Origin of the sequence: Microcystis aeruginosa LEGE 91341, from assembly GCF_015206885.1 — a bacterium.
GTDB classification, from domain to species: domain Bacteria; phylum Cyanobacteriota; class Cyanobacteriia; order Cyanobacteriales; family Microcystaceae; genus Microcystis; species Microcystis aeruginosa_H.
Genome location: NZ_JADEXY010000003.1, coordinates 57,672 through 98,938 on the forward strand (window position 1 = coordinate 57,672; position 41,267 = coordinate 98,938).

The window sequence follows — 41,267 nt, forward strand, 5'->3', positions numbered from 1 at the left end:
CCAGAAGTCTCTGATTACGTCAAGGGTGGGGTGAGAAAAGCGGTGACATCTTTACTGGAAAAAACAGGAGTTTCCCTCGAGGAAATTGTCTGTTGGATGGTGCATCCGGGGGGTCCGAAGATTCTCGATGCAATAGTTGAAGAATTTCAGTTAGAACCGGATGTTTTACAGGTTAGTTGGGATATTTTGGCAGAAATTGGCAATATTGCTTCTGCTACTATCCTCTGCATTCTCGATGAAACCCTTTCCCGTCCCCATCCTCCCACAGGTTCCTACGGATTAATAATTTCCATGGGGCCCGGATTTGCTCAAGAAGCCATTTTAGTTCAATTCTAAGGATATTTAAGGATGTTAAGCCAAATAGTTTTCATTGCCCTGATTAGTTACATTATTGTCCAACGAGTGCGCGTTACTCGCCTGAGTAAACAGAATATGGCCAAAGTCTTAGCGGAAGGTGGCAAACTGCATAGTTCTAATTATGTGGGATTCGTCAAGATTTTCCAATCTAGCTGGATGCTTTGCATGATCGGGGAAGTTTATCTGCTCGATCGACCTTTTATTCCAGCATTGGCTTTATTTTCCCTAATTACTACCTTTTTAGCTCAAAAGCTCCGCTATGCCTCCATTGAAGCTTTAGGCGATCGCTGGATTCATCAGGTGGTCACGGTTCCTCAGACACCCGTGATCGACAATGGCATTTATCAATATATCCGTCATCCTAACTGGTGGGCCATGATCACGGAATTAGCGGTGGTTCCCCTGTTTCATACCGCTTATCTGACATCTATAGTCTTTAGTCTCCTGAATGCTTGGTTATTAATCCAACGCATTCCGGCTGAAGAAGAAGCTTTAAGTCAAGACACCAATTATCAAGCAGTTTTCGCCAATACTCCCCGTTTTATTCCTAGTTTTAGCGCAATTTTCTCTCGCAAACAACAACCGCTTAAAAGTTAATTGCCACGGATAGCAGGGCCGGTTCCCTAGGGCCCTTTAATTACCTCTCATACCTGAATTTCAAGGAGAAAAAAAATACTATGGACTCTCTAATTGTTTCCGAAAATATTATTAGCGACAATTTAACTAACGCTCTACAAGAATGGGAAAATTTATTAGGCTCCGAATATGTCAGCACCGATAACAAAAAACGCCTAGAAGCCGAGACCGCTACCTACGAAACCCATGCTAAAATCCCGGCAATTATTCGCCCAGGTAATCGTCAAGAAGTCCAAGAATCTCTAAAAATTGCTAATCGCTACCAAACCCCTGTCTATCCTATTAGTACAGGTAAAAATTGGGGCTATGGTTCGCGAGTTCCTAGCCGCACCGGTTCGGTTTTAATGGATTTGAGTCGATTAAATCAGATTTTGGATTACAATGAAACCCTAGCTTATGTAACTATTGAAGCGGGTGTTACTCAGCGACAACTCTACGATTTTTTGCAAAAAAATGGCAATAAATTATTAATGAGTGTCACCGGTTCGACTCCTGATTCTAGTATTATTGGCAATGTTCTCGAACGGGGTGAAGCCAAAGGACCTTTGGGAGATCGCTTTAATCATGTCTGTGGAATGGAAGTAGTTTTGCCCACCGGTGAATGTGTTCATACGGGATTTAATCGCTTTGAAAACTCCCAAATAGGGGCGGTCAATCGTTGGGGAGTCGGTCCCTATTTTGATGGAATTTTTACCCAATCTAACCTGGGAATTGTCACCAAAATGACTTTTTGGTTAACGCCCTATCCTCAATATTTTCAGGCTTTTTTCTATAGCATCGATCAAGAAAATAAATTAGAGTTATTGATCGATAAACTACGTCAACTGAAAATGGCAGGGGTAATTAAAACGACCTTCCACATTAATAATAACTACCGAATGTTGTCTATTCAACAACAATATCCCTGGCAGGAATGCCAAGAAAAAACTCCTTTACCCCCCGATTTATTAGAACAATTAAGTCATCAATGGGGCGGCGGTGTGTGGATAGGAGAAGGTGCTTTATATTCCGCTTCACCAGAACAGGGAAAAGTCGAAAGAAACCTAATTGAAAAAGCCTTGAAAGGAATTGTCAATAAACTTATGTTTTTTGATGAAAATAAGTTCAAAATGGCCAGCAAAATGAGTCCCATTTTTAAAGTATTTACCGGTGTGGAAATTAAGGACAAGGTGGATTTAATTTATCAGAAAAATCCCCAACGAGGAATGATTACCGAAAAAGTGCTGAAGATGGCCTATTGGCGCAAAAAAACGCCTCCCACCGATAAGTTGAATTTAGACCTGGATGCCTGTGGCATGATTTGGTGTGTTCCCGCTGTTCCTTTTCTGGGAAATCATCTCAGAAATGCTCTCAATATTATCAGCAGCATCGCTCAAAAATATGGTTATGAACCCAATATCGGCATTAACTGTATTACCGAGCGCAATATCAACATCAATGCTGCCATTTTTTATGATCGATTGCTAGAAGGCGAAGACCAAAAAGCCTTAAATTGTCACGATGAAATGTTGGCAGAATTGATCAATCAAGGCTATTATCCCTATCGTCTTAGTACCCACTCTATGAATAGTTTACCCGCAGCCCAAGACGATTATAGTTGCTTAATCCAAAAAATTAAAGAAAGCTTGGATCCCAATCACATTCTCTCACCCGGTCGCTACGAATTTCCTTAAATAAGTCTAACAATCTACTGCTAACTGCCCATCTCTCCCCCAATTCTAATGACTTCTAGCACTTCTAGCAAATGGCAACATCTCCGAATAGATTATCTTCCGTATATCACTGGTTGGTTTGGTAACTTTATCGTTAATAATGCCCTTCTAACCATGCTAATCTATCGCTACGACCCCGGCATTCCGAACGACTATAACTTATCCATTTTATTGCCCTCTGCTTTAGTGGGGATAGCGATAATGATTAGCCGTATTGCTGGAGCTTTTGTGCAGCCAGTGATCGGTTATTTTTCCGATCGCTTTTGGAGTCCTTGGGGCAAAAGAAGACCATTTATACTGGCCAGTTTACTCCCTTTAATTGGTGGTTTTATCCTGTTGTTTAATCCCCCTAATAACTTAAATCAAACCACTTACTTTATTTATTTAGTCATCATGCTTTGGGTGTTTTATGTGGGCATGGCATCCTATCATGTTCCCTATTTAGCCTGGTTGCCCACTTTGGCTAAAAGCCCAGACGCAAGGGTTAAATTATCAACTCAAATCGGAATTTTTGGTTTAATTGGTGCCACAATTGGTGGAATTATTGCCCCTTGGTTAACTGATAGTTATGGCTTTCAAGGCATGGGGATTGCTATTAGTCTTATTGGGGTAATTACCCTAGCTATGCCCTTACTAGAAAAAGAAGAATATACTCCTGCTAAAGGGAAATATCCTAACTTTAAAACCACCTTAACGGCGGCTTTTACCAATCGGACTTTTTGTATCTATATGATCACCATGATTTTGGCGTGGATGGTGATTAGTATTATCTCGGTGATTCCGACTTTTTTAGTAATTGCTCTCCTCAAACGAGAGGTAAGTTTTGCCGCCGTGATTAATACTATTATCGTGGGGAGTGCCTTGGCTGGATTTACCCTAGTTTTACCCTTAGCGCAAAAATATGGCAAAAAACTGGTTTTTCAAGGTTCTTTAATCTGGGTTGGCCTTGGTATGATTGCCATGGCCTGTGGTCGCTTTTGGTGGCAAGATTCTTTGATTCCTTGGTTAATCCTTTCGATCATCGCTAATTTAGCCCTAGCCAGCTTTTTTAGTCTGCCGAATGCCATGTTATCGGACATTATCGATCAAGATGCGGAGCAACAAGGAATGGGACGAGAAGCAATATTTTTTGGCACTAGGGGGCTACTAATTCAATTTAGCCAAGGTGCGGGGTCTTTTCTCACAGGATTGCTCCTTTCTTTCGGGAAAACTCCTGATAACCCCTGGGGGGTACAAATTGCCTTTTTGTGCGCCGGTATATTATCCCTAGCAGCGGCTTTTGTCCTCCGGTCTTATGCCATCAAAAAATAGTTCTTTCCTCGCTAATCTGTTATTACTTTTGACTAAACCCTACTCATTTGGAACTGGATTATGACTTCCCCCAATCCCATCACTAAACAGCAAGAAACTGCTATCAAAAAACTGCGATTGCCCTGGCGATTAATTATTACTGGGATCCTAGCGGCCACCTCGGTTTTTGCCTATCCTACCCTGCGTAATGTCCTCTTAGAAGACACCTCTGAATCCACCACCTCAAAAGAAACCGTTTCGTTAGCAATCGATAAGGGCAAGACGGCAGCCTTACCGGTGCGAACCTTAACTTTAACTCCTGTCACCCATCACCAAGAACCGCGCCGTTATACCGGTAATATTGTGGCTAAACGGACAAGTGAACTAGGATTTGAGCGTTCCGGACAATTAATTAGTTTATTGGTTCAAGAGGGTCAAGAGGTACGCCGAGGTACTTTAATTGCTACTCTGGATACACGCAATTTAGAAGCACAAAAACAAGAACTCATCGCCCAGCGATCGCAGGCTACGGCTAAACTGCAAGAATTACAAGCTGGTTCCAGGAAAGAAAGTATCGCTGCAGCCCAAGCAAAAGTCCGAGATCTCAGGGAACAATTAGCTTTAGCCCAATCTAAATACCAAAGACGGCTAGGATTGTATCAAGAAGGGGCAATTACTAGAGAACAACTCGAAGAAGTGCAAACAGATGTTAATGCACAACAAGCGAGAATTGATGAAGCCCAAAGTCAATTAGATGAACTCAAGGCCGGTACTCGTCCCGAATTGATTTCTCTGCAAAAAGCCGTTATTGACCAATTTGATGCCCAACTGAAGAATATTAAATTAGAGATTGAGAAAAGCCAACTTCAAGCACCCTACGATGGCACTATTGCCCTCCTTCACGTCAATATTGGCACTGTTGTTGCTGCAAGTAATCCGATCGTTCGTTTAGTGGAAAGTAATAAACTGGAAGCGCGTATCGGGGTTCCCATTGACCAGTCCGAAAAATTACCAATTGGGAGTAAACATCGTTTAAAAATTGGTAACAAAATAGTAACAGGACAAGTCACTTCAACCCTGCCCCAAATCGATCCGACTACCCGTACCGCCACGGTTATTTTAAGTTTAAATCAGACTCAGGGCCTGATTCCGGGGCAGGTGGTCAGCCTAGAATTATCTCAATCGGTTCCACAATCGGGCTATTGGTTGCCCACAGAAGCTTTAGTACAAGGCACGAGAGGATTATGGTCTTCCTATGTTCTAGGAGAAGCTAACCCCGATAATCCTCGACAATTTACCGTCAAACGCCAAGATTTAGAAGTTCTAGCGATTCAAGGCGATCGCTTGTTGGTGCGCGGGACGCTCACCTCCGGTGATCGGGTGATCGTCGAAGGGGTTCACCGCATCGTACCCGGGCAAATGGTGGAAATTTGGTAGTCAGCGGTCATTAATCAGCTTTATTATCCCTAATAATCTCCAATGAATAACTTATTTGAACGTAAACCTAGATTACTAATTCTTACCTTAATTCTGATTATTGTCTGGGGATTGTCTTCCTTTCAAATTTTGCCGCGCATGGAAGATCCCGAAACAATTAATCGAGGTGCCACCATTACCACCAATTTACCCGGTGCCAGTCCTTATCGGGTCGAATCCCTAGTGACCGAAAAAATTGAACAATCTCTCTCTAGCATCAAAGAAATTAGCCTGATTGAGTCCTCCTCAGAATTAGGGCGTTCCACCGTCAATATTGAACTTAAAGATGAAGTGACTGATGTGGATCCCGTCTGGTCACGCATTCGCGATCGGATTACCGATGTCATCCCGCAACTACCCCCAGAAGCCCAAAGACCCTTATACGAAGAAGGATATAGTAAAGCCTTTAGTTTATTGACTGCCATCCTTTGGGATCTAGATACTGCTCCTAATTACGCTATTTTACGCCGACTTGGCCAAGAACTGTTCGATGAATTAGAAGCCCTTTGGGGAACCGAAAGAGTCGAGTTAGTCGGGGTTCCGGCCGAGGAAATTTTAGTCGAAATCGATCCGGTGAAATTATCCTCCCTGGGCCTAACTGCCGTCGAAGTTGCCCAACAAATTCAAACCAGTGATGCCAAGGTCGCCGCTGGACAACTTCGCAGTAATCGCAATAATTTATTATTGGAAGTCGATACCAGTTTAGAATCACTCTCTCGGATTCGAGCAATTCCGATTCGTTACAGTAATGAGGGACAATTTACCCGTTTAGGAGATATCGCCCTAGTCACCAAGGGAATTCAAGAACCACCGCCAGAACTAACCATTATTAACGGTAAACCGGCTATTGTGGTGGCCGCTATGATGGAATCGGGGCAACGCATAGACGAATGGACAGCGGCAGCCCAGGCCAAGTTAGACCTGTTTCGACCCTCTCTCCCCCAAGGTGTTAGCCTCAAGATAATTTTTGCCCAAAATCGTTATGTGGCTAACCGACTCGATGGATTATTCAGCAACATGATCCTAGGGTTACTCTGTGTCATGGGGACAGCTTTTGTGATGATGGGATGGCAGTCCGCCTTGGTAGTAAGTGTATCCCTGCCTTTATCGATCCTGATGGTCTTTGCCGGTATGAATCTCTGGCAAATCCCCCTACATCAAATGTCGGTGACAGGAATTGTTATTGCTTTGGGACTTTTGATCGATAACGCTATTGTGATTGTCGATGAACTACAAAAAGGACTACGGACGGGAATAGCTCACAAACATATTGTTGCTGAAACCGTTAAACAGTTAGGGATTCCCCTCTTAGCTTCTACCCTAACCACGATTTTGTCTTTTATGCCGATCGCTCTTTTGCAAGGAGGCACTGGCGAATTCGTGCGTACTATCGCCCAAACAGTGATCTTAGCCTTGGTTAGTTCTCTAATTTTGTCCCTAACGATTATTCCTGTCCTCAGTTTACGTTTATATCAACTGACTCATCGCTCGCACCAGACAAAAACCCATTGGTGGGATACGGGAATTAATTTACCGCTGCTAACGGGTTTGTATCGCCAAATTTTGAAGTTAATTCTCTATTTTCCCGTATTAGGTCTGGTTATTGGCTTGATTATCCCAATTACTGGCTTTGTTGTCGCTGGCACTCTCCCAGAAGAATTCTTTCCGCCGGCAGAACGAGATCAGTTAACCCTAGAAATCGAACTGGCCCCCACCACAACCCTAGAAGTAACTCAGGTCAAAGTGGCTCAAGCTGAAAAAATACTGCTAGATCATCGAGAAATTGGGGAAGTTCACTGGTTTTTAGGGCGTAATGCTCCCCCCTTCTACTATAATCTCTCCGATGGCATCAAAGACTCTCCTAATTTTGCCCAAGCATTGATTCAACTTCGGCAAGTTTCTGATGATCCCCAATTGATCGAAACCTTACAAAAACAATTAAGTCAAGCTCTACCGATGGCTAGGGTATTAGTTAGCCCCCTAGAACAGGGTCCACCGGTGGGCGCCCCGATCGAAATTAGGGTTTATGGCTCAGAATTGGAGATGTTAAGGAAAATTGGCGAGTCCTTACGGGAAGAACTGGCAAAAATACCCGAAATAACCTATTCTGTTGCTGATTTAAGTGAAATTCAAGCTAAATTAGCCTTAAAAATTAATGAAGAAAAAGCTCGACTGATTGGTTTGGATAATGCGGCGATCGCCAGCCAATTGGATAACCTTTTAGAAGGTTCTGTGGGTGGCTCGATTTTAGAAGCAACGGAAGAATTACCTGTACGAGTCCGAGTCGCTAATCGCGATCGCGAGCAACTGCCACAAATTGCCTCTTTAAATATTCTCGGTAATTCCGCCACTGCTGAACGGGCGAATATTTCTCTTTCCTCCGTGGCAGAATTTGATTTTCTCCCCGAATTAGCCACGATTCCTCGACGAAATGGCAAGCGAATTAATACGGTGAAGGCCTATGTTCAAGCTGATGCGATCGCTGCAACGGTTTTAGACGAATTTCGCCAAAACTTAGAATCGGGCAAATTTTCCCTTCCGCCAGGGTATCGGCTCGAATTTGGCGGAGAGGAAGAAGAAAGAGATACGGCTGTGGCTAATCTAATTGCTAGTGTGGGAGTCTTGGCGATTCTAATGCTATCAACCCTTGTTCTTTCTTTTAACTCCTTCCGTCTTGCTGCCCTAGTTACTGTCGTCGGTATTAGTTCAATTGGACTAGCCTTATTTTCCCTCTGGTTATTTGAATATCCCCTAGGATTCATGTCCATTTTAGGCACTATCGGCTTAATTGGGGTTTCCGTTAATGATTCTATTGTCGTGGTAGCGGCTTTACAAGCTTTACCCCCCCATCTTCAACGCCAACGAAAGGCAATCCGGGAAGTGGTCATTGCTTCCACCCGTCACATTCTCACCACTACCTTAACCACCGTGACGGGATTTGTGCCATTATTCCTCTACGGCGGCGCTTTTTGGGAACCCCTCGCTATCTGTATTTCCATCGGGGTGATCGGAACCACCCTAAGCGCACTGGTATTTGTCCCGTCGGGATGGTACTATCTCGCTCAAGCCCACAAGGTTTCCCCTCTGTCTGTTTCTGAGTAGCTTGATTAAATGCCACTTTTGTAGAGACGTTGCTAGACAACGTCTCTATTGATACTAAATCCGTTGAGTATAGGCTACATATCAGGACAGGCAATAGGCAATAGGGGCAATAGATAATCAGTCTTTAATAACCGGATTTAGTGTGATTTGGGTAAAAATATCCTGAAAGTCCTCTCGGCTCCACCGCCCTGATCCGAGAAAGTACGGAGAATTAGCTGAGTTAAATATAATCGAGTTTAAACAATAGATAAGTTTTTTAACAAGAGTAGTGTTAGATACTAATTAGCCGATGGACTGGGGTAGAATTGGAAAAACCAGTGCAACTGTTTTAGCCAAGCTACTTAACTATGATGAAAATTAACTTGCTGTTCGCGTTATCTTCTCTTAAAAAATCGAAAAAAAACTTTACATAAACTCAAAGGAGGGCATCGTAAATTGCTCATCTAAAAGCAGAGTGAGTTATCGGACAAAGTTTTTAGGTGCTTTTGTTGATTACTTCTTAACCACCATCTTATAAGTAGAAGAAGGGAGATGAAAGTTAATCAGTTACTAAGACTCTACGAACAAGGAGAGCGGGATTTTTTAGCCATTGACTTGATGAGTCTAGATCTACAACAAGTGACTCTAATCGCTGTCAATTTTGCTGCGGCCAATTTGCGCGGAACTAATTTGAGTCGCTCTTTTTTGACTAAATCAAATCTGCGGGGAGCGAGTTTGAATTGGGCGAATTTAACCTATGCCAAATTAAGTCAAGCGCAATTAGTGGAAGCGGACTTAACCAAAGCTAATCTCACCGGGGCCTTTATGGTACAGGCAAACCTGCGTAACGCGCGATTAAGTGGGGCGGATCTTTCCCATGCTAATCTCCGGGGAGCGAATTTATGCGGGGCGAATTTATGCGGGGCGAATTTATACTTAGTTAATCTCTTGGAGGCAACCCTAGATAAAGTCAATCTCAATTGGGCCAATTTGCAGGAAGCGCGGTTAAGTGGGGCTAAATGTCGTCAGATTTCCGCAAGGGAAGCCAATTTTAGCGGCTCTTTTGTTAAAGAGGTGGACTTTCAGGGGGCTAATTTAGAAAGGGCTAATTTTAGCGAGGCACGTCTGACGGGTAGTGATTTACGCGGGGCCAATTTAGCAGGTGCTAATCTAGCGGGAGCGCGTTTACAACAGGTAAATCTACAGGGAGCGGACTTGAGGGGTGCTAACTTGACGGGGACTTGTTTTGAGAGTGTCACTGGTTGGACGGAAATCGTCCAAGAAGATGATGTTTTTTCCCTAGACTGGTTTCAGCCTCGTTTTGCTACTTAAAAGTCAATATATCTGCCGAAAGCCCCTCCTTTTCCTATCGGTTAACGATTAGCTGGAGTGGTTAATCTTTGGTTAGGAATAGGGATTGGGGGAGCATTATTCGGTTCATCCTCGAAGGGTAAAGCAGTGGGAGGAGTGGTGGCACCCGGAGATGGCGCTGAAGATGGCGTGGGATTAACGGCAGCGGGGGGACTTTTCGGGGTAACGACGGGTGCGGGAGAGCTAAAACCGAGGATATCTTTGCCAAAGGGAAAAACATTTCTCCAGCGTTGAATATTGGGATGACCAAACCAATCTTGACGGGACACCTTCACCGAGAGCAAAGGTGCGATCGCCCCTGATTTTTCGGCGGTTATTAATAAATCAATTTTATTAATACCCTGTTGTTGATTAAAACGACTGATGATAGTTTTCTCTGCTAATTGCGATGCTCTAGTCAATAATCCTTCGTAGGATTCTCCCTGTTGAACTGCGATAGGAAGATTAACAGTGGATTGAGCAAAAACCACGTCAACGGCGATAATTCCCGTCAGCAGCGTTAAAACAGTAATAGACTTGTACATAGGACAGACAGTTAAACAGCCACTCCCTGGTTAGGGTCGGGATATTCCCTGTTAGAGTTCCCCGATCGCTTTCTTAAATTACCATGATCGATCTCTGGCCACAATTGAAATTTTTCGGTAGCGAAATCGTCCTTAGTCCCTAGTAATAGGCAATAGGGGAATAATTGAGGCTGGCTGAATAAATCTAAAAACTTTGTTGGATAATATCTTTAGGCTTTTTTCAAATCAAACAGTGCTGGCCATTGGAGTGGTCAGAGGGAAAATTCAGGGACTTTTTCCCTGAAAATCGGTAAAATCCCACACCCCACACCAACGAAAAACTTTTTTAGTATAACCTAATTATATTTGGCTATATCAACAAGAGGGTTTTAATTGTGACACAAACTAGCGAAACCGTTACCTATTCCCTTGAATCTGTCCTGACAAGGATCGAGAGTAAAATCGACAATCTCCAAAGAGATGTTAATCAAAAATTTGACAGTCTCCAAAGAGATGTGGATCAGAAAATCGACACTCTCCAAAGAGATATGGATCAAAAATTTGACAGTCTCCAAAAAGATGTTAATGATTTAAAGGTGGAAGTCACGGAAATCAAGGGAGATATTAAAACTCTTGATCAGAAAGTCGAAACAATAGATAAACGACTGGAAAAAGTCGAGGATAATTATGCAATCTTAGTTAAAGATATTGCGGACTTGAAAGGGTTTAAATCCCTGATTATCCCCATGATTGTCGCTTTTTTAAGTGCCGTGGTAACTTTGGGATTGCGCGGCTTTTTTCTTGGCAACAAACCTTAAATATATCAGAGAATATTGTTATCATCAAGTTTATTTGTTACTCTACCAATAAAATCTATGAGTTTTTGTATTAATCCTCATTGTCCCAAACCGAAAAGTATCACGGAGAGTCGTTACTGTCAATCCTGTGGTTCCGACTTGCTTTTAAATGGTAAATATCGAGTCACAAATTTATTGAGTGCCAAAGGTGGATTTGGTAATACCTATGAAGTGATAGATGAACGTAAAATACCTAAAGTATTAAAAGTTCTTACCTATGATTCTAGCAAAGCTATTGATTTATTTCAACAGGAAGCCAATCTTTTAAAACAATTAAATCACCCCGGTATTCCCAAAGGAGAAAACTATTTTATTTATCATCCCCGGGAGAGTCAAACTGTTTTACACTGTTTAGTCATGGAGAAAATTGCTGGTATTGACTTGGAAGAATATCAAAAACAAAGAGGATTTAAACCGATTGATTATAATCTCGCTTTGGATTGGTTAAGTCAGTTGGCTAATATTCTCCATGAAGTTCATAAACATAAATTCTATCATCGCGACATCAAACCCTCTAATATTATCTTAAAACCCGATGGTCAATTAGTTTTAATTGATTTTGGGGCAGCGCGACAAGTGACTAAAACCGTCCTAGCAGGAGGTAAAAATACAGGAATTTATACCCCCGGATATGCTCCTCCTGAACAATCTCTTGGTCACTCTGTCCCCCAATCAGACTTTTATGCTTTGGGCAAAACTTTCGTCTTTTTGTTAACTGGTAAAGAACCCAGTGACCAGAAAATTTATAATATTAATACTAATGAATTTAATTGGCGTAAATATGCCCAAAATATTCCTTCTCGATTAGCAGATTTTATTGATAATTTAATGGCAGAAAAACCTATTGATCGACCTAAAGACACCAAAACTTTGCTAAAAATTATTACTGATATTAAAGCCAATCCCCATCAAACTAAAAAAACTAAAAATTCTCCTCCTGAAAAACCTAAAATTATTCCTATTCCCAATCCTGCAATTATTTCTTTACTCGCCGCAATTTCTCCCAGTTATGCTGGGTTTTGGCTCCGTTTCAAAGCTTCTTTAATTGATTCTTTTATCGTTTTTATTATCGCCGCTTTATTAGGTGGTTATATCTGTTTTCGCTTACAACAATGGTCAACTTTTCAAGATTTAAATCTTGATTTTGATATTCCCAAAGAAATCTGGGTTTACTATGCAGCAGGATTAAGTGCAGCTGGAACAACAATTATCGGTTTTGCTTTATTTATAGCGGCAATTATCTATAATATTCAAGCCAAACTTAACTTTACTCACGAGCATATTGCCATTCTTAGCGCCCTCGGTTTAGGAATAGTTATTAAATGGTTATATTATGTTTTCTTAGAATATCTTTTTAAAGCCACCATTGGTAAAATGTTTTTTGATTTATCTGTCACCGATAGCCAAGGCCGACGCATATCTTTTGCAAGAGCCAATCGCCGCTACTTACTAAAAGTTCTCTCCACTGCTCCCTTATATTTGGGCTTTTTACTGGCAGCCTGGACAAAGAAAAAACGCGCCCTTCATGACATGATTTCTGGTACACAAATCCGCAAAAAAAAGTAACCAGATACTAGAAAAGTAGGGAGATGATAGCGGGACGATAGGATAAAATTAACTACAATAAGGACAAGATATTCCTGCTCGGTAATTGGGGGACTGTTTATCTTTTTCATCGATGGGATGACCGCAAGCGGGACACATTTCATAATGTCCTACCTCTAGATTAGCTGTTAGTGCCACTCTTTGATCAAAAACAAAACATTCTCCTTGCCAAAGACTCTGATCGGGACTAACTTCTTCTAAGTATTTCAAAATACCTCCCTCTAGCTGATAAACTTGAGAAAAGCCTTGATTTAATAAAAAAGCTGCCGCCTTTTCACAGCGAATTCCCCCCGTACAAAAAAGAGCTATTTTTTTATCGTTAATACTATCAAAATTTTCCTGAATATACTCAGGAAATTGGCGAAAATGCTCGATTTCTGGGTTAAGCGCTCCCGCAAAAGTACCGATCGCCACTTCATAATTATTACGCGTATCGATAACTACCACGTCCGGCTCTTTCAGCAATTGGTTCCACTCTTCAGTTTTGAGATGAATTCCTGTTTTTTCGAGAGGATTAGCCTTGGGTTGACCAAAAGTCACAATTTCCTGTTTTAAGCGAATTTTTAAGCGTTGAAAGGGCAAATAATCACAAACAGACTCTTTCACTTCTAGGTTAGCTAAACGAGTATCGGTTTTTAACCAACTAATCACCTCGGCGATCGCTTGACGGTTCCCAGCGATCGTTGCGTTAATCCCCTCAGCTGCCAGAAGAATAGTTCCTTTAATTCCTCTTTCTTGGCAGTATTTTTGTATTTCTGGCTGTTTTTGACGATAATCTGACAAAGCCACAAACTGGTAAAAAGTGGCGACTAGATAAGACATGGCAAGTAAGGGAAAAATTAACTTGTAATATTTTTCACTATAGGTTATGATAACGAAAGTGTCCTAAAAACCAGATCGGGGGTTTAGCTCAGTTGGTAGAGCGCCTGCTTTGCAAGCAGGATGTCAGCGGTTCGAGTCCGCTAACCTCCATAGTCCTGACTGATTCCCCTGTGCTTGGTGATTAGCTCAAGTCTTCTTGGGGAGACAATCAGCTAGTTAATTATTAAATGATGTCTCGTACCTATCAAGCTACTGGAATCAATCTGCAAGGAATGGCCTTCGGAGAAGCCGATCGCCTCTTAACTATTTTGACCGCCGAATATGGTTTAATTAGAGCCATCGCTCCAGGTGCGCGCAAGTATAAATCTTCCCTGCGGGGTAGAAGTGAACTATTTGTGGTCAATAATCTGTTGATAGTCGCAGGAAAATCCCTAGATAAGGTCGTTCAAGCTGAAACTATCGAATCTTATCCCAAATTAAGTCAAAATCTTGCCAAACTCACCGTTAGTCAATACCTCTGCGAACTGGTTTTGGCGATCGCCCTGAGCGAACAACCCCAGAGGGAATTATACGAGTTAATCTGCAGCCATCTGGCCAGAATTGAAGTCCTCGACGAGAATGAATACATACTTCCCTACCTTTGTCAAGCAATTTTTCATTTCTTAATAATTGCTGGCTTAGTGCCGCAAGTCCATAACTGCCTGTTGACGGGAAAAGCTTTAATTGGGGACAATTGCCTAGGATTTAGTTTCGAGGCAGGGGGAATAATAGATCTAGCTGCCCTAACAGAAACAATCAACCCGCCCAAAATCGATAGTAAACTGACGTTGCAAGAACTGCAATTACTGCAATGTCTAGGAAAAACAGATTTTCCCCCAGAAGAAAACCTTACCTCAGAACTAGCTTGGATTAACCTCGATCGTTTGCTGCGCAGCTATACTCAATATCATCTGGGAAAAACTTTTCGCTCCTCGGCATTAGTTGAGGGTTTATCTCCCTTAGAATTTTAAACAGATAGCAAAAATCATCATAATGCAACTGTTTGACTCAGAAACTGACGACGCTACGTCTAGCGACTCTTCCACACCTGTTTTTAATTCTTCCGATTCCTCACCGAGGCAATCCGACGCAGAAACCATGAACCGCTTGCCTAAACGTGCGCCCAAATCCAATCCCAGTCAGGGTTTTGCCCCAGTGCTAAAAAACCCGCGCTTTCTCATTCTCTGGGCGGGGGGAATTTTTTCCCAATTGGCGGATAAATTCTATTTAGTCCTGATGATCTCCCTAATTGCCACCCATTACCAAAAAGCCGATCAATCGATTAGTGGCTGGGTATCGGCGATAATGATTGCTAATACAATTCCGGCAGTGTTAGTGGGTTCGGTGGCGGGTGTATATGTTGATAGATGGTTAAAAAAACAAGTTTTAGTTATTTCTAACCTTTTACGCGGGGCTTTTGTCCTCGTCATTCCCCTATTATTATGGTTAGTGCGCGAGCAAACTTTAGCCGTTCCCCTCGGTTGGTTGCCTGACGGTTTAAGAAATTGGCATTACCGGTTACAAGGAGAATTTAACTTACCCTTCGGTTTTTTCCTGTTGTTAGTCATTACTTTTCTTGTCTCCACCTTAACCCAATTTTTTGCCCCTGCCGAACAATCTACCCTGCCATTGGTGGTAAAACGTCGTCATCTTCTACCCGCTAATTCCCTCAACACTTTAACCACCATGGCAGTATTAATTATCGGTTTTGCCATCGGTGAACCTCTATTAGCTTTTGCCGATAGCATTTTCGGCACGAGAGCCGGACAATTTGATATTGGCAAAGTGATGATTGTCGGTGGTTTTTATATAATTGCCGGTTTAATTCTAATTATCCTGCGAACTAGCGAAAAATATGTTATTCCTACCGCAGAACAGCCCCATGTTTGGGAAGATATCCGCGACGGCATTCGTTACCTCAACAAAAATCATAAAGTTCGTAACGCTCTAATTCAATTAGTCATCTTATTCTGTATTTTTGCAGCTCTATCAGTATTAGCTGTCAGTATGGCCGAAAAACTACCCGGGTTAAAAGCTTCTCAATTTGGCTTTTTATTAGCCTCCTGTGGTGCAGGAATGGCAGTTAGTGCCATTACTTTGGGTTATTGGGGTCAAAAATTCTCCCACACCCAATTAAGTCTCTGGGGTTCCCTGGGTATGGCGGCAGCTTTAATCGGTTTATCCCTAGCAACAAAAAGTTTAATTTTAGCCTTCGCTATGACCGCTTTATTAGGGATTTTTGCCGCTTTAGTCGGGGTTCCCATGCAAACTACCCTACAGGCAGATACACCCCCCGAAATGCGCGGTAAAGTCTTTGGTTTAGAAAACAATGCCGTTAATATTGCCCTCTCTTTACCCTTAGCTGTTGCGGGTATCGCCGAAACTCAATTCGGACTCCGACCGGTACTATTAGCTTTAGCAGTTATGGCAGTTATCGGCGGTGGTTTTACTTGGTATGTTTCTCGCAATTTATCTAAAGATTAGCGGAACTTTTCAGTTATCAGTTATCAGTTATCAGTTATCAGTTATCAGTTATCAGGAGTTAGGAGTTAGGAGTCAGTATTCAGGAGATTGCTTTTATTTATTCTCCTATCTCCCCCGCAAAGAAGCGAAACTAACATTAACTAAACGGTTGTACGAACAGGGTTATCAACGAGAGGATATTCTCAACCTCTTTAAGTTTATCGATTGGCTGATGAGCTTACCCGCTGAATTAGAACAGGAGTTTCAACAAGAATTAAATCAGTACGAGGAGGAAAAAAGAATGCCTTATATTACCAGTGTTGAAAGAATGGGAATGGAAAAGGGGATGAGAGAATCTGTCATTGATGCCCTTGAGATTGGATTTGAGAATGTGCCTTCTGAACTGGTTAATAAGATTAGCCAAATTAAAGACACTTCTCTTCTAAAAAATCTCCACAGACAAGCGATTACTCTTGACTCAATCTCAGATTTTCAAGGCTATTTAAATCAGTTAATCAAACCTGAAAATTCTGGTTTGTCGCCCAAGACAACGGGTTTCTCCAAGGAACCCGTTTTCTGTGTTTAGTGACAGAGTAGCGGCTTATAATGTGTAATTAATTTTGCTTAGGCACTTATTAATCGCTACAGTTTCTCTTATCTAGTTACGAGCGGCTGAATGGGAGATACCAGCTTAAATTTTCCTCCTAATTCACACAGGAGGATAACCATTGCTTTGAGACTATGAAAACCATAGAGATTAAGCTATTAATAAAACTTAACAATATCAACATCGCATTACCGGTGGCAGCCCAAATAATCTCAACATTTATAACTCAGGATATAGAATTAATAAGCGGATGGCCAATAGCTATATGCTCTAAATTTGGTTAAGTTTTTCAAAAGACTAGATGAAATTACTGAAAACTTCTTGACATAGCTAGTTAGCTTGGGCTAAACTTCCAGAGAAATAGTCAACGATGAACGCCCCAGTATTAACCTTGTTTGTGTTAGAGCTAAGGATATGAGTAATCCTCTGTCAGTACAGGAAACAGCAACTGCTACCTCCTCTTCGATGTTTCAGGAATTGGGTTGGGAACAATTAGCGGCAGTACCTTTCGACTACGGAGTTAGTGCTGGCGGCAGTCTGGCCGCTGACGGAACTTATATCTATGCCGCCGACTTTAGAGGCGATGGCAATGATGATTATATTGACTTAAACAGGAATTTGCGCGATGATAGCGAGGAAAGTTTAGAGAATCTAGTTATTGCTAACGGTTCTGTCCGTTATAATCCCGCAACCGATACCTGGGAAGATTGGCCGACATTAAATGGTGAAGGGGTGTCGGGGGATGCTTTCTCCAACGTTTATGCTCAAGCGATTGATACTGCTGTACCCAATTTAATTATTAGCGAAGTAACAGCACCGAACACCGCTAGTGCTGGTCAGACTATTACCCTATCGTGGACGGGAAAAAATGACGGTTCTGTGACGACGGGGAGTTCCTACTGGTATGACCAGGTAGTCTTCTCCACCAATGATATTTATGGGGATAGTGATGATATTTATTTGACTGACTCTTACATATACAATTATGGCTTACCCTTAGAACCCAATGAAACCTATACAGCAAGTAGTACCGTTACTCTACCCGTACAAGCAGTAGGAAGTGGCTATTTACTATTTAAGACAGATGCTTATAACTACCAAAGAGAATCAAACGAAGACGACAACATTTATGCTCAAGCGATTGATATTGCTGTACCCAATTTAATTATTACTGAAGTAACAGCACCGACTACCGCTAGTGCTGGTCAGACTATTACCCTATCGTGGACGGGGAAAAATGACAGTTCTGTGACTACAGGAAGTTCCTACTGGTATGACCAGGTAGTCTTCTCTACCAATGACATCTATGGGGATAGTGATGATATTTCCCTAACCTGGTACTACTATATTGACAGCTATTATGGACTACCCTTAGAACCCAATGAAACTTATACGGTTAATACCAGTGTCACCCTAGCCAGTGGTGCAGGAGGAAGTGGCTATTTACTATTTAAGACAGATGCTTATAACTACCAAAGAGAATCAAACGAAGACGACAACATTTATGCTCAAGCGATTGATATTGCTGTACCCAATTTAATTATTACTGAAGTAACAGCACCGACTACCGCTAGTGCTGGTCAGACTATTACCCTATCGTGGACGGGGAAAAATGACAGTTCTGTGACTACAGGAAGTTCCTACTGGTATGACCAGGTAGTCTTCTCTACCAATGACATCTATGGGGATAGTGATGATATTTATTTGACTGACTCTTATATCTACAGCTATTATGGATTACCCTTAGAACCCGATGAAACCTATACAGTAAGTAGTGCCGTTACCTTACCTAGTGGTGCAGGAGGAAGTGGCTATTTACTATTTAAGACAGATGCTTATAACTACCAAGGAGAATCAAACGAAGACGACAACATTTATACTCAAGCGATTGATATTGCTGCACCCAATTTAATTATTAGTAATCTCACCGCTCCCACCAACGCTACTGCTGGTCAGACTATTACCCTATCGTGGACGGGAAAAAATGACAGTTCTGTGACTACAGGAAGTTCCTACTGGTACGACCAGGTAGTCTTCTCTACCAATGACATCTATGGGGATAGTGATGATATTTATCTTACTGAACAATTTATCTCCAGTAGCAACGGCTTACCCTTAGAACCCAATGAAACCTATACAGTAAGTCGTAACGTTACCTTACCCAGTAGTGTAGTAAGTAACGGCTATTTGCTAGTGAGAACAGATGTTTATAACTACCAAACAGAATCAAACGAAAACGATAACGTTTATGCTCAAGCGATTGATATTACTGCACCCAATTTAATTATTACTAACTTCACAGCCCCCAGTACCGCCAGCACCCGACAGACAATCGCCCTATCTTGGACAGTGCAGAACCAAGGAACGCAAGTCACCAACACATCTTCGTGGTATGACCGAATTGTTTTCTCATCGGATACCGTTTTTGGCAATGGTGACGATATTTATCTCACGGAAATCTGGGCTTCCACCTTTGCCAATCTCCCCCTCGATCCCGATGAAGCCTATAACGTTACCCAAAATATCACCCTTCCCGACACAGTGGCGGGCAACGGGTATTTACTGGTTAAGACAGATAACTATAATTGGCAATTAGAGAGTAATAAAACCGATAATATTCGCTCGGTTGCGATCGCTGTCAACGCACCAAATCTCGTCATTTCTAACCCCACATCTCCTCCCTCGGCGGCGGTACTTGGTCAAACAGTTCCCCTCTCTTGGCGAGTCACGAATACGGGAACGGTTTCTGCCCTTGCGGGTTGGTATGATCGCGTTTATTTATCCGACGATGGGCTGTTAGATAGTAATGATGTGAATATTGGCGAATTTTACCGACCGAATTCCCTCGCCCCTAATGCCAGTTATACCAATAATCAGAACATCTTCTTACCCGCTACCAGTATTGGTGATCGCTACCTGTTATTTGTCACCGACGTTTACCGAGGACAGGGAGAAACCAACGAAACCGACAATATCATTGCTACTCCCATCACCCTCACCGCACCCGATCTGACCGTCACTGCTGCCACCGCTCCCACCACAGCAGTTACCAGTGGAACCTTCAATGTCTCCTGGACAGTAACCAATGGGGGTGATGTCCTAGCCTCGGCGGATTGGAGCGATGAAGTTCGTTTATCGACGAATACGATCTGGGGAGATTTCGATGATCTCTCCATCACCTCTGGCACGGTTTCGATCGCCGCCCAAACCCCCTTAAATCCCAACAGCAGTTACACCATTGAGCGAACTGTCACCCTGCCGAGTGTGGTTGCGGGGAATTATAATTTGCTGTTCCGTGCTGATCGCAGTAACCAGCAAGGGGAAACCAACGAAGATAATAATGTTCGCTCGCTGCCCATTGCGATCGCTGTTCCCGATCTGGTGGTTTCTGCTGCGGCTGCGCCCACGAACGGCATTGCTAGTCAGAGTATTGCGGTGTCGTGGACGGTAACAAATCAAGGAACGGTGGATGCTGCGGCTGATTGGTACGACTCGGTCTATCTGTCCACGAATAATACCTTTGAGGGTTTTAATGACGTTCGGATTGCCAGTGATCTAATATCGACCCAAACCCCTCTGCTGGCAGGGAATAGCTACACCTTTACTCGTAATGTCACCTTACCCAACCGTCCCGCCGGAGACTATTTTCTCTTATTTCTAGCCGATGATGCCTATTGGTGGGGTAACTCTCAGCGTGAAACGGATGAAAATAATAACGTTCGTGCCGTTCCGATCACGATTGGGGTTCCCGATCTCACGGTGTCGGCAGCGACGGCTCCTAGTTCAGGGGTTTTAGGAGGAGCGATCGACGTTTCTTGGACAGTTACCAATACCAGTACCGTGACAGCACCCGCCGATTGGAGCGATCGCATCTACTTTTCCACGGACGAGGTCTGGAATCCCTCTAGCGATACCCTGATTACGTCGGAAGCGATCGCCACCCAAACGCCCTTAAACGCCGGACTCAGCTATACGGTTAACCGGACGATTACCCTGCCGAATGTGGCTTCAAGCGGTAGTGGTTATCTGCTGTTTGTTGCCGATGCGAACGCTAATCAGGCAGAAAGCAACGAGAATAATAACGTTCGCTCGGTTCCCTTTACCCTCAACGCGCCGAACCTAACAGTGACGGGGGCGACGGCACCCAGTTCGGTTTCCCTAGGCAGTACAATCGCTGTCACCTGGACAGTGGCCAATTCGGGTCTTTTCCCCGCTAACGCCGATTGGTACGATTCGGTTTACCTGTCCGATGATGCGACCTTTAATGGGGGAAGCGATCGCTACTTGGGCGCCCGTTGGGCGGGCAGTAATACGCCCCTAGCAACGGGTAGCAATTACACTGGGACCCTTAATATCACCCTACCTACGACGACAACGGGCAATCGTTTCCTCCTCTTTGTCGCGGATGATGCCTATTATTATGGCAATGGGCAGGGTGAAACTAACGAGAATGACAATACATTTGCCCTGCCAATCAATATTTCCTCAGCAGATCTCGTCCTTGAATCAGCGATCGCTCCAAGTGGGGGCATCATCGGCAACCCCATTACCCTGTCTTGGACGGTAAAAAACCAAGGGACAGGGGAAGCTCCCCAAGATTGGCGGGATTACGTTTACCTATCCTTGAACCAGACCCTAGACGGCTCCGATACGCTCCTCGTCAACGAAGCGATCACCACCCAAACCCCCCTCGCTGCAGACGGCAGCTACACGATCAACAAAACTGTTAACCTAGCCAGTATTACCCCCGGTACGCGTTACCTGATCTTCGTGGCCGATGGTTCCGGCAATCAGGGAGAAATCAACGAGACGAATAACCAGCGAGTCGTTGAAATTGTGGTAACGGCTCCCGATCTGATCGTCTCCACAGCTAATGCGCCAACAACCGCAATCACGGGCAGTAATATTGCTGTGTCGTGGACAACCAGCAATCAGGGAACTTCGGAAGCCTCGGCAGATTGGTCGGACGCGGTTTACCTGTCAGGAGATAGCCTACTCGATGGGTCCGATATATTCATCACCTCGGAAGCGATCGCCAGCCAAACGCCCCTCGCCGCCGGAGCCAGCTACACCATTAGCCGTAACATCGCTTTACCGAGTAATGTATCTGGCGATCGCTTCCTGTTGTTTGTGGCCGACAATTCCAATGCTCAAGGCGAGGTCGATAACACAAATAATGTCCGTGCTGTACCGATTGGCATTAATGCTTCGGCGATTCTCTCCTTCAGTGCGGCTACCTTCCGAGTCAATGAAGACGGGACGGTGATCGCACCAGTGACGATCGAGCGTAGCGGCATCATCACCGAGTCGGTGAGTGTCACCCTCAACCTGAGTAACGGCACGGCGATCGCAGGGAGTGACTATAATAGCTCCCCGCTCACGGTGACATTCGCCCCCGGGGAAACGAGTAAAACCGTCACCATCCCGATAATTAACGATACTCGCTTTGAGCCGGAGGAAACGGTCAATCTAACCCTCTCTAATCCGAGTGCGGGAGCGGTGATCGGGGTACAAAATACGGCGGTACTAACCATTGTTAGCGACGATCTACCCGTTTATGGCAAATTATCCTTTAGTAATGCCCAGTTCACTGTTCGGGAAGATGGGGGTGCAATCGTCGCTGTTACTGTGATCCGGACTGAGGGCAGTGATGGCAACGTTGGCGCGACAATTAATCTAACCGATGGAACAGCGATCGCACTAGGAGATTATAACAATGCTTCCGTTACGGTGAATTTTACCCCGGGGGAAACTAGCAAAACCATTGTCATTCCCATTGTTAACGATGCGATCTACGAACCCGACGAGACGATTAACCTCACTCTAACCAACCCAACAGGTGGCGCAACATTAGGAACCCAACAAACCGCCACCCTAACCATTCTCGATAACGATCCGCCCCAACAAGGTATTCTCTCCTTCAGTCAGTCGTCTTATAGCATCAACGAGAATGGAACGGCAGTCACTCAGGTAACGGTGATGCGTAGCGGCGGCAGCGATGGCGAGGTCAGCGCAACGATTAATCTGTTCAATGGCAGTGCTACCGCTCCTAGCGACTATAATAGCTCCCCGATTATTGTTAATTTTGCCAATGGAGAAACCAGTAAAACCGTCGTTATCCCGATTGTGAACGACACGGTTTATGAGGCAAATGAAACGATTAATCTAACCCTGAGCAACCCCACAGGGGGCGCGATTATTCGGGGACAAAATACAGCGGTTGTTACGATTGTTGATGATGATATTGAACTAAACTTTAGCTCTCGTACTTATAACGCCGGAGAAAATGGAGTACCGGCAGCGCAAGTCACCGTCAATCGTGCGGGAATTACCTCTGTCCCTGTGGGAGTGACGCTGCTGCTTCGGAATGGAACTGCTACTGCCCCCGATGATTACCTCGACACCCCGATCGCCGTCACCTTTGCCTCCGGTGAAACCAGTAAGACGGTGACGCTTCCGATTGTCAATGATGAGCAATTAGAGGCAAATGAAACAATTCTTTTGAGTCTGGTTGATCCTACTAACGGCGCGACCCTCGGTTCCCAAGCCACCGCAACCCTAACTATTGCCAGTGACGACTTGCCCGATTTGGTGGTGAGCAATATTGTTGCTCCCCTCGATGCCCGATCCGGTGGGGCGATCGACGTGACTTGGAGAGTGACTAATCAAGGAAATATCACCGCATCGGGAACTTGGGTCGATTACGTTTATCTTTCCGAGAATGGAGCGATCGGCAACGATCAATTTTTGGGTTCCTTTAGCTTCACTGGGACGCTTGCCCCCGGTGCATCCATCGATCGCACCCAGACGGTGACCTTACCCCTAGCAACCAATGGCGATCGCTGGCTGGTGGTAACGACCGATGCCAACAACGCGATCAAAGAACGTCCCGGCACAGAAAATAATAATAGCCGTATCGATGATCGCCCAATTAATGTCAGTCTCTCCCCCTATCCCAACCTTCAGGTAGCCAGTGTTACTGCGCCAACAACGGCTTTTTCTAGTCAAGAAACAGTCATAAAATGGGTCGTTACCAATACAGGAAATGGCAATACCAATACTCCCTTGTGGTATGACCGAGTGTGGCTATCCCTCGATCAAACTTTAGACAATAGCGATATCTATCTTGGTCAAGCAGCCAACTCCAGTTATCTCAACGTTGGCGAAAGTTATAGCAACACTTTAAATGTGACGCTTCCGGTAGGGATTGACAGTAATTATTATTTTCTGGTACAGGCGGACGGAACTAATCAAGTTTGGGAGTTTGATCGCGAAGGGGATAATATAACCGCAAGTAATGTTACTGATGTAGATTTAACGCCGCCGCCAGATTTACAGATTGCATCGATCATTGTCCCGGCTTCTATATTTTCTGGACAAAAGATCAACCTCAATTGGACAGTCGAAAATCGAGGTGCAGGAAAAACCTTCGGTCGCTATTGGTATGATGATATCTACCTGTCATTAGATCAAACCATTGATACCCGAACGGACTATTATCTAGGGCGACAACAATATAATAGCTTTGCTGTTTTTGACTCTGGTGCGAGTTATACCGTTTCCAAAGAAGTCGAACTTCCGGTTGGCATCAGTGGCAATTATTATTTCCTCGTCAGGACAGATGCCGGAAATTACGTTTTTGAGCAGGCTTTCAAAGAAAATAACACCAGTTCTACCGCCAATCCCGTTAATATTCGGTTAACGCCGCCGCCTGATTTGGAAGTGGATTTTGTGGATGCACCTGCTAGTGCAACTGCTAGTCGTCCACTAACATTTAATTATCGAGTTACTAACTACGGTTCTACGCGCACACCTAACAATAGCTGGAGCGATAGTTTTTATCTATCTACTGATAACAAATTAGATATTGCGACGGATTATAAGTTGGGTGATCGCTCTCGCTTTGGCGCGTTGAATGTCGATGAGTTTTATACGGCTTCTGCTACTTTTACCCTCCCGAATACCCTAACAGGTACTTTTTATTTATTTGTGATCGCAGATAGTAGTAACCAAGTCTTTGAATTAGACAACAACAACAACAGTAATTTTGATAGTCAAGTTATTACTATTACCTCTCGTCCGGCGGATTTAATCGTTTCTGGTAATACCTCGCAAGCGATGGTAGAAAACGGTAAATCCCTGCGGGTTAATTGGACAACTACTAATCAGGGAATTGGTGATACTGCGGGTAACAGTTGGAGCGATCGCGTGATCATCTCGAGAGACAATATCTTAGGAAACAATGATGATTTTATTTTAGCCAGGAATGATGGTTTTAATACCAGAGATTTTAGCCAAAACAGGTTGCTGAACGTGGGGGGAAGTTACTCTCGTAGTGAATTAGTAACGATTCCTTTTAATTTCACGAGTGGAGATTATAACCTCTTTGTTGTTACCGATGCCAATCAAAATGTTTATGAAGCAAGCGGAGAAAATAATAATAGTTCTGCTGCTATTCCAATTCAGGTAGTCCGACGAACTCCAGACTTACAAGTAACTCAGATAACTGCTCCCTCTACAAGCGTTTCTGGACAACCATTTACCGTAACTTGGAAAGTAGAAAATCTAGGCGAGAACACCACTAATTTTTCTTACTGGTACGACGAAGTTTTTCTCTCCACTGACGCTATTTTAAATCAAGGAGACCTTTCTCTAGGCACGATCTATCAATCTCGTAATCTTGACCCATCAGGTTCCTATCAAACTTCTCGAACCTTTACATTACCCGCTGATATTCAAGGCAATTACTATGTTTTAGTTAGTACCGATATCTACAACTACATCACCGAAGATGCCTTAGAAAATAACAACATCGGTGTAGCTGTTACCCCCTCAAATATTGCCCTCAGTCAAGTTCCTGATTTAGTTGTTAATAATCTGGTGACTCCTACTCAAGCCGTTAGTGGACAGTCATTAGAGCTAACGTGGACAGTAAACAATGAAGGATTCAATAGCAGTAGCGGTTGGCGAGATTATTTTTATCTCTCACGCGATCGCTTTTTCGATCCAGCTAACGATATATATCTCGGTTTTGTTGGCGATCGCGAAGGCTTAAACAGCGGACAAACATACACGAAAACCAATCGCTTTACTGTACCCCGTGGCCTCACAGGCGATTATTATCTGGTTGCTATTGCTGATGCTACGAATAGTGTGTACGAGCGGGAGGGAGAAAATAACAACATTTTCGTTACTAATACCTCTATTCCTATCGTTGCTGCTGTCCCAACTGATTTGGTGGCGGGAACTATTACGATTCCGGCTAGTGGAACGCCTGGACGTAGCGCGACGATTACCTATACGGTAGATAATCAAGGGGTAGAATCGGCAATTGGCAATTGGCAGGATTCTATCTATATCTCTGCTGACGATCGATGGGATATTAATGATTTACTGTTTAGTCAAGTCAATGTATCTGGTCCCTTAAATAGCGGTAGTAGCTATAGTAGAACAGTCACAGCAAATCTCCCCGGTGTTGCGACGGGAAACTATCACGTTATTATCCGTAGTGATATCCGCAACAATATTGCCGAATCCAATGAAAGCAATAACCTCAAAGCTTCTCTCAATCAATTTAACGTCGATGTAGCCAGCCTTACCCTGGGAACTGCCGTAGGGGGATACTATACCTCCCCAGGACTCAAGCGAGAAATTGCAGAAATCGCCCAAATTGCGGCTCAATATGGCGTTTCCACTCTGACCTATTCGGCTGGTAATTTACCCCAAGAGTCTTTTTATTACAAAGTTGATGTTGTCGCAGGAGAAACCCTGAAACTAACCCTCGATGGTCGTACTGGAGTTTCCGCCTTCGATGCAAGCAATTACAATGTCGTAAAATCCTTTCCGGTCGCAATTGAAGGCAGTACCATCTATGTTCGTCATGGAGCCGTTCCCACTCCGACTGAATATGATTACTCTTTTTCTGAGGGCTTATCAGAAGATCAAGAAATTACGATCGACTCCACCCGTGGGGGATCATATTATATCCTCACTTCTGCCCCCCAATTGCGGCTCACTGAACCAGAAACTCCAAATACACCCACTAGAAATTACTTCATCAATGCCGTAAGTTCGGGTGGCGGTGGCGGTGGCGGTGGCGGCAGTACCATTGTTGATCCGCGCCCCCGTATTATCGGGATAGGGCTGCCCAGCTATTCTTTAAAAGCAGAAATCATTGATTTTTCGATTCAAGACATAAGCACCAAAAAAGGCAGCAATCGCGGTCAAGTCACGATGGCGATTGAGGGGGCGAAATTTACCCCTGATGGCGAAATCAGCCTGATTGCCAACGACGGAACCACTCGCGCTGCTAGTAAAGTTTGGTGGAAAGATACCACCGAAATGTGGGCGACCTTTGACCTGCGCGGGTTGGCGACCGGATTGTACGATGTTCGTCTGGAGGATGGTAGTAAAGTCGCCCTCGCCAATGATATTTTTACCGTCACCGACGGGGTGGTAGGAAAACTCGAAACCCAGTTGATGGCACCGGCGGCTTTGCGTCCGGGAGAAACAGGCGTTATTGTCATTAACTATGCCAATACGGGTGAGACGGATATTGTCGCGCCGCTACTCACTTTAGGGGCTGATAATGCCAACTTTACCCTTCCCAACGAAGGAGGAGCCGGGAATCCCAGCATCCAAATCCTCGGTATCGACGAAACAGGACCAGCGGGGATTCTCTCCCCTGGTGAAACAGGAGGATTTTCCGTTCGTTTCGTCCCGACCGTTACCGCTAACATCGTTAATTTCTCCCTTTCGCAAGCCTCGGAGAACGAAACACTGGATTGGACTGAGTTAAAAGCCGAAACCCGCCCCGCTCACGTTTCCTCGGAGGCGTGGGACGCAATTTGGCAAAACTTCACGAACTCCGTCGGGACGACGACGGTAAGCTATCAAGCGACCTTAGCAGAAAATGCCAACTCCCTCAGCCAATTGGGGAACTACGTTCACGATGTCAATATTTTACTCGCCTTCGAGCTTCAGCAGAGTAGCAATTCCATTGTTGGTACGGGTTGGGATGGATCTCTTGAAGATCGCCTGATTGTCGGGCCTTTTGGGCGCGGGGGTTCCTCTCCTTGGGAAATTAACCTCACGAATACCAATGGCGATGTTACGATTCTCTACGGCAATACTCCTCGACTTTTTAGCGTAGAGCCTGATGGTACTTATCGCCCGTCAGTGGGGGATAATGGCACACTCACGGTATCGCAAGGAATCTATCACCTACGGGAAGCAGATGGAACCTTAACGGTATTCAGAGCCGATGGTAAATTTAACTATATCGAAGATACGAACGGTATCCGACTGACGGCGAGTTACGGTGATGGTCGATTAACCCGCTTAGAAAGTACCTGGGGAAATAGCCTTGCTTTTAGCTATAACGCTCAAGGAAGGATCGCGCAGGTTACGGAAGAAGATGGCCAGACGAGCAATTATGAATATGATGCTACTGGACAGTATTTATTAAGTGTCACCACACCGGAAGGAACGACTCGCTACACCTATTACGATGCTTCGGCGGCGGTGGGGAGTCAACAGGCGATTAAATCCGTCACTTTCTCGGATAATTCGACCCTAGCTTTTGTGTACGACAGTCAGGGACGGGTGACGCAGGAAAGCTGGAATAACGGCGCAAGGGTCACGAACTATCAATATGATGCGACGGGTGGCGTGACAGTTACTGATGCTATCGGTTCCCAAACCCAGATGTTATTTAATGAATTTGGGTTGATGGGACGACTGGAAGATCCCCTCGATCGCCTGACGCGCTTCCAATACGATAGCGATGGAAATCTGACGAGTTTGATTGCTCCTGATAATACCGCTTCGGTCTTTACCTATGATCAGAAAGGCAATGTTTTAACCTCGCGTAATACCTTGGGACAACAGGTTAAATTCGCCTACGAACCGACCTTTAATCAATTAGCTTCGGTACAGGATCAAAAAGGGAATCCCCTCTCTTACAGTTACGATAATAAAGGTAATTTGACGGCGATTACCTATGCCGATGGTAGTAAAGAAACCTTTAGCCGTGATGCTTTTGGTAATGTCAGTGTCTCGACAAACCGTCGCGGACAACCGATTGAATACACCTACAACAGCCAGGGACTACTAACCCGCAAGCAATATACAGACGGCACTTTTGCAGCTTTCACCTATGACGGACGGGGTAATCTTCTCTCGGCGATCGATGCTGATAGTAGCGTGTCCTATGCTTATGATAATGCCGATCGCCTGACGAAAGTAACCTACGGTGCGGGACGTTATGTGGAGTATGGCTACGATAATGCGGGTCGTCGCAATCGGATGGCGAATGGCGATGGTTTGATGGTGAATTATGGCTACGATGATTTAGGACAGCTTTCTCAATTAACCGATGGCAATGGTGGGAATATTATCACCTATACCTACGATGCGATCGGTCGTCTGACACGGGAAGATAATGGCAACGGAACTTATACAACCTACAACTATGATCCTGCGGGACAGTTGTTGAGTTTGGTGAATTATCAAGCCGATAACACGGTTAATTCCCGTTATGATTACACCTACGATGTCATGGGTCGTCGTACCTCAATGACGACGCTAGAGGGAACAACGAATTATAGCTACGATGCGATCGGACAGTTAACTGGGGTCAGTTTGTCTAATGGACGCACGATTCAATATCGCTATGATGCAGCGGGTAATCGGATTGCTGTCACCGATAGCGGAGTAGCAACGAATTACAGTACCAATAATCTGAATCAGTACACCAGTGCGGGAGGGGCTACTTTTACTTATGATACCGATGGCAATTTGATTCGCAAACAGGACGGCAGCCAAACTTGGGATTATCGTTATGACAGTGAGAATCGTCTGGTTGGGGTTAATTCGGGAAGTGATGCGTGGATTTATGAATATGATGCGATCGGTAATCGGATCGCGACGATTTACAATGGACAACGGACTGAATATTTGGTCGATCCCACTGGTTTAGGGGATGTGGTTGGGGAGTATAACGGTACGGGTAGTCTCATTGCCAGTTATGCTCACGGTTTGGGATTAGTTAGTCGCTTTGATGGGAGTGGGGCGAGTTTCTATGATGCGGATGCGATCGGTTCTATTGTCGGTTTAACGGGTAATAGTGGCAGTTATTTGAATCAGTATAGCTATCTGCCTTTTGGGCAAGATTTAAGTAAATCTGAGACGATTTCTAACCCCTTTGAGTATGTGGGTCAATGGGGTGTGATGGATGAAGGTAATGGTTTAACCTTTATGCGAGCGAGATATTATGACTCAAATACAGGTAAGTTTACGGCGGTTGATCCGATAGGGATTGAGGGACGAGATGCAAATCTCTATCGTTACACCTTTAATAACCCAGTTAGCTATAGTGATCCGTCAGGAAATCTTGTTCCATTGATTCCAATAGCAATTGCGGCTTTCACTGGAGCAGCAATAGGAGCAGGCACAGATCTGGCAGTTCAAGGAGTTGGTAACTTATTAGGATTGCAACAGGGAGTGGATTGGGGAAGTGTAGGTGTTTCTGCTGGTATAGGAGCTTTGGGAGGTGGAGCAATAGCAGGTGTGAGAAATGTCGGTGTACAAGCAGGAAAACAATTTAGTCATGCCATCCCGAGCCGTGCATCCTGGGCTCCAAAATGGTTGAGAGATCAGAATAATCCTATTGGTCGATTAAATGGTGAATATCTCACACCTCGACAACATTACAAAGTTGACCCTTTTGGTGGATACGGTGGCGTAAGAGGGGGAGGATTTGTGCCGAAAGGAGCTCATCAAGGTGTTCCCAGATATAGTTGGTGGAGACAGAGATGGAATCGGATACCTGCATGGATCGGACCAGGATGGTTCTTAGGTCCAGTTGCAGGGGCGTTAACCCGTATCATCCGCCCCTCAGACCCCAACGATATCGTTGGACCCGATGGATTCGGTGAAGAAAACTGGCTCCTCTCCACCTCGACCCTTCCCTATACCATCCGCTTTGAAAACCAAGCCACAGCCACCGCACCCGCGCAGGTCGTCACCATCACTCATCCCCTCGACAGTGACCTCGACCTCCGCACCTTCCGCCTCGGTGACTTCGGTTGGAGTGGCCTCACCTTCGATGTCCCCGATAACGTCGCCTTCTATAGCCAACGATTAGACCTCACCGCCACCAAAGGATTCCTCGTCGATGTGGCTGCTGGAATCGACATCGCCAGCAAACAAGCCTTTTGGACCTTGACCACCATCGATCCCAACACCGGCGAAATCCCCCAAGATCCCAGTATCGGCTTCCTTCCCCCCAACAACGATACAGGTATTGGCGATGGCTTCGTCAACTACACCATTCGTCCCGGTCGCAATGTCACCACCGGAACCGTCATCGATGCTCAGGCCACCATCGTCTTCGATAACGAAGCACCCATCGATACCCCACCCATCTTTAACACCCTGGACGCAGGAAAACCCAGCAGTCAGGTCGAATCCCTGGCAAATACCGTTGATACTTCCGATTTCCTGGTGAAATGGACGGGTAACGACGATGAGAACGGTTCCGGGATTGCTTCCTTCGATGTCTATGTCTCCGAAAATGGCGGTAACTTTACCCTCTGGCTCGACAATACCACCCTCACAGAAGCCAGCTATCGCGGTCAACCGGGCAAGTTCTACGCCTTCTACACCGTAGCCGTAGATAATGTCGGTAATCTGGAAATTACGCCAACAAATGCCCAAGCTACCACCCAAATCGCTAATAGTAACGTTAATCAAACTCCTATTTTAGGCGTTAACAAAGGATTAACCCTCAACGAAGCCGCCACCGCTATTATTAGCCTTAGCTTGCTTCAAGTTACTGATGCTGATAACACCCCAACCCAGTTAACCTATACCTTAACTACCCTTCCATCTGAAGGTATCCTCAAACTCAACAATAATCCCCTGTCCCTGAATGCCCAATTTACCCAAGAGGCGATTAATAACAACCTCCTAACTTATACCCATAATGGGAGTGAAACTATCTCAGATCGCTTTAATTTCAGTGTTACAGATGGGACTAATACCTTAAATAATAATATCTTTGGTATTAGCATTAATCCTGTTAATGATGTTCCGATTGTCTTAAATGCGATCGCCTCTCAATCCACCACCGAAGGACAAACCTTTAGCTATACTTTCCCAGAAAACACATTCTTTGATAACGATCTCAATGAAGTTCTCACTTATACAGCAACCTTAGAAAATGGTAATTCTTTACCAACTTGGTTGAGTTTTAATGCAGCAACTCGTACCTTTAATGGGATTCCAACCGCAGACAGTTCTGGAACCTTAATCGTTGTTGTAACTGCGATCGATACAGCGCAAACTAGCGTCAGTAATTCCTTTAATTTAACTATTCTTGAAGGACAATCAAGCGATCATCCACCAACTGTTCTCAATCCGATTACAGATGTTAATGTTAACGAAGATGCAGCCAATACCGTCATTGATATAACCAACGTCTTCACTGATATTGATAATGACATCGCTTCAATCGTTAAATCAGTATTCCTCAATGACAATACAGGATTAGTCACTGCTACCATCGTTGACAATCAGTTAACCCTCGACTACCAAGATAATAAATTTGGGACAGCTAATATCACAATTCGGGGAACATCCAACGGTAAAACTGTTGACAATACCTTCGTCATCACAGTTAACCCAGTAGATGACGCACCAACCGTCCTCAATCCGATTACAGATGTCAATGTTAACGAAGATGCAGCCAATACCGTCATTGATATAACCAACGTCTTCACCGATATTGATAATGACATCGCTTTAATTGTTAAATCAGTATTCCTCAATGACAATACAGGATTAGTCACTGCTACCATCGTTAACAATCAGTTAACCCTCGACTACCAAGACAATAAATTTGGGACAGCTAATCTGACAATTCGTGGAACATCCAACGGTAAAACTGTTGAAGATAGTTTCCTAGTCACAGTTAACCCCGTCAATGATGCACCCACATTACAACAGAAAATAGCCAATCAAACCGCCACCGAAGGACAACCCTTCAGCTTCACCATTCCCCCTAATACCTTCAACGACGTAGATGGAGATACTCTCACCTACACCCTAGCAACAGAAACAGTCCTCCCCAGTGGCATCACCTTTGATGCCGCCACAGGAACCTTCAGTGGCACTCCCTCCGATACCGCCTCCGGCATCTATAACCTTACAGTAATCGCCAGCGATTCAGCCGGAGAAAAAGCCAACGATAGCTTTAGCCTCAACGTACTCAACCCCATCAACGGTAGCAGCAGCAGTGAAACCATCAACGGTACTAGCGGCGACGACCACATCAATGCCGGTGCAGGTAACGATAACGTCAACGGCGGTGAAGGCAACGATATTCTCGACGGTGGCACAGGAAATGACCGACTCGCAGGCGGTCCTGGCGACGACACCTACATTGTCGATAGCAGCCGTGATGTAGTCATCGAAAATGGTGGAGAGGGCAAAGATACCATCAAATCCTCTGTAAATTACACTCTCACCGTCAACATCGAAGATCTCACCTTAGCAGGCAATGACAACACCAACGGCACAGGTAACAACCTAGATAATCTCATCACCGGCAACAGTGGCAATAACCTACTCAAGGGATTAGATGGCAACGACACCCTTATCGGTAGTGCCGGTAACGACACCCTGATTGGTGGAAAAGGAAATGACATTCTCACCGGCGGCGATGGCAGCGACTCATTCCTCTTTGGCAGTGGTGCTATCTTTAATAGCAGTGACTTTGGAGTTGATAGTATCAGTGACTTTATCAAAGAAAATGACAAAATTATCCTAAGTAAAACCTCCTTCAATGCTCTTGTTAGTACCATTGGCAATAACTTACAAGCCGCCGAATTTGCCACCATCAATGATACGGCTAACGAACTAAATTTAGTTGGTTCGAGTAATGCTAAAATCGTTTACAATCTAGCAACAGGTAATCTGTTCTACAATCAAAATGGAGCCACGACAGGATTAGGTAATGGCGCACTTTTTGCCACTCTTAATGGCATCCCAGTGCTAAATGAGAATGACATTTTAATTCAAGCTTAAGTAAACAGCAAGGGAAATATATCATCTCGCAATTAACCATATATCAGGAAAATTACTCATGTTTAAACTCCCAACTTTAACCTCAATTGCTGTTGCTGGTTTGTTAGTGGCGACGGCTGAAACTTCCCATGCTGCTATTGTCAATGGAAGTTTTGAAACTGGTAATTTTTCTAACTGGAATACCACCGGACAAACGAGCGTTGAAACTTCAAGTTTTCAGGTTACACCGGTTAACGGAAGTCATCAAGCCGTGTTACAAACTTGTTTTTTTCTCAATGCTTGTGACGACAATCAACCCTTGACTAATGCTAGTAATTTACAATCATTTCTCGGCTTATCGGGTAATCAGTTAAGCAATCTATTTGTTACTGAAGGTTCCGCTATCAAACAGACTATTACTGCTAATACTGGCGATGTTTTAAGCTTTTATTGGAATTTTCTGACTGATGAAGCTGCGGCTGATGTAGATTACAGCGATTTCGCTTTTTTTACCCTTAATAATACTTTATATCCTTTGGCAGATACTCAATCTAGTTTTCCGATTAATCCTTCTTTTTCCCATTTAACGAAAGAAACAGGCTATCAACCTTACACGATAACAATATCCGTGAGTGGAGATTATATTTTAGGGTTTGGGGTAGTTGATGTGGATAAGACAGGAGGAGGAAATGCTACTGGAAATTCAGCTTTATTAGTTGATAATATCAAGCTTACTAATATAGCTAAAGTTCCCGAACCTGATAGTATTTTCGGACTATTATTGACTCTAGTATTAGCCAGCAAGTGCAAGCGCAATAATTGTTAACATCACTCGCTATCAAGAAAACGGGTTTCTTAAAGAAACCCGTTTTATACGACAAACGGCTTTAGTCCGACTGCTGATTCCCGATAGTTGTCCCCTGAATCATCCCACAGTTTTATATTTTCTTTAGAGATGGGCTGTCCTAAAACCTGCTCAGAGCGGCCAAAAGTCAGAAAATAGAAATATAAGGTGCGATTAGAGAACTTGAGCCGCGATCGCACCCATCAGCCGCCATTGGAGAAAGATAAAGTTATGGCAGATAACTACAGAAGTCGCATTGTTACCCAAGGTACCCAACGCAGTCCTAATCGGGCCATGTTAAGAGCGGTAGGTTTTGGGGATGAGGACTTTAGCAAACCCATCATCGGCATCGCTAACGGATTTAGCACCATTACCCCCTGCAATATGGGAATTAATGATTTAGCAATGCGTGCCGAAGCAGCCACCAGATTAGCGGGGGGAATGCCGCAACTTTTCGGGACTATCACCATTAGTGACGGGATTTCCATGGGAACGGAAGGGATGAAATATTCTCTCGTTTCTAGGGAAGTAATCGCCGATTCCATTGAAACCGTCTGTAATGGTCAAAGTCTCGATGGAGTCCTCGCTATTGGGGGTTGTGACAAAAATATGCCGGGGGCAATGATTGCCATGGCCCGGATGAATATTCCCGCTATTTTCGTCTATGGTGGCACAATTAAACCGGGACGCTACAAAGATTGCGATTTAACCGTGGTCAGTTCCTTTGAAGCCGTGGGACAGTATAGCGCCGGTAAAATCAGTGAAGAAGACCTCATCGGAATTGAACGCAACGCTTGCCCCGGCGCCGGTTCCTGTGGTGGAATGTTTACTGCTAATACCATGTCTTCCATTTTTGAAGCCATGGGGATGAGTTTACCCTATTCCTCAACCATGGCCGCCGAAGATGAGGAAAAAGCCGATAGTACCGAAGAATCGGCCAAGGTTTTAGTCGAGGCGATTAGAAAACAGATTCTACCTAGCCAAATTTTGACCCGTAAAGCCTTTGAAAACGCTATTTCGGTAATTATGGCGGTGGGGGGTTCCACTAATGCTGTGCTGCACCTTTTAGCCATTTCCCGCACCATCGGGGTAGAATTATCGATCGATGATTTTGAAACTATCCGGCAGCGAGTACCGGTTATCTGCGATCTTAAACCCTCCGGTCGTTACGTTACCGTGGATCTGCATAAAGCCGGTGGTATTCCCCAAGTGATGAAAATTCTCCTGGTTAATGGTTTACTGCACGGGGATGCTCTCACCATTAGCGGTCAGACTATCGCTGAGATTTTAGCCGATATTCCCGACCAACCGCCCTCAGGCCAAGATGTTATCCGTCCTTTTAGCAATCCTGTCTATAAAGAGGGTCATTTAGCCATTTTAAAAGGAAATCTGGCCACAGAGGGGGCCGTGGCCAAAATTAGCGGCGTGAAAACTCCGGTAATCACCGGACCCGCGCGGGTGTTTGAGTCGGAAGAAACCTGTTTAGAGGCAATTTTGGCTGGAAAAATTCAAGCTGGGGATGTGGTGGTTGTCCGTTACGAGGGACCAGTAGGTGGACCGGGTATGCGGGAAATGTTGGCCCCCACTTCGGCAATTATCGGCGCTGGTTTAGGGGATTCCGTGGGATTAATTACCGATGGTCGTTTTTCCGGGGGAACCTATGGCATGGTGGTTGGTCACGTCGCTCCAGAAGCGGCGGTCGGTGGTACAATTGCTCTAGTCGAGGAAGGGGATCAAATCACTATTGATGCTCGTCAGCGTCTCTTGCAGTTAAATGTATCGGAGGAAGAATTAACCCGTCGTCGTAACCATTGGCAACCGCGGCCCCCACGCTATAAAACGGGAATTCTCGGCAAATTCGCCAAGTTAGTCTCCTCTAGCAGTCTCGGCGCTTTAACGGATCTGAATCTGTTTTAAAAGTATAACTAGGGTTTGCGGCAAAAAGCTTTTCCTGGTGGCAGGGTGTGGGGTGTGGCCCCCCCTACCCCCCCGACATCGGGGGGGGTGTGGGGTTTTATCGATTTTCAGGGAAAAAGCACCTGCTGCCTCCTGACTCCTGACTCCTGACTCCTTACCCCACAGTTAACCTTACTTTTGTCCAACTACTTATGACCTATCTACTTACTGTCTATCGAGCACTCGAATGCCGTCCGGATACCTATCGGGATTGGTATGACCAAGGCAATATTTTAAAAGAAAGAATGGACTATTTTGGAGCCTTAATCAGCTACGAAAAAGCCTTAGAATATTATCCAGATGATTATTGGGCATGGTACAAAAGGGGTATGATACTAGAAGACTTGGGAATGTATGAAGAAGCGGCTGAAAGTTACTCTAACGCTGCACAGGTAAAGGATGATAACTATTGGGCTTGGTACGATCAAGGTTGTGTTTATCTACAGGAATTAAAGGAATACGAAAAAGCGATCGCCTGTTTTCAACGGGCCCTAAGTCATAGTCCGGGGGACTATTGGGCTGCCTACCGGCAAGGGGAGGCCTATCGATTGCTCAAAAACTACGAACGCGCTATTACTTCCTATGATCTGGCCTTGGGAGCGCGACCCCGGGATTATTGGGCCTGGTATCGACGTGGCGACGCTTTCCGGGATTGGGGCAATCCCCAAGAGGCTTTATTTAATTATCGTACCGCCCTCGATATCCGACCGCAAGATTACTGGTCCTGGTATCAACAGGGTGTGATCCTACAGGAATTACAGCGTTTAACAGAAGCGATCACCTGTTATGAAGAATCGTTAAAAATCGATCAAGATGATCGCTATGCGTGGTATAATGCCGCCTGCTGTTATGCCGCTCTCGGTCAACAACAAAAAGCGATCGACTGTTTACGCGAAGCTCTAGACATAGAACCAGATATTTGCGGCGAATTAGCGCGTAATAACTTTGTTTTCGATGGTTTAAGGCAAAATGAAACCTTTAATGACCTCTTGAGTTGCTATTCCCCCGGCTAAAATCCTTTTGCAGCACCTAGGGTTTGCTGAAAAGGTTTTTTGGGGGGTGTGTGGGATTTTAGGCATTTTCAGGGAAAAAGTGCCGAAAACTTCGCCCCGATTGCTCGAATATCCGGCACTTTTTTGATGGCAAAAAAGCCTAAAAATATTAGCCAACAAGGTTTTTAGATTCATTTAGCCGGTTTGGATTAGCTACAATTGCAATTAGAGAAAAATTATTGAGAATCTTATGCGAGAACTAGACAGAGACAAAACCATCGAACAACTGAACGAAATCATGGAATTTGAACTAGCGGGAGTTGTCCGTTATACCCACTATTCCCTGATGGTGACAGGTCCCCATCGCATCCCCATCGTCCAATTTTTCCAAACTCAGGCCACGGAATCCCTCACCCACGCGCAACAAGTTGGGGAAATTCTCACCGGTTTAGAAGGTCATCCTAGCCTAAAAATTGCCCCCATCGAAGAAAGCTATGAACATAATATCAAAGCAATCTTGAGTGAGAGCCTCAATCATGAGAAAAAATCCCTTGATTTGTACAAAGCACTCCTAGAAACCGTCGAAGATGCCAGTATTTACCTAGAAGAATTCGCTCGCGGTATGATCGGACAAGAAGAATTACATAATCTGGAAATTCGCAAGATGCTGCGGGATTTTGCTTAAGCTAGGATCAAAGCTAGAGTTTATTGACTAGCTTATGAATCTCAGTTCCGCTTTACCCACTTTTATTATCACTCTCCGGGAAGGTTTCGAGGCCGCTTTAGTGGTGGGAATTGTCCTCGCTTGTTTAGAAAAATCCGGTCGATCGCAACTTAACTCATGGGTGTATCGTGGTATTGGTGCAGGAGTAGTGGCTAGTGTTTTGGTCGGTGTTTTGCTAGGGGGAATCCTTTTGCAAGTGGATGCCTCTCCTAGTCCTTATGTACCAATGATCAAGGAATTACTGGCCGCCACTTTTGGACTAATTGCCGTTTTGATGTTGAGTTGGATGTTAATTTGGATGACTCAACAGGCCAAATCTTTGAAATCTGAGGTAGAAAGTGCGGTAAAAGCGGGTTTAAAAGCGGAAAATGGGGCAGGAAAAGCGATTTTTCTGCTCGTTTTTATCGCTGTCTTGCGGGAGGGATTTGAAACTGTCCTCTTTATCCTGGCCCAATTCCAAAAAGATTGGCAGATACAAGCGTTCGGTGCGATAGCGGGGTTAAGTTTGGCGACTTTGTTGGGAATTCTCCTATTTGCAGGGGGAGTAAAAATTAATATCCGTCTCTTTTTCCAAATTATGGGGACTTTCCTGCTCTTAATCGTTGCGGGATTACTCATCGGTGTTTTGAAACATATCGACGCAGGAATCAGTCTTTTAAGTGAAATTGACCCTTTTTATCGCAATTTCTGTCCTTCTCTCCCCTCCTCCTGTCTTCTCGGTTTTCAAGTTTGGGACGGTTCCCAAATTTTGAGCGATCGCACTTTCCCCGGACTCCTCCTTAAATCCCTGTTTGGTTATCGTCAAAACCTCTATATCAGTCAAATTGTTGCTTATATCCTCTTTTTACTGCTTATCGGTGGCCTCTATTTCCAAAGCTTACGACAACGTCCTCAAACAGTGATCAGTAAACAGTAAACAGTAATCAGTGAAAAGATGGCAAGAAACTTCTATTTAATACTGCTCACTTAAAAACTCACATCTGATAACTGTTAACTTACCCACTGATAACTTACCCACTGATAACTGATAACTGATAACTGATTATGACTACTTGGCAATGTGACGGTATCCCTAAAGATGGTAAAACCTATCCGCAAGCAATTGCGGGAGGTCATGAACCCTGCGAAAATACTACTCCTGATTGTCCTATCTGTGGCCTACCTAGGGAAGCGATGGATCCCGTAACAACGACGGTTAAAACCACAGTTGTAGTCTCCCCGGGGGGTACAACGAGAGTCGGTCAAAAATCTAACTGGTTACTTCCCTTCGCTTTGATAATTACCGCTTTAACCGCAGGTTTAGGGGGTTGGAGTCTATTGCAAATGGTGATTCCCAAACCCGATACTCCCCAAGTTGTCAGGGAAGAAACCCCAGACAAGCAACCCAAGGCAACTTTTGTGAGTAATACGGCTAAAAATCCCGATTTATTTAGCCAAGGTGAGAAAATACTGCTTAATTCCACTTCTAACAAAGAAAAAGGCGCAGCGGCCTTTAAAAAAGAAGATTGGGCAAATGCGATCGCATCTTATCAACTAGCAGCTACTCCCCAAGCAAACGATCCGGAAGGCAAAATCTATTACAATAACGCCAAAGCCAGAGAAAAAGGTAATCAAAATACTATAGCCGTCGTTGTCCCTATCGCTAACGACCCCAACAGCGCCAAGGAAATTCTCCGGGGTGTGGCCAGGTATCAAGAGGAGTTTAATAATTCTAATCCGGGTAATCCTTTAGAAATAGTCATCGCTAATGATGGCGGTGGGTTACAATCAAAAGCGATAGCCGATGATCTGATTCAATCCGGTCAAGTTTTGGCAGTTATGGGCCACGGAATCGACCCTTTCAGTCAAAAAGCGATTGAAAGTTACGAAAAAGAAGGATTAGCGATTCTTTCTCCCCTGACTACCAGTGTTAGTCAAACGGGAAATGCAACCCTGAAAACTATTCCCCTTAAAGATAAATCTCAGGAAGTTTTAGGCAGTTATCTGGAAGCAGTGGCCAAAACTGTGGCTAATTATGCTAGTAAGCAAGAGAATTCTCCGTCAGTGGTTCTTTTTTATAATTCCGATAGTCCCTATAGTCAAAAATTAAAGGATTCCTTTGCTAAAGCGATCAAAGAACCGGGAGGCCAGATAGTTAAGGAAATGGACACAACTAAAGGCAATTTTAACCCTAAAACCGCCATAGATCAGGCAAGACAAGCCGGCGCTAGGGTGGTATTTTTGGCCCTGAGCAAAGATGGCGATCGCATTGATCAAGCCGTGGCCATTGCCCAAGAATCGTCAGGAATGCTCTTATTAGGCGGAAATGAACTTTATACACCTGATATCCTTATTCAAGGAGCGGATAGCATCGACGGATTAGTTCTAGCAGTACCTTGGAGTTTCCAAGCAACGGATCCTTTTGCTAAAGATGCGCTGAAAAGTTGGCGCGGTCGCGTCAGTTGGCGTACTGCTACCGCCTACGATACCATGAAAGTATTAGGAGAAGCGATCGCTAAAAGTTCTGACCGTGCTACTGTAGTCGAAACTTTAAATCGAGGAATCACCTTGCAGGGAAACACCACGGATTTTAAGATTTTTAATCAAGTTCCCCTAGTGCGTGCTAATCGCGGCAATGAGGGGCCAAAGGGTTCTCAATATCAATTCGATCCCATCTAAAATAGACAATGTGATGTCGAGGAGTAGAAATCAAGTCTAATTTTATGAAGAATATCTTAGCCATCTTAGCCTTATTAATGTCGGTGTCGGGAATTGCCGTATCTTTGGGACGGGAGGAAGTCCGATGTCATCTCGGTTTAGAATCGGCAGCCTGTCCCCGGGAAGAAGAAAAAACCAGCGAAGACACCCCCGCAACTACCCCGGAAT

The 41,267-nt window shown here is 44.5% G+C and carries 21 protein-coding genes and 1 tRNA gene (1 of these 22 only partly in view); 20 read left to right on the forward strand and 2 right to left on the reverse strand.

Annotated features, from left to right (window positions below):
* The 7 genes from IQ234_RS01140 to IQ234_RS01170 all read left to right on the forward strand — a co-directional run.
* A protein-coding gene (locus IQ234_RS01140) for a type III polyketide synthase (protein ID WP_193955709.1) crosses the window boundary here: on the forward strand, positions 1-336 show its end. Its footprint begins 840 nt before the window's first position; the window shows 336 of its 1,176 coding nt (coding positions 841-1,176); its start codon lies beyond the left edge, outside the window; the stop codon is at positions 334-336.
* A gap of 12 nt (positions 337-348) precedes the next feature.
* On the forward strand, positions 349-954 hold the full coding sequence (locus tag IQ234_RS01145; protein WP_002731647.1) for an isoprenylcysteine carboxyl methyltransferase family protein: 606 nt from the start codon (positions 349-351) through the stop codon (positions 952-954).
* A gap of 80 nt (positions 955-1,034) precedes the next feature.
* The gene (locus IQ234_RS01150) at positions 1,035-2,666 is read left to right on the forward strand and encodes an FAD-binding oxidoreductase (protein WP_193955710.1); all 1,632 of its coding nucleotides are present in this window, start codon (positions 1,035-1,037) and stop codon (positions 2,664-2,666) included.
* A 48-nt stretch (positions 2,667-2,714) separates the two neighbouring features.
* Entirely contained in the window at positions 2,715-4,016 is a 1,302-nt protein-coding gene (locus tag IQ234_RS01155) for an MFS transporter (protein WP_193955711.1), read from the forward strand.
* Between the two features lie 60 nt (positions 4,017-4,076).
* The gene (locus tag IQ234_RS01160; RefSeq protein WP_193955712.1) at positions 4,077-5,432 is read left to right on the forward strand and encodes an efflux RND transporter periplasmic adaptor subunit; all 1,356 of its coding nucleotides are present in this window, start codon (positions 4,077-4,079) and stop codon (positions 5,430-5,432) included.
* Positions 5,433-5,474: 42 nt separating this feature from the next.
* Positions 5,475-8,573, forward strand: a complete 3,099-nt coding sequence (locus IQ234_RS01165) for an efflux RND transporter permease subunit (protein WP_193955713.1) — start codon at positions 5,475-5,477, stop codon at positions 8,571-8,573.
* A gap of 531 nt (positions 8,574-9,104) precedes the next feature.
* Entirely contained in the window at positions 9,105-9,884 is a 780-nt protein-coding gene (locus IQ234_RS01170; protein WP_193955714.1) for a pentapeptide repeat-containing protein, read from the forward strand.
* A gap of 41 nt (positions 9,885-9,925) precedes the next feature.
* Here the strand turns inward: IQ234_RS01170 and IQ234_RS01175 are convergent, their stop codons facing one another.
* A complete protein-coding gene (locus IQ234_RS01175; RefSeq protein ID WP_193955715.1) occupies positions 9,926-10,447 on the reverse strand; it encodes a hypothetical protein in 522 nt (173 codons plus the stop codon).
* 374 nt (positions 10,448-10,821) lie between these two features.
* Between IQ234_RS01175 and IQ234_RS01180 the strand changes: the two genes are divergently transcribed.
* Positions 10,822-11,244, forward strand: a complete 423-nt coding sequence (locus IQ234_RS01180) for a polyhedral envelope protein (protein WP_193955716.1) — start codon at positions 10,822-10,824, stop codon at positions 11,242-11,244.
* A 57-nt stretch (positions 11,245-11,301) separates the two neighbouring features.
* Positions 11,302-12,849, forward strand: coding sequence for a protein kinase domain-containing protein (locus IQ234_RS01185; protein ID WP_193955717.1), 1,548 nt, complete (start codon positions 11,302-11,304; stop codon positions 12,847-12,849).
* A 48-nt stretch (positions 12,850-12,897) separates the two neighbouring features.
* Here the strand turns inward: IQ234_RS01185 and IQ234_RS01190 are convergent, their stop codons facing one another.
* Complete coding sequence (locus IQ234_RS01190) at positions 12,898-13,710, reverse strand: rhodanese-related sulfurtransferase (RefSeq protein WP_193955718.1); 813 nt, start codon at positions 13,708-13,710, stop codon at positions 12,898-12,900.
* 77 nt (positions 13,711-13,787) lie between these two features.
* Between IQ234_RS01190 and IQ234_RS01195 the strand changes: the two genes are divergently transcribed.
* The 11 genes from IQ234_RS01195 to IQ234_RS01245 all read left to right on the forward strand — a co-directional run bounded on the left by IQ234_RS01195 (position 13,788) and on the right by IQ234_RS01245 (position 41,060).
* Positions 13,788-13,860 (forward strand) — tRNA-Ala (locus tag IQ234_RS01195).
* 77 nt (positions 13,861-13,937) lie between these two features.
* Positions 13,938-14,720 (forward strand): DNA repair protein RecO, encoded by a 783-nt coding sequence (recO, locus tag IQ234_RS01200; RefSeq protein ID WP_193955719.1) that lies wholly within the window; start codon positions 13,938-13,940, stop codon positions 14,718-14,720.
* Positions 14,721-14,742: 22 nt separating this feature from the next.
* Positions 14,743-16,233, forward strand: coding sequence for an MFS transporter (locus tag IQ234_RS01205; RefSeq protein WP_193955720.1), 1,491 nt, complete (start codon positions 14,743-14,745; stop codon positions 16,231-16,233).
* On the forward strand, positions 16,205-16,798 hold the full coding sequence (locus tag IQ234_RS01210) for a hypothetical protein (RefSeq protein WP_228008307.1): 594 nt from the start codon (positions 16,205-16,207) through the stop codon (positions 16,796-16,798). The genes IQ234_RS01205 and IQ234_RS01210 overlap by 29 nt, the downstream gene beginning before the upstream one ends.
* Positions 16,799-17,233: 435 nt before the next feature.
* On the forward strand, positions 17,234-33,907 hold the full coding sequence (locus IQ234_RS01215) for a CARDB domain-containing protein (protein ID WP_193955721.1): 16,674 nt from the start codon (positions 17,234-17,236) through the stop codon (positions 33,905-33,907).
* Positions 33,908-33,965: 58 nt separating this feature from the next.
* Positions 33,966-34,712 (forward strand): PEP-CTERM sorting domain-containing protein, encoded by a 747-nt coding sequence (locus IQ234_RS01220; protein ID WP_193955722.1) that lies wholly within the window; start codon positions 33,966-33,968, stop codon positions 34,710-34,712.
* 249 nt (positions 34,713-34,961) lie between these two features.
* Complete coding sequence (gene ilvD / locus IQ234_RS01225) at positions 34,962-36,647, forward strand: dihydroxy-acid dehydratase (RefSeq protein ID WP_193955723.1); 1,686 nt, start codon at positions 34,962-34,964, stop codon at positions 36,645-36,647.
* A 191-nt stretch (positions 36,648-36,838) separates the two neighbouring features.
* On the forward strand, positions 36,839-37,699 hold the full coding sequence (locus IQ234_RS01230) for a tetratricopeptide repeat protein (protein WP_193955724.1): 861 nt from the start codon (positions 36,839-36,841) through the stop codon (positions 37,697-37,699).
* A 229-nt stretch (positions 37,700-37,928) separates the two neighbouring features.
* A complete protein-coding gene (locus tag IQ234_RS01235) occupies positions 37,929-38,363 on the forward strand; it encodes a ferritin-like domain-containing protein (RefSeq protein ID WP_002731529.1) in 435 nt (144 codons plus the stop codon).
* A gap of 34 nt (positions 38,364-38,397) precedes the next feature.
* On the forward strand, positions 38,398-39,318 hold the full coding sequence (locus IQ234_RS01240; RefSeq protein WP_193955725.1) for an FTR1 family iron permease: 921 nt from the start codon (positions 38,398-38,400) through the stop codon (positions 39,316-39,318).
* A 128-nt stretch (positions 39,319-39,446) separates the two neighbouring features.
* Positions 39,447-41,060: an ABC transporter substrate-binding protein gene (locus IQ234_RS01245; protein ID WP_193955726.1), complete on the forward strand. Its 1,614-nt coding sequence runs from the start codon at positions 39,447-39,449 to the stop codon at positions 41,058-41,060.
* The last annotated feature ends 207 nt before the right edge of the window (positions 41,061-41,267 follow it).

Coding starts and splice junctions, on each gene's coding strand:
- IQ234_RS01150 (WP_193955710.1), top strand. CDS start 1,035: ATGGACTCTCTAATTGTTTCCGAAAATATTATTAGCGACAATTTAACT.
- IQ234_RS01170 (WP_193955714.1), top strand. CDS start 9,105: ATGAAAGTTAATCAGTTACTAAGACTCTACGAACAAGGAGAGCGGGAT.
- IQ234_RS01160 (WP_193955712.1), top strand. CDS start 4,077: ATGACTTCCCCCAATCCCATCACTAAACAGCAAGAAACTGCTATCAAA.
- IQ234_RS01245 (WP_193955726.1), top strand. CDS start 39,447: ATGACTACTTGGCAATGTGACGGTATCCCTAAAGATGGTAAAACCTAT.
- IQ234_RS01155 (WP_193955711.1), top strand. CDS start 2,715: ATGACTTCTAGCACTTCTAGCAAATGGCAACATCTCCGAATAGATTAT.
- IQ234_RS01210 (WP_228008307.1), top strand. CDS start 16,205: ATGTTTCTCGCAATTTATCTAAAGATTAGCGGAACTTTTCAGTTATCA.
- IQ234_RS01205 (WP_193955720.1), top strand. CDS start 14,743: ATGCAACTGTTTGACTCAGAAACTGACGACGCTACGTCTAGCGACTCT.
- IQ234_RS01165 (WP_193955713.1), top strand. CDS start 5,475: ATGAATAACTTATTTGAACGTAAACCTAGATTACTAATTCTTACCTTA.
- IQ234_RS01185 (WP_193955717.1), top strand. CDS start 11,302: ATGAGTTTTTGTATTAATCCTCATTGTCCCAAACCGAAAAGTATCACG.
- recO (WP_193955719.1), top strand. CDS start 13,938: ATGATGTCTCGTACCTATCAAGCTACTGGAATCAATCTGCAAGGAATG.
- IQ234_RS01220 (WP_193955722.1), top strand. CDS start 33,966: ATGTTTAAACTCCCAACTTTAACCTCAATTGCTGTTGCTGGTTTGTTA.
- IQ234_RS01175 (WP_193955715.1), bottom strand. CDS start 10,447: ATGTACAAGTCTATTACTGTTTTAACGCTGCTGACGGGAATTATCGCC.
- IQ234_RS01240 (WP_193955725.1), top strand. CDS start 38,398: ATGAATCTCAGTTCCGCTTTACCCACTTTTATTATCACTCTCCGGGAA.
- IQ234_RS01230 (WP_193955724.1), top strand. CDS start 36,839: ATGACCTATCTACTTACTGTCTATCGAGCACTCGAATGCCGTCCGGAT.
- IQ234_RS01145 (WP_002731647.1), top strand. CDS start 349: ATGTTAAGCCAAATAGTTTTCATTGCCCTGATTAGTTACATTATTGTC.
- IQ234_RS01215 (WP_193955721.1), top strand. CDS start 17,234: ATGAGTAATCCTCTGTCAGTACAGGAAACAGCAACTGCTACCTCCTCT.
- IQ234_RS01235 (WP_002731529.1), top strand. CDS start 37,929: ATGCGAGAACTAGACAGAGACAAAACCATCGAACAACTGAACGAAATC.
- ilvD (WP_193955723.1), top strand. CDS start 34,962: ATGGCAGATAACTACAGAAGTCGCATTGTTACCCAAGGTACCCAACGC.
- IQ234_RS01190 (WP_193955718.1), bottom strand. CDS start 13,710: ATGTCTTATCTAGTCGCCACTTTTTACCAGTTTGTGGCTTTGTCAGAT.